Origin of the sequence: Streptomyces sp. NPDC055955, assembly GCF_042270245.1 — a bacterium.
GTDB lineage: Bacteria > Actinomycetota > Actinomycetes > Streptomycetales > Streptomycetaceae > Streptomyces.
In genome coordinates, this window is sequence record NZ_JBHJYS010000003.1 from 1 (window position 1) to 56,944 (window position 56,944).

Annotated in this window: 48 protein-coding genes and 1 pseudogene; 15 read left to right on the top strand and 34 right to left on the bottom strand. The window is 71.5% G+C overall.

Translation table 11 applies throughout. The features are described from left to right. Nucleotides 1-415: 415 nt before the first annotated feature. A complete protein-coding gene (locus ACFC96_RS06115; RefSeq protein WP_376262545.1) occupies nt 416-1,423 on the bottom strand; it encodes a stage II sporulation protein M in 1,008 nt (335 codons plus the stop codon). A 110-nt stretch (nt 1,424-1,533) separates the two neighbouring features. Here ACFC96_RS06115 and ACFC96_RS06120 point away from each other — a divergent pair, with 110 nt between their 5' ends. Next, nucleotides 1,534-2,472, top strand: a complete 939-nt coding sequence (locus ACFC96_RS06120; RefSeq protein ID WP_376610551.1) for an RDD family protein — start codon at nt 1,534-1,536, stop codon at nt 2,470-2,472. 17 nt (nt 2,473-2,489) lie between these two features. On the opposite strand, the gene ACFC96_RS06125 is transcribed toward ACFC96_RS06120, so the two are convergent. The 9 genes from ACFC96_RS06125 to ACFC96_RS06165 form a co-directional block, all read right to left on the bottom strand. Further along, nucleotides 2,490-3,104: a hypothetical protein gene (locus ACFC96_RS06125; protein ID WP_376610553.1), complete on the bottom strand. Its 615-nt coding sequence runs from the start codon at nt 3,102-3,104 to the stop codon at nt 2,490-2,492. A 125-nt stretch (nt 3,105-3,229) separates the two neighbouring features. Next, nucleotides 3,230-4,693: an adenosylhomocysteinase gene (ahcY, locus tag ACFC96_RS06130; protein ID WP_376262537.1), complete on the bottom strand. Its 1,464-nt coding sequence runs from the start codon at nt 4,691-4,693 to the stop codon at nt 3,230-3,232. Nucleotides 4,694-4,968: 275 nt separating this feature from the next. Next, on the bottom strand, nt 4,969-5,940 hold the full coding sequence (locus tag ACFC96_RS06135) for a cation diffusion facilitator family transporter (protein WP_376262534.1): 972 nt from the start codon (nt 5,938-5,940) through the stop codon (nt 4,969-4,971). A gap of 128 nt (nt 5,941-6,068) precedes the next feature. Next, a complete protein-coding gene (gene manA, locus ACFC96_RS06140; protein WP_376610555.1) occupies nt 6,069-7,220 on the bottom strand; it encodes a mannose-6-phosphate isomerase, class I in 1,152 nt (383 codons plus the stop codon). 62 nt (nt 7,221-7,282) lie between these two features. After that, on the bottom strand, nt 7,283-8,407 hold the full coding sequence (locus ACFC96_RS06145) for an SIS domain-containing protein (protein ID WP_376610557.1): 1,125 nt from the start codon (nt 8,405-8,407) through the stop codon (nt 7,283-7,285). A gap of 44 nt (nt 8,408-8,451) precedes the next feature. Further along, nucleotides 8,452-8,622, bottom strand: coding sequence for a Trm112 family protein (locus tag ACFC96_RS06150; RefSeq protein ID WP_100597970.1), 171 nt, complete (start codon nt 8,620-8,622; stop codon nt 8,452-8,454). 108 nt (nt 8,623-8,730) lie between these two features. After that, nucleotides 8,731-10,095 (bottom strand): phosphomannomutase/phosphoglucomutase, encoded by a 1,365-nt coding sequence (locus ACFC96_RS06155; RefSeq protein ID WP_376610948.1) that lies wholly within the window; start codon nt 10,093-10,095, stop codon nt 8,731-8,733. 68 nt (nt 10,096-10,163) lie between these two features. Beyond that, nucleotides 10,164-11,780, bottom strand: a complete 1,617-nt coding sequence (locus ACFC96_RS06160; protein ID WP_376610558.1) for an L-lactate permease — start codon at nt 11,778-11,780, stop codon at nt 10,164-10,166. A 142-nt stretch (nt 11,781-11,922) separates the two neighbouring features. After that, entirely contained in the window at nt 11,923-12,300 is a 378-nt protein-coding gene (locus tag ACFC96_RS06165) for a DUF3499 domain-containing protein (protein ID WP_206302118.1), read from the bottom strand. A 322-nt stretch (nt 12,301-12,622) separates the two neighbouring features. Between ACFC96_RS06165 and ACFC96_RS06170 the strand changes: the two genes are divergently transcribed. Next, nucleotides 12,623-13,078 (top strand): metallopeptidase family protein, encoded by a 456-nt coding sequence (locus tag ACFC96_RS06170; RefSeq protein ID WP_376262578.1) that lies wholly within the window; start codon nt 12,623-12,625, stop codon nt 13,076-13,078. A 25-nt stretch (nt 13,079-13,103) separates the two neighbouring features. On the opposite strand, the gene ACFC96_RS06175 is transcribed toward ACFC96_RS06170, so the two are convergent. The 3 genes from ACFC96_RS06175 to ACFC96_RS06185 all read right to left on the bottom strand — a co-directional run bounded on the left by ACFC96_RS06175 (nt 13,104) and on the right by ACFC96_RS06185 (nt 18,849). Beyond that, nucleotides 13,104-14,612 carry a DUF5719 family protein gene (locus ACFC96_RS06175; protein WP_376610560.1) on the bottom strand — a complete coding sequence of 503 codons (1,509 nt, stop codon included), beginning with the start codon at nt 14,610-14,612 and terminating at the stop codon, nt 13,104-13,106. Then, a complete protein-coding gene (locus ACFC96_RS06180; protein WP_376610562.1) occupies nt 14,609-18,313 on the bottom strand; it encodes a glycosyltransferase in 3,705 nt (1,234 codons plus the stop codon). Before ACFC96_RS06180 ends, ACFC96_RS06175 begins: the two co-directional genes overlap by 4 nt. 272 nt (nt 18,314-18,585) lie before the next feature. Then, nucleotides 18,586-18,849, bottom strand: coding sequence for a WhiB family transcriptional regulator (locus ACFC96_RS06185; RefSeq protein WP_093617031.1), 264 nt, complete (start codon nt 18,847-18,849; stop codon nt 18,586-18,588). A 695-nt stretch (nt 18,850-19,544) separates the two neighbouring features. On the opposite strand from ACFC96_RS06185, the gene ACFC96_RS06190 reads away from it, so the two are divergent. Genes ACFC96_RS06190 through ACFC96_RS06200 form a run of 3 tightly spaced genes read left to right on the top strand, consistent with a single transcriptional unit; the run spans nt 19,545 to nt 22,336 of the window. After that, nucleotides 19,545-20,048, top strand: coding sequence for a cysteine dioxygenase family protein (locus ACFC96_RS06190; protein ID WP_376610564.1), 504 nt, complete (start codon nt 19,545-19,547; stop codon nt 20,046-20,048). Between the two features lie 33 nt (nt 20,049-20,081). Continuing rightward, complete coding sequence (cofD, locus tag ACFC96_RS06195) at nt 20,082-21,041, top strand: 2-phospho-L-lactate transferase (RefSeq protein WP_376610566.1); 960 nt, start codon at nt 20,082-20,084, stop codon at nt 21,039-21,041. Further along, complete coding sequence (locus ACFC96_RS06200; protein ID WP_376610568.1) at nt 21,038-22,336, top strand: coenzyme F420-0:L-glutamate ligase; 1,299 nt, start codon at nt 21,038-21,040, stop codon at nt 22,334-22,336. The genes cofD and ACFC96_RS06200 overlap by 4 nt, the downstream gene beginning before the upstream one ends. A gap of 8 nt (nt 22,337-22,344) precedes the next feature. On the opposite strand, the gene ACFC96_RS06205 is transcribed toward ACFC96_RS06200, so the two are convergent. From ACFC96_RS06205 to ACFC96_RS06215, 3 genes are all read right to left on the bottom strand, one after another. Further along, entirely contained in the window at nt 22,345-23,370 is a 1,026-nt protein-coding gene (locus tag ACFC96_RS06205) for a DNA-3-methyladenine glycosylase family protein (RefSeq protein ID WP_376610569.1), read from the bottom strand. Nucleotides 23,371-23,478: 108 nt separating this feature from the next. After that, nucleotides 23,479-24,561: a sugar phosphate nucleotidyltransferase gene (locus tag ACFC96_RS06210; protein ID WP_376610571.1), complete on the bottom strand. Its 1,083-nt coding sequence runs from the start codon at nt 24,559-24,561 to the stop codon at nt 23,479-23,481. An 83-nt stretch (nt 24,562-24,644) separates the two neighbouring features. Further along, complete coding sequence (locus ACFC96_RS06215) at nt 24,645-26,015, bottom strand: peptidoglycan recognition protein (protein WP_376610573.1); 1,371 nt, start codon at nt 26,013-26,015, stop codon at nt 24,645-24,647. A gap of 149 nt (nt 26,016-26,164) precedes the next feature. Between ACFC96_RS06215 and ACFC96_RS06220 the strand changes: the two genes are divergently transcribed. From ACFC96_RS06220 to ACFC96_RS06235, 4 genes are all read left to right on the top strand, one after another. Next, on the top strand, nt 26,165-26,920 hold the full coding sequence (locus ACFC96_RS06220; protein ID WP_376610575.1) for a TIGR03089 family protein: 756 nt from the start codon (nt 26,165-26,167) through the stop codon (nt 26,918-26,920). 127 nt (nt 26,921-27,047) lie between these two features. After that, nucleotides 27,048-28,355 carry an LCP family protein gene (locus ACFC96_RS06225; RefSeq protein WP_376610577.1) on the top strand — a complete coding sequence of 436 codons (1,308 nt, stop codon included), beginning with the start codon at nt 27,048-27,050 and terminating at the stop codon, nt 28,353-28,355. Nucleotides 28,356-28,581: 226 nt separating this feature from the next. After that, nucleotides 28,582-30,312: an LCP family protein gene (locus ACFC96_RS06230; RefSeq protein WP_376610578.1), complete on the top strand. Its 1,731-nt coding sequence runs from the start codon at nt 28,582-28,584 to the stop codon at nt 30,310-30,312. 80 nt (nt 30,313-30,392) lie between these two features. Then, the gene (locus ACFC96_RS06235) at nt 30,393-32,060 is read left to right on the top strand and encodes an LCP family protein (RefSeq protein ID WP_376610580.1); all 1,668 of its coding nucleotides are present in this window, start codon (nt 30,393-30,395) and stop codon (nt 32,058-32,060) included. 39 nt (nt 32,061-32,099) lie between these two features. Here ACFC96_RS06235 and ACFC96_RS06240 read toward each other — a convergent pair whose 3' ends face one another. Further along, nucleotides 32,100-33,128 (bottom strand): glycosyltransferase family 2 protein, encoded by a 1,029-nt coding sequence (locus ACFC96_RS06240; protein ID WP_376262487.1) that lies wholly within the window; start codon nt 33,126-33,128, stop codon nt 32,100-32,102. A gap of 238 nt (nt 33,129-33,366) precedes the next feature. On the opposite strand from ACFC96_RS06240, the gene ACFC96_RS06245 reads away from it, so the two are divergent. Continuing rightward, nucleotides 33,367-34,719: an LCP family protein gene (locus ACFC96_RS06245; protein ID WP_376610582.1), complete on the top strand. Its 1,353-nt coding sequence runs from the start codon at nt 33,367-33,369 to the stop codon at nt 34,717-34,719. Nucleotides 34,720-34,747: 28 nt separating this feature from the next. Here ACFC96_RS06245 and ACFC96_RS06250 read toward each other — a convergent pair whose 3' ends face one another. Then, complete coding sequence (locus ACFC96_RS06250) at nt 34,748-35,296, bottom strand: acyl-CoA thioesterase (RefSeq protein ID WP_376262481.1); 549 nt, start codon at nt 35,294-35,296, stop codon at nt 34,748-34,750. A gap of 118 nt (nt 35,297-35,414) precedes the next feature. Here ACFC96_RS06250 and ACFC96_RS06255 point away from each other — a divergent pair, with 118 nt between their 5' ends. Continuing rightward, nucleotides 35,415-36,713: an LCP family protein gene (locus ACFC96_RS06255; RefSeq protein ID WP_376610584.1), complete on the top strand. Its 1,299-nt coding sequence runs from the start codon at nt 35,415-35,417 to the stop codon at nt 36,711-36,713. 38 nt (nt 36,714-36,751) lie between these two features. Here ACFC96_RS06255 and ACFC96_RS06260 read toward each other — a convergent pair whose 3' ends face one another. The 6 genes from ACFC96_RS06260 to ACFC96_RS06285 all read right to left on the bottom strand — a co-directional run bounded on the left by ACFC96_RS06260 (nt 36,752) and on the right by ACFC96_RS06285 (nt 42,845). Then, complete coding sequence (locus ACFC96_RS06260; RefSeq protein WP_376610585.1) at nt 36,752-37,723, bottom strand: hypothetical protein; 972 nt, start codon at nt 37,721-37,723, stop codon at nt 36,752-36,754. Then, a complete protein-coding gene (locus ACFC96_RS06265; protein WP_376610587.1) occupies nt 37,720-38,874 on the bottom strand; it encodes a protein phosphatase 2C domain-containing protein in 1,155 nt (384 codons plus the stop codon). The genes ACFC96_RS06260 and ACFC96_RS06265 overlap by 4 nt, the downstream gene beginning before the upstream one ends. 17 nt (nt 38,875-38,891) lie before the next feature. Then, the gene (locus ACFC96_RS06270) at nt 38,892-39,557 is read right to left on the bottom strand and encodes a VWA domain-containing protein (protein ID WP_376262471.1); all 666 of its coding nucleotides are present in this window, start codon (nt 39,555-39,557) and stop codon (nt 38,892-38,894) included. 27 nt (nt 39,558-39,584) lie between these two features. Further along, the gene (locus ACFC96_RS06275) at nt 39,585-40,073 is read right to left on the bottom strand and encodes a hypothetical protein (RefSeq protein WP_376610589.1); all 489 of its coding nucleotides are present in this window, start codon (nt 40,071-40,073) and stop codon (nt 39,585-39,587) included. After that, nucleotides 40,070-41,458, bottom strand: a complete 1,389-nt coding sequence (locus tag ACFC96_RS06280) for a hypothetical protein (RefSeq protein WP_376610591.1) — start codon at nt 41,456-41,458, stop codon at nt 40,070-40,072. Before ACFC96_RS06280 ends, ACFC96_RS06275 begins: the two co-directional genes overlap by 4 nt. A 229-nt stretch (nt 41,459-41,687) precedes the next feature. Then, the gene (locus tag ACFC96_RS06285) at nt 41,688-42,845 is read right to left on the bottom strand and encodes an acyl-CoA dehydrogenase (RefSeq protein ID WP_376610592.1); all 1,158 of its coding nucleotides are present in this window, start codon (nt 42,843-42,845) and stop codon (nt 41,688-41,690) included. A 172-nt stretch (nt 42,846-43,017) separates the two neighbouring features. Between ACFC96_RS06285 and ACFC96_RS06290 the strand changes: the two genes are divergently transcribed. After that, complete coding sequence (locus ACFC96_RS06290) at nt 43,018-44,343, top strand: UDP-glucose dehydrogenase family protein (RefSeq protein WP_376610594.1); 1,326 nt, start codon at nt 43,018-43,020, stop codon at nt 44,341-44,343. Between the two features lie 4 nt (nt 44,344-44,347). On the opposite strand, the gene ACFC96_RS06295 is transcribed toward ACFC96_RS06290, so the two are convergent. Continuing rightward, nucleotides 44,348-44,848 (bottom strand): CGNR zinc finger domain-containing protein, encoded by a 501-nt coding sequence (locus ACFC96_RS06295; protein ID WP_376610596.1) that lies wholly within the window; start codon nt 44,846-44,848, stop codon nt 44,348-44,350. A 91-nt stretch (nt 44,849-44,939) separates the two neighbouring features. On the opposite strand from ACFC96_RS06295, the gene ACFC96_RS06300 reads away from it, so the two are divergent. Beyond that, the gene (locus ACFC96_RS06300) at nt 44,940-45,302 is read left to right on the top strand and encodes a VOC family protein (protein WP_376610598.1); all 363 of its coding nucleotides are present in this window, start codon (nt 44,940-44,942) and stop codon (nt 45,300-45,302) included. Between the two features lie 20 nt (nt 45,303-45,322). Here ACFC96_RS06300 and ACFC96_RS06305 read toward each other — a convergent pair. The 4 genes and pseudogenes from ACFC96_RS06305 to ACFC96_RS06320 form a co-directional block, all read right to left on the bottom strand. Continuing rightward, nucleotides 45,323-45,607: pseudogene (locus ACFC96_RS06305) on the bottom strand (membrane dipeptidase); the annotation flags it as partial. Between the two features lie 143 nt (nt 45,608-45,750). Beyond that, nucleotides 45,751-46,947 (bottom strand): dipeptidase, encoded by a 1,197-nt coding sequence (locus ACFC96_RS06310; RefSeq protein ID WP_376262451.1) that lies wholly within the window; start codon nt 46,945-46,947, stop codon nt 45,751-45,753. Next, on the bottom strand, nt 46,944-47,471 hold the full coding sequence (purE, locus tag ACFC96_RS06315; RefSeq protein WP_376262448.1) for a 5-(carboxyamino)imidazole ribonucleotide mutase: 528 nt from the start codon (nt 47,469-47,471) through the stop codon (nt 46,944-46,946). The genes ACFC96_RS06310 and purE overlap by 4 nt, the downstream gene beginning before the upstream one ends. Then, the gene (locus ACFC96_RS06320; RefSeq protein WP_376262445.1) at nt 47,468-48,631 is read right to left on the bottom strand and encodes a 5-(carboxyamino)imidazole ribonucleotide synthase; all 1,164 of its coding nucleotides are present in this window, start codon (nt 48,629-48,631) and stop codon (nt 47,468-47,470) included. The genes purE and ACFC96_RS06320 overlap by 4 nt, the downstream gene beginning before the upstream one ends. A 123-nt stretch (nt 48,632-48,754) precedes the next feature. On the opposite strand from ACFC96_RS06320, the gene ACFC96_RS06325 reads away from it, so the two are divergent. Next, complete coding sequence (locus ACFC96_RS06325) at nt 48,755-49,306, top strand: GtrA family protein (protein WP_376610599.1); 552 nt, start codon at nt 48,755-48,757, stop codon at nt 49,304-49,306. Between the two features lie 51 nt (nt 49,307-49,357). On the opposite strand, the gene ACFC96_RS06330 is transcribed toward ACFC96_RS06325, so the two are convergent. Beyond that, entirely contained in the window at nt 49,358-50,632 is a 1,275-nt protein-coding gene (locus tag ACFC96_RS06330) for an ATP-binding protein (protein WP_376262440.1), read from the bottom strand. A 15-nt stretch (nt 50,633-50,647) separates the two neighbouring features. After that, nucleotides 50,648-51,325 (bottom strand): response regulator transcription factor, encoded by a 678-nt coding sequence (locus tag ACFC96_RS06335; protein ID WP_116512611.1) that lies wholly within the window; start codon nt 51,323-51,325, stop codon nt 50,648-50,650. Between the two features lie 489 nt (nt 51,326-51,814). Here ACFC96_RS06335 and ACFC96_RS06340 point away from each other — a divergent pair, with 489 nt between their 5' ends. Next, complete coding sequence (locus tag ACFC96_RS06340; protein ID WP_376262437.1) at nt 51,815-53,302, top strand: peptide MFS transporter; 1,488 nt, start codon at nt 51,815-51,817, stop codon at nt 53,300-53,302. 84 nt (nt 53,303-53,386) lie between these two features. Here ACFC96_RS06340 and ACFC96_RS06345 read toward each other — a convergent pair whose 3' ends face one another. Genes ACFC96_RS06345 through ACFC96_RS06355 form a run of 3 tightly spaced genes read right to left on the bottom strand, consistent with a single transcriptional unit; the run spans nt 53,387 to nt 56,903 of the window. Then, nucleotides 53,387-54,715 carry a hypothetical protein gene (locus ACFC96_RS06345; protein WP_376610601.1) on the bottom strand — a complete coding sequence of 443 codons (1,329 nt, stop codon included), beginning with the start codon at nt 54,713-54,715 and terminating at the stop codon, nt 53,387-53,389. 14 nt (nt 54,716-54,729) lie between these two features. Continuing rightward, nucleotides 54,730-55,869: a hypothetical protein gene (locus ACFC96_RS06350; protein ID WP_376610603.1), complete on the bottom strand. Its 1,140-nt coding sequence runs from the start codon at nt 55,867-55,869 to the stop codon at nt 54,730-54,732. Further along, a complete protein-coding gene (locus ACFC96_RS06355; RefSeq protein ID WP_376610605.1) occupies nt 55,866-56,903 on the bottom strand; it encodes a hypothetical protein in 1,038 nt (345 codons plus the stop codon). The genes ACFC96_RS06350 and ACFC96_RS06355 overlap by 4 nt, the downstream gene beginning before the upstream one ends. Between the last annotated feature and the right edge of the window lie 41 nt (nt 56,904-56,944).

Here is a 56,944-nt window from a genome sequence, read left to right on the forward strand (position 1 = left end):
GTTGAGTTCTCAAGGAACGGACGCTTCCTTTGTACTCACCCGAGAGACTCTCTCAGGCTTTCCTCCGGGCAGTTTCCCTTCGGTCTTGCGTTTCCGACTCTATCAGACTCTTTCGTGTCCGATTTCCTCGGTGCCTTTCAGGTTTCCGCTCCGGCCTTTCGGCTTTCCGCGTTTCCCTTTCCGGCGGTTCCGACTTTATCAGAAGTTCTCGGCCGGATTGACCGGCATTCGTTTTCCGATTTATCGGGGGTGCGCTTCTGGAGAAGAATTCTCGGAAGCGAGCTAGACCCTAGTCGTTGCGGGCGACTCTGTCGAATCCCAGGCAACTGTTCGAATCTACCTCCCCACTCCGTCCGTGTCAACGGCTCTTGTGGGGCGACGAGGAGACTAGCAGGTCAGAGGCCGTGAACGCACATCAGGCGGCGGTGGGTACGGAGGCGCTGCGCTCCGCCTTGTCCAAGTCCCCCGTCTCGCCGGCGCGGGCCGCTCTGCCCCCGAGCACGTAGACGTAGACGAGAAAGGCCAGCTCGGCGACGACGCCGATGGTGATGCGGGCCCAGGTCGGCAGGCCCGAAGGGGTGACGAAGCCTTCGATGGCGCCCGAGATGAAGAGGATGAGTGCCAGGCCGATCGCCATTCCCAGGGCGGCGCGGCCTTCCTCGGCGAGGGCCGCGCGGCGGGTTCGGGGGCCCGGGTCGATGAGGGTCCAGCCGAGGCGCAGGCCCGTACCGGCCGCTACGAAGACCGCCGTCAGTTCCAGGAGGCCGTGGGGCAGAACCAGGCCGAGGAAGGTGTCCAGACGGCCGGCCGAGGACATCAGGCCGATGCCCACGCCCAGGTTCAGCATGTTCTGGAAGAGGATCCAGAGGACCGGGAGGCCCAGGAAGACGCCCAGGACCAGGCACATGGCGGCTGCCTGGGCGTTGTTCGTCCACACCTGGGCGGCGAAGGATGCCGCTGGGTGGCTGGAGTAGTAGGTCTCGTACTCGCCGCCTGGGCGCGTGAGGTCGCGCAGTTCGGACGGGGCGGCGATCGACGCCTGGACTTCGGGGTGCGTTCCTATCCACCAGCCCAGGAGGGCGGCTATCGCGGTGGAGAGGAGTGCGGTGGGGACCCACCAGTGGCGGGATCGGTAGACCGCCGCGGGGAAACCCTGGGTCAGGAAGCCGGTCACGTCGCGCCAGGAGGCGCGGCGGGTGCCTGTCACGGCACTGCGCGCGCGTGCCACCAGTTGTGTGAGGCGGCCGGATATCTGGGGGTCCGGGGTGCTCGACTGGATCAGGGAGAGGTGGGTCGCGGCCCGCTGGTAGAGGGTGACGAGTTCGTCGGCTTCGGCGCCGGTGAGGCGGCGTCTGCGGCGCAGCAGAGCGTCCAGGCGGTCCCACTCGGCGCGGTGGGCGGACACGAAGACGTCGAGGTCCATCGGGTCGGCTGCTCCTCGGCTGCTGTTGCTGTGGCTACCTCTGCGGCGCGATGTGCCCTCAGCTTGGCAGACTGGCGGTTCCGAGGGCAGGGCAGGGAAGGACGGCCGGCGTGAGTGAGCTTGTGACGGGCGAGGCGGTGGCTCTTGAGCTGCGCCCCGCGAAGCTGCCCAGTCGGGCGTTGGCGGTGGTCATCGATCTCGTCGTGGCGTTCACCCTGTACATCGTGGTGACGCTGGGGATCGTGGCGTCCACCGCTTCCCTGGACGAGGCGGCGGCCGCGGCTGTGGCGGTGGCGACGTTCGTGCTGGTGCTGGTCGGAGTGCCCATCGCGGTGGAGACGCTGAGCCATGGGCGTTCGCTGGGCAAGCTGGCGTGCGGGCTTCGTGTGGTGCGGGACGACGGGGGGCCGATCCGGTTCCGGCATGCGCTGGTGCGCGGGGCCGTCGGGGTCGTGGAGATCCTCATGACGTTCGGGGTGGTCGCGTGCATCGCGTCGCTGGTGTCCGAGCGGGGGCGGCGGCTCGGGGACGTGTTCGCGGGGACGCTCGTCGTGCGCGAGCGGGTGCCGGCGGGGCCTGCCCGGTTCGTGCCTCCGCCGCCTCCGTGGCTGGTGGGGCGGTTCGCCGGGCTCGATCTGTCGGGGGTGCCGGACGGGTTGTGGCTGGCGGTCCGGTCGTACCTGACGCGGATGGGGCAGTTGGATCCGCAGGTGGGCTGGGCGATGGCGGAGCGGCTCGCCGGTGATCTGGCGGCGTGTACGGGGACGCCGGCGCCGCGTGATGTGCCGCCTGCGGCGTATCTGGCCGCGGTGGTGCACGAGCGGCGGTCGCGCGATGCGCAGCGGGCGTTCGGCGGCGGGGCGGCGGGGGTGGCTCCGGGCGGGGCGAGGCCGGCGGGTGGGCCGGGTCCGGTGTATCCGGGTGCCGGGGCGCCGGTCGGGCGGCCCGTGGGACCGGCTGACGCGGCTGTGCCTCCCGCTCTCGATGTCGCGCCTGCGCGTGCTCGCGAGGACGAGGGTCCGGGCACGGGTTTCGTGCCGCCTGCCTGACGCGGGTGCGCCGTCTCTCAGGTGAAGGTCGAGGGCGGGGATTCGAGGTGTTCGAGCTCGATTCCGGGGGCGGCGAGCACCACGTCGCCGGCGAGGTGGACGGTCTGTCGTTCCCCCGTGTTCAGGTCTGTGACCTGGTATTCGTCGACGTTCAGGGGGCCGCTGTCAGTGGCGTGTGTTTCTGTTTTCAGCAGGGCCCAGGACTGGTCGACGGTGAGGGGGGCCAGGACGGGGTCGGTGAAGCGGACCAGGCGGACGCGCGTCGCGGGGGTGGTGGGGGTGAGGCGCAGCAGGCGTGCGGTGGCGACGAGGAAGGCCGGCGAGGTGCCGGTGAACGCGTGGGCGGGGGCGTTTCCCTCGGTGGCGTGGGTGCCGGTGGGGTCGGTGCGTACCCAGGTGACGCCGTCGATGGCTGCTCCTCGTACCTGCCAGCTCGCCGCGTTGAGTTCGAGGCGGATGGGGCGGCCGAGTTCGTCGATGGCCAGGTCGACGGAGCCGGAGTGATCGCCTGAGGGGGTGATGGTCTGGGAGACGTAGCGCCAGCCGGAGGGGCCGGGGGCGCAGTGGAAGTGTTCTTCGCCGAGGGGGGTGTGGTCGTGGGTGTCGTGGAGCGAATAGCGGCCGCGGGGCATGAGGGGCTCTCGAGGTTCTTCGGGGGCGTGCGGGCGTCGGGTGGTGCCGGGTGCCGGGCCGGTACGGGGCAGGCCCCCCGCACCGGAGTGCGAGGGGCCTGCGGAGCACCGGGGTCCGCTCGGGATCAGTAGCGGTAGTGGTCCGGCTTGTACGGGCCGTCGACCTCTACGCCGATGTACGCGGCCTGCTCGGGGCGCAGCGTCGTCAGCTTCACGCCGAGGGCGTCGAGGTGGAGGCGGGCGACCTTCTCGTCGAGGTGCTTGGGGAGCACGTAGACGTCGGTCGGGTACTCGTCGGGCTTCGTGAACAGCTCGATCTGGGCCAGGGTCTGGTCCGCGAACGAGTTGGACATGACGAAGGACGGGTGGCCCGTCGCGTTGCCCAGGTTCAGGAGGCGGCCCTCGGAGAGGACGATGAGGACCTTGCCGTCGGGGAACTTCCAGGTGTGGACCTGCGGCTTGACCTCGTCCTTGACGATGCCGGGGATCTGCGCGAGGCCGGCCATGTCGATCTCGTTGTCGAAGTGGCCGATGTTGCCCACGATCGCCTGGTGCTTCATCTTGGCCATGTCCGAGGCCATGATGATGTCCTTGTTGCCGGTCGTGGTGACGAAGATGTCGGCCTTGTCGACGACGTCGTCGAGCGTCGCGACCTGGTAGCCGTCCATCGCCGCCTGCAGCGCGCAGATCGGGTCGATCTCGGTGATGATCACGCGGGCGCCCTGGCCGCGCAGGGACTCGGCGCAGCCCTTGCCCACGTCGCCGTAGCCGCAGACGACGGCGGTCTTGCCGCCGATCAGGACGTCGGTGGCGCGGTTGATGCCGTCGATGAGGGAGTGGCGGCAGCCGTACTTGTTGTCGAACTTCGACTTCGTCACGGCGTCGTTCACGTTGATCGCCGGGAACAGCAGGGTGCCGTCGCGGTACATCTCGTAGAGACGGTGGACGCCGGTCGTGGTCTCCTCGGTCACGCCGCGGATCTCCGAGGCGAGCTGGGTCCACTTCTGCGAGCCGTCGGTGATGGTGCGGTTGAGGAGCTCGAGGATGACCCGGTGCTCGTCCGACTCGGCGGTGTCGGGCGAGGGGACCTTGCCGTCCTTCTCGTACTGGACGCCGTTGTGGACGAGGAGGGTGGCGTCACCGCCGTCGTCCAGGATCATGTTCGGGCCGCCGGTGGGGGTGTTCGGCCAGGTCAGAGCCTGCTCCGTGCACCACCAGTACTCGTCGAGGGTCTCGCCCTTCCAGGCGAAGACCGGGACGCCCTGGGGGTTGTCCGGGGTTCCGTTCGGGCCGACGGCGATGGCCGCGGCGGCGTGGTCCTGGGTGGAGAAGATGTTGCAGGAGGCCCAGCGGACGTCGGCGCCGAGGGCGACGAGGGTCTCGATGAGGACGGCGGTCTGCACCGTCATGTGCAGGGAGCCGGTGATGCGGGCGCCGGCGAGCGGCTGCTCGGCGGCGTATTCCTTGCGGATGGACATCAGGCCGGGCATCTCGTGCTCGGCGAGGGTGATCTCCTTGCGGCCGAAGTCGGCCAGGGAGAGATCGGCGACCTTGAAGTCCTGGTCCTGTCGGTTGTCGACAGTCGTCATAGGGAGCTTGCTCCTCGTGGTGGTGGGTCGAGGTGGGCATGGCTGGTCTGCGGCGATGGACATACGAGTGCCCGGCGCTCGCAGCGCAGTCCGTCGGAGGCCCTCTCTCCCTCGGCCGGCCCCGTCGTGCGGGCCGCCCGACCGCCATCAGCAGCGACGTCTGGCTCAGTGACGAATCTACACCGATCGGTCCAGCCGGACCCAGCCCGCCTCCGGGTCCGGCGGCAGCGGGGAGGCCGGGCGGCGCCGGGCCGGGGCTGTCGGGGGCCTGGGCCCTAGTGGTCCGAGGCCGGGCTGTCCGGGGTCCTGGCCGGGTTGGCGCCGGCGGAGGCGGCCGCCTCGTTGTAGATGTCCGGTTCGAGGTAGATCACACGGGCGATGGGGACGGCCTCGCGGATGCGGGCCTCCGCGGCGTTGATGGCGTTGGCGACCTCGGTGGCCGTGTCGTCGTGCTCGACGGCGATCTTGGCGGCGACGAGGAGTTCCTCGGGGCCGAGGTGGAGGGTGCGCATGTGGATGACGCCGGTGACGGTGTCTCCGTCGACGAGCGCGGTCTCGATCTTCTTGACGTCGTCGACGCCCGCGGCCTCGCCCAGGAGCAGCGACTTGGTCTCGGCGGCCAGCACGAGCGCGATGGCGATGAGCAGGAGGCCGATGCACAGCGTGCCGATGCCGTCCCAGAGGCCGTCGTCGGTGGCGAGGGCGAGGCCGGTGCCGGCGAGCGCGAGGACGAGACCGATCAGCGCGCCGAAGTCCTCGAGGAGGACGACGGGCAGTTCGGGTGCCTTGGCGCGGCGGATGAACTGGGACCAGGTGAGCTTGCCGCGCAGCTCGTTGGACTCCTTGATGGCGGTACGGAACGAGAAGCCCTCGGCGATGATCGCGAAGACGAGGACGCCGATCGGCCAGTACCAGTTCTCGAGCGCGTGCGGGTGCTTGATCTTCTCGTAGCCCTCGTAGACGGCGAACATGCCGCCGACCGAGAAGAGGACGATGGAGACGAGGAAGGCGTAGATGTAGCGCTCGCGGCCGTAGCCGAAGGGGTGTTGCGGGGTCGCCTCGCGCTGGGCCTTCTTGCCGCCGAGCAGGAGGAGGCCCTGGTTGCCGGAGTCGGCGAGCGAGTGGACGCTCTCGGCGAGCATCGAGGACGAGCCACTGAAGAGGAACGCCACGAATTTCGCTGCCGCGATCGCGAGGTTGGCGGCGAGTGCCGCCACGATCGCTTTTGTGCCGCCTGAAGCGCTCATGTGTTCCCGATGTCCCTTCGTACGCCGTCCCGGTCCTGGCTCGTACGGATCTGTCCGCGTACGCCGTCCCGGGCTTTGCCCACCCTTTGCGGTGGGTCATTGTTGCAGCCCGGGACGGCCGGGGTGCGTCAGGCCACCACGGTTGCCCGGAAGAGCGTGCCGACTCCGGATACTTCGGCCTTTTCGCCCGCGGGGACGAACGCCGACTGCCCTGCGGTGAGGGCGAGTTCACCGGCGTGGACGGTGCCCGCGGTGCAGAGCAGGATCTGCGGGGTGCCGGCGGTGACGTCGTGCGGGGCCGCGCCCTCGGGAAGGACGTGGCGGGAGAGGCGGAATTCGTCGATGGGGGTCGCGTAGACCTCTTCGCCGTCGGGGGACGCCTCGGGGCGAAGGATGCCGGGGTCGGTGGCCTCGAAGCGGACGATGCGCAGGAGTTCGGGTACGTCGACGTGCTTGGGGGTGAGGCCGCAGCGCAGGACGTTGTCCGAGTTGGCCATGATTTCCACGCCGAGGCCGTCGATGTAGGCGTGCGGGACGCCGGCGCCGAGGAAGAGGGCCTCTCCGGGGTTGAGGCGGACGTGGTTGAGCAGCATGGCGGCGATGACGCCGGGGTCGCCGGGGTAGTGGTGGGCGAGCCCCGCGTAGGGCGCGTAGTCGCCGCCGAGGCGTTCGGCGGCGGCCTCGGCCTCGGCGACCGTGGTGGCCATCTCCGCGGGGTCCGCGCTCAGTACGGCCGTCAGGACCTCGCGCAGCGCGGCCTCTTCGGGGTGGGCGCGCAGCAGGTCGACGTAGGGCTTGAGGGAGTCGACGCCGAGGCCTTCGATGAGGCGTGCGGCCTCTTCGGGGGCGCGGAATCCGCACAGGCCCTCGAACGGCGTGAGGGCACAGATCAGTTCGGGCTTGTGGTTGGCGTCCTTGTAGTTGCGGTGCGGGGCGTCTATGGGAACGCCGGCGCGCTCCTCGGCCTCGTACCCCTTCTTGGCCTGGGCGAGGTCGGGGTGGACCTGGAGGGAGAGCGGGGCGCCCGCGGCGAGGAGTTTGAGGAGGAAGGGGAGGCGGGGGCCGAACTTCGCGACGGCCTGCGGGCCGAGTTCACGCTCGGGGGCCTGGTCGATCACCTCGTTGAGCGGGCCGCGCCCGGTCTGCGAGGGGGCTCCCGGGTGGGCGCCCATCCACATCTCGGCCTGCGGCTCGCCCGTCGGCTCGGCACCGATGAGGTGCGGGATGGCGGTGGTCGAGCCCCAGGCATAGGGGCGGACGGTGTTGGTGAGGCGGTCCATCTGGTGTTGTTCTCCGTACGCGGGTCAGGGGCCGGCCGGTATTCGGACCGGCCGGTTCCACGTCATGCGCCCGAGGCGAGCGCGAGGTAAACGGCGGCGAAATCCGTGACGGCGATCAGTTCGGCGAGGGTTTCCAGTTCGTCGCCCTCTTCGGGTTCGAGCTCGCTGATCGGGGTGTCGTGGCCGAGGGCCAGCTCGCGGGCGGCGGGCGCGGCGGTGAGGCCGCCGGGCCGGTCGCGCAGGAGGACGACGCGGACGCGCATCGGCTGTTCCTCGTCGACCCGGTCACGGAAGAAGTCGTCGGGGTCGGCGCCGCCCGCGAGGTCGCCGAGGAGGAGGCGGCCGTGCGCGGGGAGCGCTCCGGGCAGGTCGGACGCGAGGGCCGGGCGGCCGGCGAGTTCGGCGAGCGCGGCGGCGAAGCGGCGGCCGGCCGGGCCCGCGGCGTGCCCTTCGGTCCAGATCAGGGGCAGCGCCTCGGCGAGCTCGGCGGCGAGGGTCTTGGCGGGGTTGCTGTAGGTCGCGATGGCGGGGCCGCAGCGCTCGGCGGTGTGGTCGAGGCGGTCGGCGACCTTCTCCAGGGTCTCGGCCGGCGCGGAGAGCAGGCCGGTGCGGTCCAGGAGGGAGAGCAGCGGGGTGAGCAGGGCCCACAGGGCGCCGGGTGCGGAGGCCGCGGCGGGTTCGTCCTCCTCGTAGGGGGCGGTCGCCATCGGTACGAACAGGCCGTGTGCCCCGGCGACGGCGTCGCTCAGGGGGGCGCCCGCGGGGCTGACGGCGACGATGGTGCAGCCGCGCCGGTAGGCCTGCTCGACGAGGAGGCCGAGGCCCGGTTCGGTGCCGTCGGTGGTCGCGATCAGGAGCAGGTCCACGGGGCCCGCCCAGCCGGGCAGCTCCCAGCGCAGGGCGCCGGCGGCGGGGGCGACTCCCGTGGGGCGCAGGCGGGCGACGGGGCAGGAGGCGCCGGCGAGCCTGTTGAGCAGGTCGGCGACGCAGGTGGCGGCGAGGCCGGGTCCGGCGAAGAGGACGGCGCGCGGGCGGCCGTCCGGTTTGAGCTGGGTGATCCCGGCCTCCGCGGCGTGCCGGACCGCGGTGCGGACGCGGGCGCCGGCCTCGGCGGCGCCGCGCAGGAGTCCGCGGCGGTCCACCCTGGCCAGGGCCTCGGGGGCGTCGAGCAGCGATTCGTCGAGCATGGTGTCAGCCTCCGGGACGGCCCGTTCGGGGCCTGGGGTGGGACCTATGCGGGGCGGCGGGCCTCGTCCACGAGGAGTACGGGGATGCCGTCGCGGATCGGGTAGGCGAGGCCGCAGTCCGATCCGGTGCACAGCAGCTCGGCGTCCGCCTCCTTGAGGGGGGCGTGGCAGGCCGGGCAGGCGAGGATCTCCAGGAGGCCGGCTTCGAGCGGCATGAGGTGTCCCTTCAGCGGTGTGAATGTGTGTACGTGCGGCCTGGTCAGCGTACCGCCGGGGGCGGGGGCTCGGCTGCTCGGACGGGTTCGCGGCGGGTGTGGCCGTGGTCAGGCTCTGATGATCGCCAGGACCTCGTCGCGGATCTTGGCCATCGTGGCTTCGTCCCTGGCCTCCGCGTTCAGCCGGAGGAGGGGTTCGGTGTTGGACGGGCGGACGTTGAACCACCAGTCCACGGAGGTGATGGTCAGGCCGTCGAGCTCGTCGTGCGTGATGCCGTCCCGGCCGGCGTACTCGGTCTTGATCGCGGCGAGGCGGGCGCGCTGGTCGTCGACCGTGGAGTTGATCTCCCCGGAGCCCGTGTAGCGGTCGTACTCGGCGACCAGGGCGGACAGGGCGCCGCTCTGGCCGCCGAGGGCGGCGAGGACGTGGAGGGCGGCGAGCATGCCCGTGTCCGCGTTCCAGAAGTCGCGGAAGTAGTAGTGCGCCGAGTGCTCGCCGCCGAAGATCGCTCCGGAGGTGGCCATCTCCTGCTTGATGAAGGAGTGGCCCACGCGCGTGCGCACCGGTGTGCCGCCGTGCTCCTTCACCACCTCGGGGACGGACCAGGAGGTGATCAGGTTGTGGATGATCGTGCCCGTGCCGCCGTTCCTCGCCAGTTCGCGGGAGGCGACGAGGGCGGTGACGGCGGACGGGGAGACGGGGTCGCCGTGCTCGTCGACGACGAAGCAGCGGTCCGCGTCGCCGTCGAAGGCGAGGCCGAGGTCGGCGCCCTCCGCGCGGACGCGCTTTTGGAGGTCCACGAGGTTCGCCGGGTCGAGCGGGTTGGCCTCGTGGTTGGGGAACGTGCCGTCGAGCTCGAAGTACATCGGGACGAGGTCGAGCGGCAGGCCGGCGAAGACGGTCGGGACGGTGTGCCCGCCCATGCCGTTGCCCGCGTCGACGACGACCTTCAGGGGGCGGATCTGCGTGAGGTCGACGAGGGAGCGCAGGTAGGCCGCGTAGTCGTCGAGGGTGTCGCGCCGGGTGAGGGTGCCCGCCTTCGCGACGGGTTCGGGGGCGCCGGTCTCCAGCCACTTCTCGGCCAGTTCGCGGATCTCCGCCAGGCCCGTGTCCTGTCCGACGGGTGCGGCGCCGGCGCGGCACATCTTGATGCCGTTGTACCGGGCCGGGTTGTGCGAGGCCGTGAACATCGCGCCGGGCAGGCCGAGCGCGCCCGACGCGTAGTACAGCTGGTCGGTGGAGCACAGGCCGATCTCGGTCACGTCGGCGCCGAGGGCGGCGGCACCGCGCGCGAAGGCCCGGGAGAGGCCGGGTGACGAGGGCCGCATGTCGTGTCCGACGACGATGGCCGCGGCGTCCGTGACGCGCACGAAGGCGGCGCCGAACAGCTCGGCGAGGTGCTCGTCCCACTGGTCGGGGACCACTCCGCGTACGTCGTACGCCTTGACGATCTGCGACAGATCAGCAGCCACGGTCACCCAACTCTCCTGAAGTCCGCTTCGGACAGCACAAACTACCCGTACGGACCGACAGTCGGCTGTCAGGGCAGCATCCAGCCGAGGACTGCGGAGCTCTGTGCCATCACGATCAGACACATCACGAGCAGCAGTCCCGCGCTCCACGGCAGCACCTTGCGCAACAGGTCTCCCTCCCGGCCCGCGAGGCCGACGGCCGCGCACGCGATGGTGAGATTCTGCGGCGAGATCATCTTGCCGAGGACCCCGCCGGAGCTGTTCGCGGCGGCGAGCAGTTCGGGTGACAGGCCCGACTGCTGGGCGGCGGTGACCTGGAGCGCGCCGAACAGGGCGTTGGCGGAGGTGTCGGATCCGGAGACGGCGACGCCGAACCAGCCGAGCACGGGCGACAGGAACGCGAGGCCCGCACCGGCAGCGGCGACGAAGTGCCCGATGGTGGCGGCCTGCCCGGAGAGGTTCATGACGTAGGCGAGGGCCAGGACGCTCGTCACGGTGAGGATCGCGAAGCGCAGCTCGTACACGGTCGCCAGCCACTCGCGTACGGCCACGCGCGCGTGGACGCCGATGACGGCGGCCGTGATCGCGCCGGCGAGGAGGACGAGGGTGCCGCCGGTGGAGACGAGCGGCAGGGTGAAGACGTTGCCGCCGACGGACTTGCCCTCGGGGTTCGCGACGTTCAGGAAGGGCCAGTCGAAGACGCGTGTCGCCTCGGCGATCCAGTCCTTGACCGCGGGGATCTGCGCGATCGAGAAGATGACGACGATGAGCGCGTACGGGGCGTAGGCGCGCAGGACCTCGGGCCGCGGGTCGTCCTGGTCGAGCTCCTCGCTGCGTACGCCGGTCAGGACGGCGGCGCGTACGGGTTCGGCGACGGGCCTGCGCGCGTGCGGCACGGCGACGAGGGCGCCCGCGCCGATGAGCGCGGCTCCGATGTCGGCGAGCTGCGCGGAGACGTAGTTCGAGGCGGCGAACTGGGCGGCGGCGAAAGCGACTCCGCAGGTGAGGGCGGGTATCCAGGTTTCGCGCAGGCCGCGCCGCCCGTCCACGAGCCAGACGAGGATGAGCGGCACCAGCAGGGCGAGGAGCGGTGTCTGACGCCCCACCACCGAGGCGACGGAGTCGAGCGGGAGCCCGGTGACCTGGGCGAGGGTGACGACGGGGGTGCCCATCGCGCCGAAGGCCACGGGCGCGGTGTTGGCGACGAGGGCGACGACGGCCGCCTTCACGGGGTCGAAGCCGAGCGCGACGAGCATCACGGAGCAGATCGCGACGGGGGCCCCGAATCCGGCGAGCGCCTCCAGCAGGGCGCCGAAGCAGAACGCGATGACGAGGGCCTGGATGCGCGGGTCGTCGGACAGCCGCCCGAAGGAGCGGCGCAGGATGTCGAAGTGCCGGGTGCGGACGGTCATCCGGTACACCCACAGGGCGTTGACGACGATCCACATGATGGGGAAGAGCCCGAACAGCACGCCCTGTGCGGCGCTGGACACGGTCTGGCCGACGGGCATCCCGTAGGCGAGGCAGGCGACGAGGGCGGCCACGGCGAGCCCGATGAGGCCCGCGAGGTGGGCCTTCATGCGGACGGCGCCGAGCAGGACGAGCACGGTGACCAGGGGCAAGGTCGCGACGAGTGCGGACAGACCGAGCGATCCGGCCACCGGTTCAAGCTGCTGGACGAACACGGGCGCCTCCCGGGGCTCTGGGTGGCGAAATTGTTGTGTCCGCAACAAACTCAGGTCAATGAGTGGGACGAAGGAGATTCCGTAAAGGGGAAACCGAAGTCCGAATCCGGCTCGCCGGCGCGGCTACCGGGTGACGTCCGGCTCAGTTGTCCGGTGAGCGCAGCACCCGCAGATGGCCGCGGCGCGCGACCTCCATCGGGTCCGCCGTGCGGGGGCCCGAGCCGCCCGCCTCGGCCGCGCGCTCCTGCGGGCGGGCCGCCTCACGCACGGCGTTCGCCAGGGCCTCCAGATCGTCGCCGCTGGGGCGCGAGGGACCGGAGGTGTCGGCGAGCCGGACGACCTCCCACCCGCGCGGGGCGGTGAGGCGCTCGGAGTGCTCGGCGCACAGGTCGTAGCAGTGGGGTTCGGCGTAGGTGGCGAGGGGGCCGAGGACCGCGGTCGAGTCGGCGTAGACGTACGTCAGCGTCGCGACGGCGGGACGGCCGCAAGCGGTGCGCGAACAGCGACGTACAGGGCTCACAGCGTTGGACGGTACCGCACTCTTGAGCGGGCCGCGACGACTCCCCGGGAGGTCACCCCACCGTGTCGTGGTGCGCAGCGGCGCGCGCGGGGTTCCTGGAGCGCACCGCTGACCTGCGCGGACCGCGGGTGGTGCGCCCCGCGCCCCTGGTACGCACGGCCACCGGTCGGGGCAAATACCGACAGAAGCCGCGAGGTCGCCGGTCCGGGAGGGATGCCGAATCGCGCCCGAGTTTGGCTTGATCGGTCAGCAAGCGACATGCCGGTTCCGTGCGGGCCACCGCGGGCGGGTGCGTCCTCGGGAGGTCTACGCTGCGTCAGTGATGGAGAACCCCGTACCGCCCCCCGCCGCCGAGCCGAAGCCTCCCCGCCGCCGCGACCGGCACGGCAGGGGCATGCGCGGGCCCGTCGCCCCTCCTCAGGTCCCGCTCTCCGCGAGCCGGGCCGCGGGGTTCGCGGATCTGGTGCAGGACTCCGTGGAGCGGCTCGAGCGGCGCTTCCCGCAGCTCGCCGACATCGACTTCCTCATCCTCGACGTGCCCTCGGTCGGCACGGCCGGCGAGGGCTGGAGCGACGAGCCGGTGCCCCTGGGCTCCACGATCGCGGCGCGCGAGGGACACCCCGCGCGCGTGGTCGTCTACCGCCGCCCGGTCGAGATCCGCACCAAGGGCCGCGACGAGCGCGCGGCCCTGGTGCACGAGGTCGTGGTCGAGCAGGTCGCCGAACTCCTCGGCCTGTCCCCGGAGACGGTGGATCCGCGCTACGGCGACGAGGAGTGACCCGGCGGACCGGGTCACGTCGCGATCACTTCTGCAGTACCGACAGATCCTGGTCCGCGTGCGGCACCGAGACCGTCCCCCGGTCGTCCGGGAGCGTCTGGACCGTGAACATCGGGACGCCGGGGTTGTCCGCGTCGGGCACGTCCAGCATCCGCGAGCCGTAGACCTCGCCGCCCGACACCTCCTCCACCGTCAGCGCGTACGACCCCTTGAGCCCGGCCGGGACCGGCGGCCGCACCGACAGCGTCGTGCCGCCCTTCACGGTGTACGTCTTCGTGACCGGGGTCCCGCCCTCGGTGCCCGCCGACGCCGTCACCTTGACCGTGCCCGCCGCGCCCGGCGCCGTCAGCGACAGCGTCGAGCCCTTCGCGCGGTTGTCGGCGACGGTCGCCCGCGCGCCGATCGACCGCGTCGCCGGGATGAACGCCGACTCCTGGTCGTCGCCCTTGCCGCGCACGACGCGCAGGGCGGCCACGACCGGGGCCGAGTCGCCCGTGGGCGTCAGGACGAGAGAGCCGGCCTCGCCGCGCGTCACGTCGCCGAGGTCGACGGCGGCCGTCATCCCCGACTTCACGTGCAGGCTCTCGTGCCCGGCCGGGGTGATGCGGCCGGTCGGGGAGGTCAGCTGGACCTTCAGGTCCGCGTCGTTGTCGCCGGGCGCGAAGGCGACCAGACGCACGCTCGTGGCGTCCTTCGGGATGCCGGGCAGGACGACCGTGTCCGCGGGGTCCGCGGACGCCGGGAGCCAGTCGCCGCCGAGCTTGTCGTCCGCGGCGAGGACGGCGGCGGCGACCCGGCCGCTGCGGGCCGTCACATGGAGCGTGACGTTCGTCTGCGGCTTGTCGGCGAGGGTGGACAGCAGGACCGGCACGCTGGAGTGCGGCTGGACCTGGATGCCCTCGCCCACGTCGGACTTGATGGCGCCGTTCGCCCCGTACAGCTGGACGTCGACGACCGCTGCCGAGTCGTCGGGGTTCGTGAGGTGGATGTAGTCGCTGCGCTCCTTGGCGGTGGAGGCGCCCGGGAACCAGAAGTCCGTGTCCGGCGCCGAGCAGTTCACCCCGAGGAGGCCGCGGCCTGTGCCGGCGGCCACCCCCGTCGTCTGCTGCACGGTCCAGCCGGGCGCGAGATTCCCGTCCGCGCTGCCCACGAGAGCGGGCGACTCGGCGCCCGACGAGTCACCCGCGACGGGCTTGCCCGGCTTCAGCGGGGACAGCACGGGCTTGTCCGCCTCGCTCTTGCCCTTGCTCTTGCCGTCCTGCGTGCTGTCCGACAGCTCGCGCGTGGCGGGCGACAGGGCGGCCTTGCCGGAACTCCCCGACCCCTGCGAGACGGGCGTGTACGACGTGTACTCGGTCTCGGCGAGGTCCGACGTGCTCGGCGTGGGGCACAGCAGGCTGGAGCGCTCCACCGGCAGCCGCGCGGCCGCCTTCGCGGAGTCGCCGTCGCCGCCGGGCGCGGTCGCCGCCGCGAAACCGGTGACGGCGGCGAGGGCCGCGGCCGCGGCGATCAGGGACAGGGTCGTGCGGTTCACTGCTGGCTCCCGTCGGGGCGCTCACTGTCGGTGCCGTGCGGCGGCTGCGCGGGCGGCTGCGGCTGCTCGTACGGGGCGTCGTAGGCCTGCTGCCCGTACTGCTGCTCGTCGTACGTGCCCCCATAGGCGTACGGGTCGTACTGGCCGGCCTGGTAGGGATCCGCCTGGTAGGGGTCCGCCTGCTGGGTCTGGTCGTACGTGCCCGGGTAGGCGCCGCCCTGGTACTGCTGCTGATCACCCGCGGCGTACTGGCCGTAGTCGGCGGCCGCGTACGTGGGGGTGTCCCACTCGCCGTACGCCTGCTGCTGCGGCACACCGGCCGCGGCGAGCTCCTCCTCCGAGGGCGGCGGCACCGCGCCGTCCGTGCCCTCGGCCGCGGCCTGTTCGGCCTCCGCCTGGGCGCGCAGGCGGCGGGCCCTGCGGCCCTCGCCCTCGACGGCCTGCGTGGGCACGACGGGCTCCTCGGGGAGGTCGTCGTCCACGTCCCTGCGCCGGCCCGGCAGCGCGAGCACCACGAGGACGAGAGCGAGCGCCCCCTGCGCCCACAGCCAGGCCGCGTGCGAGATCGGCGCGTCGAACGTGACGTCCAGGCGACCGCCCGAGGCGGGCAGTTCGAAGCCCTGCGCCCAGCCGTCGACGGTCGTCTTCGTCAGGGGCGCGCCGTCCAGCGTCGCCGTCCAGCCCTCGTCGGCCGTGTCGGCGATGCGCAGGACGCGGCCGGCCTTGCCCCCGGGGATCTTCGTGTGCAGTTCGACGGGACCTGCGGCGACGGGCTGCGGCTCGTCGGACCCGGAGACGATCGCGGCGCGGGAGACCTGCCGGTCCACGCGCCACAGCGCGGTGCCGTCCTGCTGGCTGAGCCGGGACAGGCCGGGCGTGGAGTCGAGGACGCGGCTCATCTGCCGGGGCGCGCCCGCCCGCACGAGGACGTAGCGCACGGCGAAGCCGCCGAGCTGGTCGGCCTGGTCGGCGCCGGAGCCGGCGACGAGGTTGGCGACGACCTTGTCGAGCTTCTTGTTGCTGCCGCCCGCCTCGGTCAGTTCGGCGTCACCGAGGCGCGCGCCGGCGCCGCGCACCAGGGTGTACGACACCCGGGCGGCCGAGTCGCTGTCCATGACGAGGGTGCGGGCCTGGTCCTGGGTGTCGCTCTCCTCGGCGACGAACGCGGGCACCTGGGTGGGGTCGCGGCGCTCCAGAGGGCCGTCGGCCCCGCGGATCATCCAGCCCGCCGCGGCGAGGAGCGGTCCGGCCACCGCGGCGAACGCGATGAGGGCCGCCACCGGCTGCCGCCAGCCGAAGCTCTGCTCGGCCACGCGCGAGCGTGCCCCTTCGGCGCCGAGCACGGAGGCGGCGAGGAGGGCGATGCCGTAGACGAGGGTCGCGGGCCCGGCCCAGGCCGAGCTGTTCGACAGGGCCGCGAAGACCAGGGCCACCAGGGCGATCACCCAGGCGGTGAGCACGGCGGGGCGGCGCTCGGTGCGCAGGAGCGCGGCGAGCCCGGCGAGCACGATGCCGATGAGCAGCAGTCCGCCGAGGGTGCCGGAGCCGCCGGGCGAGGCGCCGAGCAGGCCGAGCGCGGACGCCGACCCCTGCCCGTACGGAAGGCCCGCCTCCTTGAAGAAGCCGAACGGGAGCAGGGTCAGCGACCAGGGCGCGAGGATCAGCAGCGGGGTGCCGAGCGCGGCCAGGAAGCGGAGCCCGTACGCGGTGATGTCGCCGCGGCGGACCGCGAGGAGTGCGATGCCGAGGACGAGCGCGATCGGCCACACGATGGGCGTGAAAGCCGTCGTGACGGTCAGCAGGAGGGCGTACGCCCAGGTGGCGCGCCAGCTGCCGCGCGCCCCCGCGTGGTTCATCAAGCCGCTGGCGGACAACCCCGCGCGCGCGATGAGCGGCAGCAGGATCGCGAGGACCGCGGTGCCGATCCGGCCGCCGGCGAGCGCGCCGGTGGCCGCGGGCAGGAAGGCGTACGCGACCGAGGCCCACGCGCGCAGCAGGCGCGAGGTGACCAGGGGCCGCGAGGCGAAGTAGGCGGTGAAGCCGGCGAGCGGCACCGAGCACACGAGGAGCACGGTGACGGCGAGTCCGGTCGAGCCGAACAGGAGCGTGGACAACGCGGCGACGAGCGCCAGGTACGGCGGCGCGGACTGGGTGCCGCCTGTGCCGGCCGCGTGCCAGCCGTCGAGATAGCGCGACCACAGGGCGGACGCGTCACCCGGAGCGGGCAGCAGCGCGCCGCCCGCGAGCGCCCCGCCGCCGAGCAGCGCGCGGCAGGCGATGAGCGACACGAACAGCAGCACCACGAAGAGCATCGGTCCCGGCTTGCGGGCGATGCGCTTGAGGCGGGCGAACTGCTCGATCTCCAGGAAGTCCGCGTCGTCCCCGCCGGGGCCGGACTCGACGGCGCTGCCGTGCCGTCCCGCGGCGTTGATCTCGGGGTCGGACGCGCCGAAGACGCTTCCCGCGACCTGCTCGACGGTGAGCCGGACCGTGGCGCCCGGCGGCGGGAAGAGCGGCCGCAGCTCCTTGGCGTCGATCACTCCCTTGCCGCGCCTGCGGCGGGCCGCGAGGATCCGCTCGGGCCGCAGCAGGGTGCCGAGGAGTCCGGTGATCTCGTCGAGCGCCTGGCCGGGAACCTTGCCGACGAGGTACGCGAGCGTACGCGCGAGCGTGCCGATGACGAGGCGCACGAGGACCCAGGGCAGCACGGCCGTAGGGGCGTTGACGAGCAGGGTGTAGACGGCGCCGGCCTTGTCGACCTTGTGCGGGGACGTCGCCGTGCGGCCCACGCAGTCGACGGTGCGGCGCTCGCGCGAGGAGGCCTCCGCGTGCCGGACGACGGCGTCGGGGGCGACGACGACGCGGTGCCCGGCGGCCTGGGCGCGCCAGCACAGGTCGACGTCGTCGCGCATCAGGGGCAGCCTGCGGTCGAACCCGCCGAGCTGTTCGAAGACATCACGCCGGATCAGCATGCCGGCGGTGGACACGGACAGGACGGGCCGCACGTGGTCGTGCTGCCCCTGGTCCTGCTCGCGGCGGTCGAGGCCCGTCCAGCGGCGCCCCGAGTTGGCGATGGAGACGCCGACCTCCAGGAGCTGCCTGCGGTCGTACCAGCCGAGCAGCTTGGGTCCGACGACGGCGACCTCGTTGCCGATCTCGCGCTCGTTCTCGACGACGCGCAGGAGTTCGGCGAGCGCGTCGGGCTCGGGCGCGCAGTCGTCGTGCAGGAGCCACAGCCACTGCTCGGGCTCGCCGTGCGGCAGCTCCGGCAGGTCGTAGGCGTCGTCGCGCCAGCTCCGGCTGACGGGGTCCCAGCCACTGGGGCGCTTGAGGTACGGCAGCTCCTGTGGGGTCAGCACTCCGGCGGTGCGCGCCGCTTCGTCGACGGCCTGGCCGAAGCCGGTACGGCGGGCCAGGTGGAGAACACGCTCGTCGCCGATCGCGTCGGCGATCAGCGTGGCGGAGGCGTCCGCGCTGCCGGTGTCGGCCGCTACGGCGTTCTGTACGGGGCGCTCCTGGCCGAGCAGTCCTGACAGGACGTCGGGCAGCCAGCGCGCCCCGTCGTGGGAGACGAGCACGGCGGTGACGACGTGTCTGGGGAACTCGGGTGGCCTGGCCGGGTCTGGGCCTGCGGCGTGCCCCGGGTTGAACGCGGCTGCGGCAGTGTCGAATTGGCCTGCCGAATGGCTGTGCACGGACATCGAGGTACGGGCCCCGGTTCGTTGGACTGCGGTGGACGCCTTTGCCCTGCGGGCGATGGGTCGTCTCGGACGGGGCCCCACACTAACGGCTGACAACAACAGCGGCCCGCCCCCTGTGGACAACCCAGGGCGACGGGCCGATCGCTACGCGGAAAAGAGTCTTCGGACGGCGTCCTTGTCACGGTCCTCGGTGCGGCCCCGGCTCTGGTCCCGGCTGCGGGCGCTGGTGCGGGGCTTCGTGCGGTCCTGCGGCGTTCCGCAGCCTTCGTCCCTCAGACCGCCGCCTTCTTCAGGCGGCGCCGCTCCCGCTCGGAGAGGCCGCCCCAGATGCCGAACCGTTCGTCGTTGGCGAGGGCGTACTCGAGGCACTCGGACCTGACCTCGCAGGCGAGGCAGACCTTCTTGGCCTCCCGGGTGGAGCCGCCCTTCTCCGGGAAGAAGGACTCGGGGTCGGTCTGGGCGCACAGCGCGCGCTCCTGCCAGCCGAGTTCCTCTTCCGCGTCCTCGACCAGCAGTTGCTGAAACGACTCGGTCATAGTGCGCCCCTCGTCCGTCTGTGCGTCCCCGTGATGCTGCCGCTACCGATTTCGGCTGAACGACACGAGTGAAATTACAAGTGTGCCGATCCGGGCCAGTCAAGCCGAGATCTGCTATTGGGTCCCTTATTCACTCTGCGGAACCAAGGCTATGCGGAAAGTGTTCAAATCGGCCTAAACCTTGACACTTGCCAGAGGCCCATCCCGGCCGCCACCCCTCCGAGAGCCCCGGTCGACCTCACGCGGGCCTCTGCAGGGAAGGACGCCTCGGGCGTTGATCCCGTTCCGGGAGCGGCGCCGGAGCGTTCCGGATCACATTCGGATCACAGGAGCGCAACGGCGTTTGCACGCCCGGTTGATGCGCCATGTGTCCCGGCCGGAAGCTGAACAAACCTTTCACCTGACAGGGCAACCGGATGAGGTGAAACATATCCCACAATCCGGACACCTGGTTGACAGGGGAGGAATGAACCGGTGTCCTGGTGGGCATGCTCGCGAACTTGGCGCTTTCCGTGACCCGACCCGGGTCCCTCGGTGCTGCCCACGCGCGCTGTCGTTGTTGCTGTCCCGGCTGTTGAGCCCATCGCGCTCCGGCTGAACCCCCTCGCTCCACTCCCCCGGCAGTTCGTCCGTGCCGGGCGCCGTCAAGCGACACCCCCCAGCACACCGCACTCCGCCGAGGAACCCCCATACCCATGAACAGCAACAGCGACCTCCAGATCGCCGGCGACATCCTCGAAGTACCCCACCTGCTCCAGCCCGCACGCGAGCACCCGGCCACCGTCGCCGAGTTCGCCGGCCTGGCCCGCACCATCGCCGCCGACCGCGGCCGGTGGGAGCACCTCGTCGAGTACGACGCCACCAGCCGCTGGTACCACCGCCTGCAGACCGGTCCCGGCTACGAGGTCTGGCTCCTGTCCTGGGTGCCAGGACAGGGCAGCGGACTGCACGACCACGGCCGCTCCTCCGGAATACTGACCGTCCTCCAGGGCGAGTTGACGGAGCGTTCGGAGCGCGGCTCCCGCACCCTCGCGCCCGGCGCGCAGCGCGTCTTCGCCCCCGGCTACGTCCACGAGGTCGTCAACGACGCGCTGGAACCCGCCGTCAGCCTCCACGTGTACTACCCCGGCCTCACCGAGATGCCCATGCACGCCCCCCGCTGCGTCAGCGACGCCACGCAGGATGCCCTGACCGCCTGACGAACTGTCGTACCCGCCTGCGATGCTGGGCACATGCGCATTGTGGTTCTGGCAGGCGGCATCGGTGGTGCCCGGTTCCTTCGCGGTCTCCAGCAGGCGGCACCGGACGACGCGGTCATCACGGTCATCGGCAACACCGGGGACGACATCCATCTCTTCGGCCTGAAGGTCTGTCCCGACCTCGACACGGTGATGTACACGCTCGGCGGCGGCATCAACGAGGAGCAGGGCTGGGGACGCAGGGACGAGACGTATCTGGTCAAGGAGGAGCTCGCCGCGTACGGGGTGGGGCCCGAGTGGTTCGGTCTCGGCGACCGGGACTTCGCGACCCACATCGTCCGTACGCAGATGCTGGACGCCGGCTATCCGCTCAGCGCGGTCACCGAGGCGCTGTGCGAGCGCTGGAAGCCCGGCGTGCGGCTCATCCCGATGTCCGACGACCGCATCGAGACCCATGTCGCGGTGACCCTCGACGGGGAGCGCCGGGCCGTGCACTTCCAGGAGTACTGGGTGAAGCTGCGGGCCTCCGTGGACGCGCACGCGGTGGTGCCCGTCGGCGCCGAGCAGGCCAAGCCCGCGCCGGGTGTCCTGGAGGCCATCGCCGAGGCGGACGTCATCCTCTTCCCGCCGTCCAACCCCGTCGTCAGCATCGGGACGATCCTCGCCGTGCCCGGCATCCGCGAGGCCATCGCCGAAGCCGGTGTGCCCGTCGTCGGGCTTTCACCCATCGTCGGGGACGCGCCCGTGCGCGGCATGGCCGACAAGGTCCTCGCCGCCGTGGGCGTCGACTCGACGGCCGCCGCGGTCGCCGAGCACTACGGGTCGGGGCTGCTCGACGGGTGGCTCGTCGACACGGTGGACGCGGGCGCCGTGGAGCGTGTCGAGGCGGCGGGCATCCGCTGCCGCGCGGTGCCGCTGATGATGTCCGACCTGGACGCGACGACGCAGATGGCGCGTGAGGCGCTCACGCTCGCGCAGGAGGTCCGCGCGTGAGCGACGCCCCCTCCTTCCGCGCCTGGGCGCTCCCCGGCATCCCGGAGGTCCGGGAGGGCGACGACCTCGCCAAGCTGATCGCCACCGCCGAGCCGGGCCTCGTCGACGGGGACGTACTGCTCGTCACCTCGAAGATCGTCAGCAAGGCCGAGGGCCGGATCGTCGAGGCCACCGACCGCGAGGCGGCCATAGACGCCGAGACCGTGCGCGTCGTCGCGCGCCGCGGCACCCTGCGCATCGTCGAGAACAAGCTGGGCCTGGTCATGGCCGCTGCCGGCGTCGACGCGTCGAACACGCCCGCGGGCACCGTGCTGCTGCTCCCGCAGGACCCCGACGCGTCCGCCGCGGCGATCCGGGACGGACTGCGGGACGCGCTCGGCGTGGAGGTCGGGGTCGTCGTCACGGACACCTTCGGCCGCCCCTGGCGCAACGGCCTGACCGATGTCGCCATCGGCGCCGCGGGCGTGCGCGTCCTCGACGACCTGCGCGGCGGCACGGACGCCTACGGCAATCCGCTCAGCGCCACCGTCGTCGCCACGGCGGACGAGCTGGCCGCCGCCGGGGACCTGGTGAAGGGCAAGGCGGCCGGGCTGCCCGTCGCCGTCGTGCGCGGGCTCGCGCACGTGGTGGGCGAGGGCACCGGCGCGCGCGAGCTGGTGCGCGTCGCGCGGGACGACATGTTCCGGCTCGGCACGTCCGAGGCCGTACGGGAGGCCGTGACCCAGCGGCGTACGGTGCGGGCGTTCACGGACGAGCCGGTCGACCCGGGAGCCGTACGGCGCGCGGTGGCCGCGGCCGTGACCGCGCCCGCCCCGCACCACACGACGCCCTGGCGGTTCGTGCTCCTGGAGTCGCGGGACTCGCGGGTCAGGCTGCTCGACGCGATGCGGGACGCGTGGGTCGAGGACCTGCGGCGCGACGGCAAGAGCGAGGAGTCCGTCGCCAAGCGGGTGCGCCGCGGCGACGTGCTGCGCCAGGCGCCGTATCTGGTCGTGCCGTGCATGGTGATGGACGGGTCGCACACGTACGGGCACGCGCGGCGCGACGCCGCCGAGCGGGAGATGTTCGTGGTCGCGGCCGGTGCGGGCGTGCAGAACTTCCTGGTCGCGCTCGCCGGTGAGCGGCTCGGCTCCGCGTGGGTGTCGTCGACGATGTTCTGCCGCGATGTCGTACGCGAGGTGCTCGGGCTTCCGCAGGAGTGGGACCCGATGGGCGCCGTGGCCGTGGGGCACGCGGCCGCCGCCCCGGCCGAGCGCCCGGCGCGTGACGCCGGTGACTTCGTGGTCGTGCGCTAGCGGAGCGGCTACCAGGCGGCGATGTCCGTACGGCGCATCTTCGGCTGTCTGCGCGGGGGTGTGCGGCCGCTGAGGAGGATGAGGCGGGCCGCGCGGTGGCGCTGGCCCTGCTCCTCGTACGGGGCGAGGAGCCGCAGCATCTCCGCGTCGTCGGCGTCGCGGTTGCCGGCCAGCGCATAGCCGACGATGCCGGGCAGGTGTACGTCGCCGGTCGTCACGGCGTCGGCGGCGCCGTTGCTGCGCTGGACCGTCTCGGCGGAGGTCCAGGGGCCGATGCCGGGGATCAGTTCGAGGCGGGCGCGGGCGTCGGCCGGGGTCATCGCCGCGGCCTCCTCCATACGCCGGGCCACCTTGACGGCCCGCAGGACGGTCGAGGCCCGCTTGTTGTCGACGCCCGCGCGGTGCCACTCCCAGGACGGGATGAGCGACCAGGCGCGCGGCTCCGGCATGACGTGCAGGCCGAGCCCGGCCGTGGGGCCGGGCGCCGGGGTGCCGTACGTACGGAGCAGGATGCGCCAGGCGCGGTACGCCTCGTCCGTCGTGATCTTCTGTTCCAGGATCGACGGGATCAGCGATTCCATGACGAGCCCGGTACGCAGCAGGCGCAGTCCCGGCCGGTGGTGGTGGGCGTGGGCGAGAAGCCTGTGGCGCGGCTCGAACGCCTCGGGCTCGTCCGACTCGCCCAGGAGTTCGGGGAGTTGGGCAAGGAGCCAGGTCGCGCCCGGGCCCCACGCCTGCGCCTCGGCGACTGTGCCGCGCAGGGCCACGCGCAGGGTGCCGGGGCCTTCGGGGGTGCGGGTGGCCCGCCAGACCGAGCCGTCCGGTGTGACGCGGAAGGCGGGGTCGGCGGGTCCCCGGCGCAGCGGGCCCAGGGTCAGGCCCAGGTCGAACGGGCCCCTGGGGGTCCAGCGACGGGTGTGCGCCTCGGTCGCCGGGCGCGGCACGACGGCCCGGGGCGCGGCGGCCCTGGGCACGACGGTCTCTCCGCCGCGCACCGTGGTGCGCGTGGGGCGGGGGGCGTATCGGCCGGCCAAGGGGTCCTCGTCGGGTGGGTGGGGCTGCTCCTTGCAGCGTAGAGGGTCGGGCTCGCCGGCCCCCGCCGGTCCGAGGAGATGCCCCCTGCCGGTCCGGGGAGCCGGCCCCTACTGGTCCGAGGAGAAGCGCACCGCCGCCGCCGGGATACGCGCGTCGCACCACACCCGTACGCCCGACTGGAGTTCGTTGTCCGCGCCGACCGTCGCGCCGTCGCCGATCACCGCGCCCGTCAGCACCGTGCGGGCGCCCACGTGGGCGCCGCGGCCGATCAGGGAGTCGGTGACGACCGCGCCCGCCTCGACCGTCGCGTCCGCGAGGATCGCGCTGCCCGAGATGCGGGCGCCCTCGCCGACCGTCGCGTTCTCGCAGACGACCGTGCCGTCCGTGAGCTTCGCGCCGGGGGCGACGGAGGCGGTGGGCAGCGTGAGGCTGTCGCCGCGCCGGCCGGGGACCGCCGGGGACGGCGCGCGCCCGAGGACGAGGTCGGCGGAGCCGCGCACGAAGGCCTGGGGGGTGCCCAGGTCCAGCCAGTACGTGGAGTCGACCATGCCCTGGAGGTGGGCGCCGGTCGCGAGCAGGTCGGGGAACGTCTCGCGTTCCACGGAGACGGGGCGGCCCGTCGGGATCGTGTCGATGACCGAGCGGCGGAACACGTAGGCGCCCGCGTTGATCTGGTCGGTGACGATCTCCTCGGGCGTCTGGGGCTTCTCCAGGAAGGCCTGGACCCGGCCCGTCGCGTCCGTGGGGACCAGACCGAACGCCCGCGGGTCCTCGACGCGGGACAGGTGCAGGGAGACGTCCGCGCCGGTGGTCTCGTGCTCGTCCACCAGGGCGCGGATGTCGAGGCCGGTGAGGATGTCGCCGTTGAAGATGAGGACCGGGTCGTCGGGTCCCGAGTGGAGCCGGGACGCGACGTTGCGGATCGCGCCGCCGGTGCCGAGGGGCTCCTCCTCGGTGACGTACTCCAGATGCAGTCCGAGGCGCGAGCCGTCACCGAAGTACGGCTCGAAGACCTCGGCGAGATACGAGGTGGCGAGCACGATGTGCTCGACGCCCGCTGCTCTCGCCCGGGCCAGCTGGTGGGTGAGGAACGGGACGCCCGCCGCCGGGACCATCGGCTTGGGTGTGTTCACGGTGAGCGGTCGCAGTCGGGTGCCCTTGCCGCCGACCAGGAGGATCGCTTCTGTCACCTGTCGTCTCTGCTTCCTGCTGGGGCCGGTCGAACTGCCTTTCGGCCGGCCAGTGTATGCAGACTGTGCGGCGCGGCCGGGCGTCAGCGGCCCTGGAGACTGGCCGATGTGGACCGGGCGGTGCCGAGCTTGTCGTAGAGGAGGCGGCCCGGGCACTCGGTCGCGAAGCCGTCCCGGTGCCCCGAGATCACGTTCAGTCGTACGCTCTTTCCCTTGCTGTACAGATTGCCACCGGCTGACGTGAGATATGTCTTACCGCTCGGATTCACCCCGTACAGGCCAAGCTTCCAGGCCGTCAGCTGGGCGATGCCCTCCACCGCGGCGACCGGCGGCTTCGAGGATTCGAAGGTGCCGATCACCGCGACCCCCATCGTGTTCGAGTTGAACCCGAGGGTGTGGGCGCCCATGACGGGCTTCGTCACGCCACCGGCACGGCCCTCATAGATGTTGCCGCACTTGTCGACGAGGAAGTTGTAGCCGATGTCGCGCCACCCCAGGCTCTTCACGTGGTAGCGGTAGATGCCGCGGATGACCGAAGGGGCTTGCGAGCAGGTGTAGTTGTTGCCCGTGGCGCTGTGGTGCACGAAGGCCGCCTTGACCGACGAGGTGTAGGCGAAGGCGCTCTCGCGCAGCGTCTCGTCGGCGCCCCAGCCCTTGCGCGTGACGATGCGCGGGCGCGGGCCGATGTAGGGACCGGCCTTCACGTCGGCCTCGCCGCCGCGGGTCTCGATCAGCTCGTTCTCGGTCTCCTTCTTGCTGAGGGCGGGGATGACGTCCGCGCCGAGCGGGGCCAGATCCGCGTTGACGGCGGAGGCAGCCGCCGACTCCACGGTCAGTGCTCCGACACGGGAGGCCTCGGCGGGAGCGCCGCCGGGCGGGGGCTCGCCACCGGGGTCGACCAGTTCGAGGCGCAGGCCCTTGGGCAGAGGGGCCTGCGCGGCGGAGTTCGCGGCGGATCCGGCGGTCCGGTGCGCCGGGGCGGCCTGGGGGCGCACCCGCACCTCGACACCGTCGGAGGCGCCGACCCACAGCGGGGCCGTGGAACCACGCAGGCGGCCCGAGTCGCGTTCGGCCGTGCCGGGGTCGGGGGCGTGGTCGCCGTTGTGGGTCTCGACCTCCTGCCAACCGGACCAGTGGGTGGTGCCCTTGGCGCGCGTACGCACCTGGACACGGCCCTCCAGCACGGCCGACGGGTCGTCCCAGACGACGCCGACGAGGGAGAAGGGGTGCACATCACGCTGGGTCAGACCCTGTTCGCCCGGGGCGCGCAGAACGCGGTCGCGGGGCAGGACGGACAGGGGCAGCGACTGGGTGCTGCCGGGGACGGCTCCGGCGGTCAGGGGCCTGGCGGCCGAAAGGGTCGTGGCTGCCCCGGCTCCGGAAGACAGGGCGAACGGAAGGGACAGGGCGGCCGCACACGCGACGCCGATCGAGGAAGCTAGGAATCCACGCATGCAAACGATCGTGGACATAGCTGTACATATCTGTCCATCGGGAAGTGTCATTGGTGGACAGGGGAATTGACAGTTCATCGGGCCGACACGACGGAGAGGTTCCCCCGGTCGGCCGCACGGCGCCGTACGCCCCGCGTACCCTTGCGCCCGTGAACGCCACCGACCGCACCCCAGCCGACCTGCTGCGATCCGCGCTCGCCGCCGATCCAGGACGCCCACTGGTGACCTTCTACGACGACGCCACGGGCGAACGCGTCGAACTGTCCGTGGCCACCTTCGCCAACTGGGTGGCCAAGACCGCCAATCTCCTCCAGGGCGACCTCGCCGCACAGCCCGGCGACCGGCTCGCGCTGCTGCTGCCCGCGCACTGGCAGAGCGCCGTGTGGCTGCTCGCGTGCGCGTCGGTCGGAGTCGTCGCCGACGTCGACGGCGACCCGGCCGCCGCCGACCTCGTCGTCAGCGGCCCCGACTCGCTGGAGCGGGCGCGCGCCTGCTCCGGCGAGCGGGTGGCGCTCGCCCTGCGGCCGCTCGGCGGCCGCTTCCCGCAGCCTCCGGAGGGCTTCGCCGACTACGCGGTCGAGGTGCCGGGGCAGGGCGACCGGTTCGCTCCGTTCTCGCCCGTGGACCCGGAGGAGCCCGCGCTCGTCGTCGCGGGGGCCGAGCTCACCGGCGCCGAGGTCGTCGAGAAGGCCCGGGCCGACGCCATGGACCTCGGCCTGACGGGCCCCGGCTCACGCCTGTTGTCCGGACTCCCGTACGACACCTGGCGCGGTCTGAGCGCGGGCCTTTACGCGCCGCTCGCCACCGGCGGTTCCGTCGTCCTGTGCCGCCACCTCGACGGCCTGGACCAGGAGTCCCTGGCCAAGCGGGTGGAGAACGAGCGGGTCTCGACGACCGCACGCTGATCCACCCGGGCCGACGTCACCCGTTCGGCCCCGTCCACCCCTGGGTCACCGGGCCCCCGGCGCCGTGCCGGGCGATGGTCGAAGGGGCGCACCTGCGCACCGCCGTCGTCATGAGGGGTGGACTCACGTGACCGAACCCGCAGGCCCGCCCCCGGAGCGGCACCCCGGCGACGACACGGTGGGACCGGTCGCACACGGGCCGGGCGTGGGCTCGTCCCCCACGGGGGCGGGCGCGGCCCGGCGGCGCCGGCGCTGGCTGCGGTACACGGCGATCGGCGTCGGCGTCGCCGTGCTCGCCGCGGGCGGCACCGGCTGGGCGGTCTACGAGAAGCTCCAGGGGAACATCACCGAGGACACCGACGCGGCCGCCGAGCTCGCCCGCTACGAGAAGGAGCGGCCCACCTCGCTCGTGCGCGGCGCGCAGAACATCCTGCTGGTCGGCTCCGACTCACGGGCCGGCGCCGGCAACCGCAAGTACGGCCACGACTCGGGCACCCAGCGCTCGGACACGACGATCCTGCTGCACATATCCGCCGACCACAAAAGGGCCATCGCCGTCTCGCTGCCCCGCGACCTGATGGTGGACATACCGAGCTGCCGCACGCCCAAGGGCACCCGCACCGACCCCATGTTCGCGATGTTCAACTACGCCTTCGAGCAGGGCGGTTCGGCCTGCACGATCCGTACGGTCGAGAAGCTCACCGGCATCCGCATCGGCCACCACATGGTCGTCGACTTCAGCGGGTTCAAGGACATGGTCGACGCCGTGGACGGCGTCGAGGTCTGCCTCAAGGAACCCATGAACGACCGCGCGGCGCACCTGAAGCTGCCCGCGGGCAAGCAGACCCTCGACGGCGAGCAGGCGCTCGGCTACGTGCGGGCCCGCAAGAGCCTCGGCAACGGCAGCGACACCGACCGGATGGACCGCCAGCAGCGGTTCCTCGGCGCCCTGGTGAACAAGGTGAAGAGCAACCAGGTGCTGCTCAACCCGACGAAGCTGTACCCCGTGCTCGACGCGGCCACCTCGTCCCTGACCACGGACCCCGGGCTCGCCACTTTGCGCGGCCTCTACAACCTCGTACGCGGCATGCGGGATATTCCGACCGAACACGTCCAATTCCTCACCGTGCCGCGGCGCAGTTACCTCTACAACGCCAACCGCGACCAGCTCGTCCAGCCCGCGGCCGAACTGCTCTTCACGCAACTGCGCACCGACGCCCCCGTGGCGGTCGCCAAAAAGGCGCCGAAAAAGGGCGCCGCCCAGAGCTCCTCCGACAGCTCCGGCGAGGACAGTTCGGACACGGACGACATGGCGTACGAGCACGACGGATTCGACGACGGGAAGCCCGGCACCCCCTCCGTGCCGTCCGATTCCTCCGCCAGTCCGGCACCCACATTCCGCGGCAACACGGCCGCCCAGGATGCCTGCGGGTAAAGCGATACCCAAGGGGTTCGCGTCACGTCCTAAGAAATAGGACGGATTGCCCAGTTGTAGGGGAGTGGAATTTGTCACCGTCGTCGCTTGACGCTGAACTGGGCGGATAGTGTGAGCGATCCGGTGCACCCGGCCGACGACGGCCGCGCACTGATTACCGACTGACCGAGCGCCTTCTTGAGGGGGACAAGGCGCCGCGTGGCCCCGACGGAGGATGCAGACAACCGTGGACGCGCAAGGCCGTGGGCGGGCGGACAACATCGACCCCGCAGACCAGTGGGTACTCAACCCGAACACCGGTGATTACGAACTGCGACTGAACCCTTCCTCTGGGCAGTCGGCCGTACCCGGGCCGCGCAGGTCTTCCCCGCGCCCCACCGGACAACGGGGGCAGACCGGGCAGAACCGGCAGAACGGCAGGACCCGCGAGGAACAGGACAGCCGCGAGGTACCCGGCCAGCGCAGGCGCCGGGCCCCGCAGCCGGAGCCAGCCAGCAGGCGCCGGTCGAGGCCGAAGAAGAAGTCGCGGGCGAAGAAGGCGCTTCTGTGGACGGGCGGCACGATGGCCTTCGTCATGGTGGCCGCCGCGGGCGGGGTGTACCTGTACCTGCGCCACCTCGACGGCAACATCAGCACCACCGATGTCGTGGGCGCCAAGAACGGCTTCAGCAAGGACGAGGCCTTCAACCTCCTCATCATCGGCACGGACAAGCGCACCGGCAAGGGCAACGAGGGCTACGGCGACAAGGGCAGCGTCGGCCACGCCGACACGAACATCCTGCTGCATGTCTCCAAGGACCGTACGAACGCGACCGCGTTGAGCATTCCGCGGGACCTCGTCGTGGACATCCCGGAGTGTCAGGTACGGGAGAAGGACGGCTCGCTCAGGACGATCGAGGGCACGCCGGACCAGCGCTTCAACACGAGTCTCGGCCAGAGCGGCCGGGACGCGGGCTGCACCATGAAGACCGTCAAGGCGGTCACGGGCATCACCCCCGACCACTTCATGATGGCCGACTTCAACGCGGTGAAGACGCTGTCGAGCGCGGTGGGCGGTGTCGACGTCTGCGTCGCCAAGCCCGTCGACGACGCGGAGTCGCACCTCAAGCTGCCGAAGGGCCACAGCGTCGTCGAGGGCGAACAGGCCCTCGCCTTCCTGCGCACCCGGCACAGCTTCGGCAACCAGGGCGACCTCGACCGCATCAAGGTGCAGCAGCAGTTCCTCGGGTCGCTGGCGCGCAAGATGAGTTCGGGCGACACCCTCACCAGCCCCACCAAGCTGACGAGCCTCGCCGAGGCGGCCACCAAGGCCCTTACGGTCGACAAGGGCATAGGCAGCCTCAGCCACCTCAAGGACATCGCGCTCGAGCTGAAGAAGGTGCCGACGAAGAACATCTCCTTCCTCACGACGCCGGTCATCGACAACCCTGCCGACGGAGTCGTCCACAAGACGGTCATCGTCAACCCGACGCTCGCGCCCCAGGTCTTCTCGATGATCAAGAACGACGTCTCGCTGACGGAGACGAAGAAGAAGGAGAAGGCCGCCGAGGCGGCCAAGCTGAAGGGCCCGAAGTCCGCCGCCGCCGACGTGCGCGTCGACATCTACAACGGCAGCGACACCGTGGGTGCCGCGCAGCAGACCCTCACCTGGCTCCAGAACAACGAGGGCGTCACGAAGTCCACCCAGCTGGGCAACGCGCCGAAGAAGCTGTCGAAGACGACCCTTGAGTACGCTCCCGACCAGGCCGATCAGGCGCGGCGGCTGGCCGACATCATGGGGCTGCCGGCCTCCGCGCTGAAGCCCGGCAAGAGCGAGAAGAACGATCAGGGCCTGCCGGCCATGATCCTCACGCTCGGTGGTGACTTCGAGGGAGCCGGGACCCCCATCGCCGCTCCGTCGAAGGCACCGGACAACGTTGAGAAATCAACGGCGGACAAGACTGTGTGCGCCAAGTGACCAACCTCGGCCGCCTCTTGACTGTCTAACAGACAGGATCGGGGCGGCCGAAGTGCAGGCCGGGGTGGGAGGGGTGGGGCATGAGGCAGACCAGTGTGCGCGGGGACGTGCCGCGAGCACGGGGCCGTCGGCCGGTCGACTCGGGTGATCCGGGCCGGCGCGGCGGATCGCGCGAGGCCGGGGGGCCCGAGGGCGGACAGGGACAGGGCAAAGGGCAGGGTGACGGCGGCAGGCCGCAGGGGCACCGGCGCGGCGGCGCGCGCCCGCGGCGCCGCAGACACCGGATACTTCGCTGGTTCTCGATCACCGTCGCCGTACTGACGGTCGGCACCGCGGGAGCGGGCTACCTGTGGTACCAGCATCTCAACAGCAACATCAAGACGGACAAGCTCAACATCGGTGAGCACCACGCGGCGAAGCCGACGCCGAACGCGGCGGGCCAGACCCCGCTGAACATCCTGCTGATCGGCTCGGACGCGCGGGACTCCAAGGCCAACCAGAAACTCGGCGGCGCCAAGGACACCTTCGGCGGCGTGCCGCTCGCGGACGTGCAGATGCTGGTCCACCTCTCCGCGGACCGCAGCAACATGTCGGTGGTGAGCATGCCGCGCGACACCCTGCTCAAGCTGCCGAAGTGCACCGACCCGAAGACGGGCAAGGAGTACCCGGCCACCGTGGGGCGGCAGATGACGAACGAGTCGCTCGGCCGCGGCGGCCCCGGCTGCACGGTGGCCACCTGGGAACTGCTGACCGGCATCCACATAGACCACTTCATGATGGTCGACTTCGCGGGCGTGGTCTCCATGGCGGACGCCATCGGCGGCGTACCGGTGTGCGTCGACGCCAACATCTACTCCAAGGACCGCCTCGGCCACGGCTCGGGCCTGAAGCTGGCCAAGGGCACGCACCCGGTCAAGGGCAAGCAGGCCCTGCAGTGGCTGCGCACGCGCTACGGCTTCGAGGACGGCAGCGACATCGCGCGCACCAAGGCGCAGCACATGTACATGAACTCGATGGTGCGCCAGATGCGGGAGAACGCGACCATCACCAACCCCGGCAAGCTGCGCAGCCTCGCCGAGGAGGCCACGAAGGCGCTCCACGTCGACGAGGGCCTCGACACGGTCAAGAAGCTCTACGACCTCAGCAACGAGCTGAAGAAGCCGGAGCCGAAACGCATCACGATGACGACGATGCCGTTCGTGTACGTGGGCGCGCGCGTGGCCCCGAAGCCGGGCGACGCGGACAAGCTGTTCCGGCTCGTGCGCGAGGACGTGGCCCTGGACGGCAAGGACAAGAAGAAGGCGCCGGCGAAGGAGTCGGACGATCCGGCGGCGGCCGACGGCGCGATCGCGGTGCAGGTGCAGAACGGCACGCGGACGGCGGAGCTGCCCGCGGCGTCGGGCCGGGCCGGTGCGGTGGCGCAGATCCTGACGGCGAAGGGCTTCACGAAGACGTCCGCCGACCAGTCGCAGTCGCTGAGCGAGGAGAAGACGGTCGTCCGCTTCCCCAGCGTCGACCTGGAGGGCGATGCGCAGCGGGTCGCCAAGTCCCTCGGCATTCCGCTGAGTTCGGTGAAGAAGTCGACCGACGTCTCCGGGGTGACGCTCGTCGTGGGCGACGACTGGCGGGAGGGGAACTCCTACCCGAAGTCCTCGAAGGACGACGACACCACCCCGGACACGGCGCTGGCGCTGAACGGTTCGGACACCAAGGCGTGCATGAAGGTGAACAAGAACTTCACCTGGTGACGCGTGCTCCGGGGCCGGCGGACTCGGCCCCGGAGGTGCTCACGCCTCGCTGAGTACGGCCGGGCGCCGCGACGCGATGACCCTCTTCGCGAGGGAGCGCGGGCTGGTCAGGAAGCCCCAGCCCCACGACATGTGCATCGTGGCGAGCGCGACCGGGATCTGCAGGCGTGCCTTCAGCGACAGCCCCTTGCCGGCCGGCACCGAACCGGCCGCGATGGCCGCCAGGTAGCCGCCGGGGATCACGAAGCCCCACGGCGTCACGAGCGCGCCCACGACGACACCCGCGGCGATCGCGCACACGGCGACCGGCGGCGCGAGGTAGCGCAGGTTGATCGAGCCGGCGTGGTAGCGGGCGACGACGTGCCGCCAGCGGCCGTAGTCCTTGTACTGCTTGGCGAGCGCCTTCACGCTGGGACGCGGCCGGTACGAGACCTTCAGCTCGGGAGAGAACCAGATCAGGCCACCGGCCTCGCGGATGCGGAAGTTCAGCTCCCAGTCCTGGGCGCGGATGAACTCGACGTTGTAGCCGCCCTGCTGCTCAAGGGCCTCGCGCCGGAAGACACCGAGGAACACGGTCTCGGCCTGCTGGGCCTCGCCGCCCGTGTGGAAGGCGGCGTTGCCGACGCCGATCTTCGACGTCATGGCGGCGGCGACCGCGTTCTCCCAGTCGTTCTCGCCCTCGGCGTGCATGATGCCGCCGACGTTCTGGGCGCCGGTCTCCTCCAGGAGGCGGACGGCCGTCGCGATGTAGTTCGGCGAGAGCATGCCGTGTCCGTCGACGCGCACCACGATGGGGTGGCGGGACGCCTCGATCGCGGCGTTGAGCGCCGCGGGCGTACGGCCCGTGGGGTTCGGCACGGTGTGGACCCGGGGGTCCTCGCGGACGAGCTCCGCGGCGATCTCGTCCGTGCGGTCCGAGGACGGGCCGAGCGCGACCACGACCTCCATCTCGCCGCCGTACTCCTGCGCCAGGATCGCCTCGACGGCTCCGCGCAGGTGCCGCTCCTCGTTGAGGACGGGCATGATCACCGATACGGGCGGAAGCTGCTTGTCGGAATTCGCGTTCATCAGGCGTCACGTTACCGCTAATGGGGGACACCGGCGCGCGCCGCCGTGGTCAGTGCCTCGGGCGGGAGACCGTAGCGGCCTACGGTGCTCGCGATCCCACGCCCACCTTCTCGGAGGTGTCCCCCACGTGCCCAGTCCGCCGACCCGCTCCCCCGCACGCCCGCCCCGTCCCCCACGGCAGGAGCGCGGCCGTCCCCCCGTGCCCGTCCCCGTACGGAGGAAGAAGCCCCGGTGGGCCATGCGGGTGGCGACGGCGGTCTCGGTCACGGTCCTCGCGGCCGCCGGGATCGGGCACGCGGTCGTCACCGGGCTCGACACCGAGATCAACCGCATCGACCCCTTCAAGGACATGAAGAACCGGCCCTCCGGCGGTCACGGGATGAACGTGCTGCTCGTGGGCACCGACGGCCGCGACAAGATCACCCCGGCGGAGAAGAAGAAGTACCGGCTGGGCGGGGCGCCCTGTCACTGCACGGACACGATCATGATCGTGCACCTCTCCGCCGACCGGCACCGCGCGAGCATCGTCAGCCTGCCCCGGGACTCGTACGCCCAGATCCCCTCGCACGCCGACCGGACGACGGGCGAGCAGCACCCGGTGAAGATCAACGCGGCGTACGCGGAGGGCGGGCCCCATCTGACGGTGCGCACCGTCGAGCACATGACCGGCGTGAAGATCGACCACTATCTCGAGGTCGACTTCACCAGCTTCATGAAGACGGTGGACGTGCTCGGCGGCGTCGAGATCTGCACGGCCAAGCCGCTCAAGGACTCGTACACCGGGCTCGACATGGCCGTCGGCACGCACACGCTCGACGGCGGCCAGGCCCTCCAGTACGTGCGCGCCCGGCACACCGACGGGGCGGGCGACCTGGGCCGGATGCAGCGCCAGCAGCGCTTCCTCGCCGCGCTCATCGCGAAGACCACGTCGTCCGGCGTGCTCCTGAATCCGGTCAAGTTCCGTGATGTGGCGCGCACCCTGCTGAGCTCCGTGCGCGCGGACCGGGGGTTCGGCACGGACCAGATGGTCGAGCTCGGGCAGGCGATGCGGGGGTTCTCACCGTCGTCGTCGGAGTTCACGACCGTGCCGATCGAGAACGCCAGCTTCCCGGTCCAGGGCATCGGCTCGACGGTGAAGTGGGATCCGGTGAAGTCCGGGAAGCTGTTCAAGGCGCTGCGCGAGGACAAGCCGCTGGCCGTGCACCACCAGAAGAAGAAGGAGACGGTCGTCGGCGTCGCCCCGCAGCAGATCCGCGTCCAGGTCGAGAACGGCACGATGACACCGGGTCTCGGCAGGAAGGTGGACGCGGGGCTGCGGGGGACGGGGTTCCGCACGAGCGGTACGCCGAGGAACGCGGCGCGGCGCACCGCCCAGCACACGGTGGTGCTCTACGACCCGCGCTGGGACCGGTCGGCGAAGGCGCTGGCGACGGCACTGCCGGGCGCACAGCTCCAGGCCGTGAACGGACAGGGCGCGGTACTGAAGGTGGTGGCGGGCCCCGACTTCAAGGCGGTCACCGCGGTGCGGGCCGAGGACGACCGCCAGGGCGAGTTCGGGGCGGTCACCGGGGACCAGGTCGTGTGCGGCTGACGCCCCGGCCCGATCCGGACGACAGGCCCTAGTCCTCGATGCCGTCGGCCGCGCGCTGCTCGCGCAGTTCCTTGATCGCGCGGCGGCGCGCGAGCCGGTGCTGGCGGCGGATCTGGGCCTCCTGGTAGCGCCGCTTGTCACGCTCGCTCTCCGGGAGCACGGGCGGCACCGAGCGGGGCTTGCCGTCGGCGTCGACCGCGGCGAACACGAGGTAGGCGGAGCCGACCTGCTGGGCCGGCGTCGACTCGTTCCAGCGTTCGGCGAGCACGCGGACCCCGACCTCCATGGAGGTGCGGCCCGTCCAGTTGACCTGCGCCTTCACATGGACCAGGTCGCCCACGCGCACCGGCTCCAGGAAGACCATCTCGTCCATGGAGGCGGTGACGGCGGGTCCGCCCGAGTGCCGTCCGGCGACGGCGCCCGCCGCGTCGTCGACCAGTTTCATGATCACGCCACCATGTACCGTTCCGAGCAGGTTGGTGTCGTTATGGGTCATGATGTGCGACAACGTCGTACGGGAAGCTGAGGTCGGCTTACCCGGAATTTCGGATTCCGTGCCGCGGGCCTGGTCTGTCATGGCCTCCACCTTATGCCGGGCAGGACACGGGTCGCTTTGTGTCAGGTCTGCAACAGCCCGGGCCCGATTCGCCACCCGCTCTTGTGGGGCACACAGCTCAGGACTGCACACTGGGGCCATGAACGATTGGCCAGAGGGTTGGGGCGAGAGTCAGGGCGGCGGCGACCGCGGTTACGGTCGCGGCAGTGCCAGCGCGCGCCCCGAGGGCGCCCGCGCGATGCCGCATGTGCAGCGCGGACAAGGCGGCGGCCCCCGCCGCTCCGCGCCGCCCCGGCCCACGGTCCCGGCGCAGCCCACGTACGACGACGGATACGGGGACCAGTACGACAGCGGCTACAACACCGGCCAGGTCTACGGCGGTGGCGGCGGGCGCCGCGGCGGCGGCTACGTACCGAACGACAACGACCCGGCCGACGGGTACGCGCCCCCGCGGCCGCGGCCGCGCTGGGGCCGGCGCATCAAGTGGGCCGTCCTCACCCTCGTCGTCGTGTTCGTCGGTGTGAGCATCGGCACGTACTTCTGGGCCGACTCCAAGCTCCACCGTGACGTCGACCTCTCCAAGGTCATAGAACGGCCGGAGACCGGCAAGGGCACGAACTACCTCATAGTCGGCACCGACAGCCGGGCCGGGATGTCCGCCGAGGAGAAGAAGAAGCTGCACACCGGGTCCGCCGAGGGCAAGCGCACGGACACGATGATGATCCTGCACACCGGCGACAACGGCAGCACGATGATCTCCCTGCCGCGTGACTCGAACGTCACCATCCCGTCCTACAAGGGCTCGGACTCCGGCAAGCTCTACCCGAACCAGGGCCGCCAGGTGAAGCTCAACGCCGCCTACGCGGAGGACGGCCCCGAACTGCTCGTGCGGACCGTCGAGTTCAACACCGGGCTGCACATCGACCACTACGCGGAGATCGGCTTCGGCGGCTTCGCGAAGATCGTCGACGCGGTCGGCGGCGTCGAGATGAACCTGAAGGAGGGCTTCAAGGACAAGTGGTCCGGAGCCGACTTCCAGAAGGGCAAGCAGACGCTGAACGGCCAGCAGGCCCTGGCCTTCGTCCGTACGCGCCACGCGTTCGCGGCGAGCGACCTCCAGCGCACCAAGAACCAGCAGGCGTTCCTGTCGGCGCTGGCCCACCAGGTGGCCACCCCGTCGACGGTCATGAACCCGTTCAAGCTCTACCCGACGATGGGCGCGGGCCTCGACTCGCTCGTGGTCGACAAGGACATGAGCCTGTGGGACCTGGGCTCGATGTTCTTCGCCATGAAGGGCGTCACGGGCGGCGACGGCAAGTCGATGAACATGCCGGTCTCCGGTTCCGTCGGCGGCAACCTCGTCTGGGACAAGACCAAGGTCAAGCAGCTGGTGGGCGAGCTCAAGAACGACGAGACCGTGACGGTCTCGGGCAACTGACGCAAGAGACGGGGCAGTCGGCCGGTCGGACCTCCGGCTCAGGCCGGCTGCCCCGGCCCTCCCCGGCCGTTCAGCTGTATCGTGCCGCGCCGCCGGGCGGTGTCGAACATCGAACGGTCGACCGCCGGCCGGGGCGCCGGAGCGGCCGCGATCAGCTTGATGGTCTCGCGCCCGGCGAGCGCGGTCTGCCACTGCCCGAGATCGGGCCGGCTTCCGTAGGGACCGGCCGCGCGGTCCCAGAGGCCGCGCACCGCCGCCTCGCGCCGGTCGTCGAGTACTCCGGGGAGCGGCGCCATCGGCCGGCCCGGACGCGCGTACGGGTCCCGCATCAGCACCCGCCCGATCATCAGTGCCGCCTTGTACCGGTCGCTGTCGACGGTGGCCGTCCCGGCCGGGGCGAGCGGGTCCTGCCAGTCAGGGGTGTCCGCCTGGCCGAGCACGGCGGGCCGGCCGACGAGCCGGATGCCGTCGCAGTCGAGCAGGAAGACGGCGGGCTCGGGCGTGAGCGTCCACAGCACGTTGGCCTGCGACAGGTCGCCGACCACGAGCCCCGCCGCGTGCAGCCGCCCGAACAGCCCGGCCAGGGCGACGGCGATCCCGAGCCGGGCATCCGGCTCCGGCTGCGGCACGGCCTGCCAGGCCGCCTTGGGCTCACGGAGCAGATAGGACAGCTCGATGAGCTTCGTATCGCCTTTGGGAGTACGCCAGTTGGTGGTCGCCGGCGCCCTGCGCATCAGGAACCCGGTGACCGTCCCCGCGTCGAGGACCCGGCACAGCGGCCACGCGGTCTCCGCGTCGAGGCGGTCCCTGTCGGCGGCGGCGAGAGCCTGACGGTACGCCACCAGAGCCGCCAGGGACGATCCGTCGACCTTGTGCGGCTCGCGGTAGCTCTTGTAGAGCAGGTCACCGGGGCCACCGACCGCGTGCACCTCACCCTGCCCGCCGTCCCCCATCTTGCCGAGCAACTTGAGCCCGCTGTAGGGGAGATCGGCGCCGTTGTGGAACGTCATCGCGCCTCCCCGTGCTCCCACAGGACGACGGCGGTGCGGTCGTCGTCGTAGGACTTGACCCGGTACTGGAACTGCCAGAGGAAGTCGGCCGGCGCCGGGACCTCGTCGCCGTTCCACGCCTCGGCGAGGAAGTCCCGCATACCGGCGTCGCCCGCCAGCGGTGACGACAGGCCGTCCGTGCTGAGGACGAGGACGTCGCCGGCGTGGGCGTGGAGCAGGCGCACCGCGGCGCTGCGGGCGCGCGGCAGCGCCGCGGTGCGCGTGTCGATGACGTCGCTGTTCTTGTCGCCGTCGGCGTCTCCCACGACGTCCAGATGCCAGTAGCCGCGGCGCAGCAGGGCCGTACCGCCGTCCCCGACCGCCAGGAAGCCGCGGGTGCGTATGCGCGGATCGAGCGGGACCAACAGGATCCGCAGCGTGGTGGCGAAGGCGTCCGGGCGCTCGCTGTGCTGCAACGCGAGGTCGCCCAGCAGGTTGCCGATCTGGCGCACCACGTCGTCGGCCGTGCGCTGGAACCGCTCGGCGTCGCCGGTGCGGATCGACTCGTGCAGGGACGTGGAGCGGTCGAGGTAGCGCGCGGCCAGGCGGCAGGCCTCGTTGGACCCCACGTGCGAGCGCGGGGCCGAGCCCACTCCGTCGGCGACCGCGAGCATCAGCAGCTCACCGCCGTGTTCGTCGCCACCGATGCGGGTCACGCACAGCGCGTCCTGCCGCGGCTCCCCCGCATAGCGGTGGGAGTCCCCGCGCACGGAGGCGGCGCGGACGCTCAGCCCCGGGTACGCGGCGCCGTCGACGACGATGTCCGGCAGCACGGCCGCCGCCAAGTCCCCTGCCACGGCGGGCAGTGCCTGCGGGAACGGCGGATAGCTCGGCGCCTTCGGACCGCTGTGGGCGGGCGCGCCGAGAGCGGGGACGGGAGACGCGGTGAGGGCCGGACCGTCGGCGCCCCGCACCGGCGCGGGCAGCTCGTAGTCGTCGCGCACCGACGCAGACTCGTCCGGCACCGACAGGGCGCCGTCCCGCACCATCGGGGAGTCGTCCCGCACCGACGGGAGGTCGTCGCGCATCGTCGGGGCGTCGTCCGACACCACGAAGCCGTGCGGGTCGGTCGGCGTCCAGTGCAGCCGGGCCGCGTCCTCGCTCTCGTTCATCCGCGTACGCCCTTCGCTCACAGCTTGTCGAGGGAGACGGTGGAGAAGCCCGGGACGGTCTCGTCCACGGCCAGGGTGAAACCGCTCCCGCCGTCGGCCGGGATGCTGCTCGCCGACCGGACGATGGAGCGGGTCAGGCTGGACGCGAACTCCCGCAGGGCCTTCGCCGGTGACACGGCCGAGTCCTGCTGCATGAACGCGCGGAAGTTCGCCACCTGTCCGATCGTCGCGGCCTCCGCGTCACCGATCCCGAACGCGATGATCTTCGGGGCGTACTTCGAGCCGAGCAGGTCCTTGTGGTCCCGCTCCCAGCCGTCGTCGGTCGGAATGCCGTCGGACAGGAAGAACGCGACCGGCCGGTAGACCTCGTGCCCCTGCGCCTTCAGCGACGCGACGTCCGCCTCGACGCAGCGCAGGAGCTCGCGGAAGGCCGCGCCGTACGAGGTCAGACCGCCCGCGGCGAGCGCGGGGACCTCCTCGATGTCGCTCAGGTCGACCAGGGGCTGCAGCACCTTCGCGTCGTCGGAGAAACCGATCAGGCAGAACCGGGTCTTGTCGGCGACCGTCGGATTGGTGCTGATCTCGTGGTGAAGCTCGGGCAATGCGCTGTTGATCGCCTCGATCGGGTCCCCCGTCATCGAGCCCGACTCGTCGCACAGCAGGTAGAACGGCAGAATCTGCATGGCCTCGTGCCTCCGGAAAGCCTGTCGTCAGTTCGCGTAGGTGTAGAAGTAGATCTCGAGGTCGGCATGGCCCCCGGTGGCCGCGCCCTTCCAGAAGTCGCGGGTGGTCGCGTTCCTGAACATGTCCGGACGGGCCTTCGTCAGCAGCGAGTTGACCTGGTGGGCGTACGCGCCGCCGGCGCCGGGGTCACTGTTGCGGCCGAAGGTGAGGACGAACGCCGCCTGCCGCCCCCGGTACTTCTCCGTCACCGCGCGCAGCCGCTTCTCGATACGGTCCCGGTCCCCCTGAGCGGCGTCGATGGACACCTTGACGGGCGTACGGGTCACCGCGCGCGGGCCCTTGTGCGCAGGGCTCTTCGACGGTGCGGGCTTCCCGCTGGACGCCGGGGGCGTCGGTCTCGCCTCCGCGGCCTGGGGGTCGCCCTGGTCGCCCATCGCGACGAGCGCGAGGACCAGCAGCATGTCGGCGAAGAGCCAGCCCGCCAGGTGCAGCGGGTTGAACCTGCGCGCCCTCATCCCGCGGAGCCCGGCCGGCCCGGCACCGCGTCCTCGACGGCGTGCCCCCAAGCCTCACCCACGTCGCCGGGCTTGCCGAGATCCACCCCGCGCACGGGCCTCGACGGGGAGGGCTCCGGCGGCGCGCCCTGCGGCGGCCGGGGGGCGGGCAGACCCACTGCCCCGGCGTTCTGCACCACCGCCACCAGCCGCGCGAACGTCTCCGCGGTCTCGCGCAGGGCACCGGCCTGCTGGGCCATCGCCCGCACCACGGTCCGGGTCTCCTGCGCGGCGCTCTGTGAGTCCCGCACGGCGTCCTGCGTCTCCTGCGCCGCCTTCCGGGACTCCCGTACCGCCTCCTCGGCGGCGGCGAACAGCCGCGCGGACTCCTCCGCGGCCGCGTCGAGGCGCCCCAGAACCTGCGCCGACACATCGGAGGCGACCTCGATGCCGGTGGTGAACGACCGCTGCGAGGCGGCGAGTACGGTCACGGAGTCCTCGACGCGCTCCCCGGCCCTGCCGAGGCTGTCGCGGACCTCTCCGTTGACCGCCCGGACCTCCTCCAGCGCGTCGCGCACCATCGCGCCACTGCCGCTGACGGCCGTCTCGATCCGTCCGGCAGCCTCCTCCAGCGGCCGTACGGAGGTGCCGACCGCGCCCAGCTGGCGTTCTGCCTCCGTGATCGCCGCGCCGACCGTCTCGGCGGCGGCGGCGAGTTCGGCGTTGGTCCTGGCGGCCCGGTTGCCGAGCCGGGTCAGTGTCTTGGCGGCGCCCGTCAGTTCGGCGGCGAACCTGACGGGGGACGACATCCGGTGTTCGTTGAGGACGAGCTGGGCACGGCTGAGGGCCGGCACCAGACGCGCCATCAGCTGCTCGGCGGCACGGCGCGCGGCCTCCTCGCGACGGTCGACCGCCGCCTTGCGGAAGCTGTGCACGAGCGCCAGCGCGAACAGCACGGCGATCGCGACCGTCGCGCTCATCGCGACCGTGCCGAACGTGTAGAGCCCGGCGAGGTGTCCCTCGAACCCGGACTGCCACAGCTGGAGGAAGGGCCGCGCCGCGGCCTTCGGGTTGTCGCCCGTCAGGGCCCCGTACGCGCTGGACGCCTGGGTCAGGCCGTGCCAGGTGAACAGCAGCGGCAGGAAGACCAGCGCGCCGAGCCCGGCCTCCAGCCAGCCCCACGCCCTGTGTTCGACGGCCGGGTCGACCGCCACGCTCTCGGGCCGTCCGTACGCGGCGAGCAGGTCGAGGTCGGCCCAGGTTCCGAGGCCGTCGGTGTCCGGGGCGCGCAACGCCTTGGCCAGCGCCTGGAGTTCCTCGGCTCTCGGTGCGAGCCCGCGCTCGCCGGCGAGGTCACCGATCCGCTGGCCGACCACGTGCCGGTCCGTCAGGCCCCCCATGACCATCCCCCAACTCCCTCGTACACACCGGGAGTGCGCGTCACGAGCCGGCCCGCAGGTACGGCGGCCCCCCGGCCCCACGCGTCCCGCGCCCCTCGGGGCGCGACCGCAGGCGCACAGCGTACGACACACGTCACAGACCGCGTACGGTCCTTGCCGCATTGGGAGTTGGGGTGATCGGCCGGACGCGGAACAGCCCCCGGCGCGGCACCGGGGGCTGTCTCAAGGGTCTGGACTACGGCAGGTTGCGCGCCATGACGATGCGCTGGACCTGGTTCGTGCCCTCGTAGATCTGCGTGATCTTCGCGTCGCGCATCATGCGCTCGACCGGGTAGTCGCGGGTGTAGCCGTAGCCGCCGAGGAGCTGGACGGCGTCCGTGGTGACCTCCATGGCGACGTCCGAGGCGAAGCACTTGGCCGCGGCGCCCTGGAAGGTGAGGTCCGCGTCGCCTCGCTCCGACTTGGCCGCGGCCTGGTAGGTCAGGGCGCGGGCGGCCTCGATCTTCATGGCCATGTCGGCGAGCATGAACTGGATGCCCTGGAAGTCGGCGATCGGCTTGCCGAACTGCTTGCGCTCCTGGACGTAGCCCTTGGCGTAGTCGAGGGCTCCCTGGGCGATGCCGAGGGCCTGGGCGGCGATGGTGACGCGGGTGTGGTCCAGGGTCTTCATCGCCGTGGCGAAGCCGGTGCCCTCTTCGCCGATCATGCGGTCCGCGGGGATGCGAACGTTGTCGAGGTAGACCTCGCGCGTCGGGGAGCCCTTGATGCCGAGCTTCCTCTCCGGGGCACCGAAGGAGACGCCCTCGTCGGACTTCTCGACGACGAAGGCGGAGATGCCCTTCGAGCGCTTGGTCGGGTCGGTGACGGCCATGACCGTGTAGTACTCGGAGACGCCGGCGTTGGTGATCCAGCGCTTCACCCCGTTGAGAACCCAGAAGTCGCCGTCACGGACCGCGCGCGTCTTCATGCCCGCCGCGTCCGAACCCGCGTCCGGCTCGGAGAGGCAGTACGAGAACATGCCCTCGCCCTTGGCGAGCGGCGTCATGTACTTCTTCTTCAGCTCCTCGGAGCCGGAGAGGATGACGGGCAGCGAGCCCAGTTTGTTCACGGCCGGGATGAGGGAGGAGCTGGCGCAGACGCGGGCCACCTCCTCGATCACGATGACGGTCGCGAGGGCGTCGGCCCCGGCGCCGCCGTAGGACTCCGGTACGTGCACCGCCTGGAGGTCGTTGGCGACAAGTGCGTCGAGTGCCTCCTGCGGGAAACGCGCCTCCTCGTCCACCGCCGCGGCGAACGGCGCGATCTTGGCCTCGCACAGAGCCCGTACGGACTCGCGGAGCATGTCGTGCTCTTCGGCCGGACGGTACAGGTCGAATTCGGGCGAACCTGCCAAGGTGACTCACGCTCCAAGGACGCTAATTACCGTTAAGTAACCCAAATTTTATGCCTCTGCCCACCTGAGGGATACGTGAGCTACGCGACAGGGCAAACGTGCCCGGTGAGGGGCCGTGCCACGCCCGACTATGCTCGGGGCCGCACTGCAGCCGTACACCTCTGGAGCTCTCATGGCCTTGAAGATCACCGTGATCGGCACCGGCTACCTCGGCGCCACGCACGCCGCCGCCATGGCCGAACTCGGCTTCGAGGTGCTCGGTCTCGATGTCGTGCCCGAGAAGATCGAGATGCTCACGCGGGGCGAGGTCCCGATGTACGAGCCCGGTCTCGAGGAACTGCTGCGCAAGCACGTGGCCGGGATCGAGGGATCGACGGGCCGGCTGCGCTTCACCATGGACTGGGCCGAGGCCGGCGACTTCGGTGACGTGCACTTCGTGTGCGTGAACACTCCGCAGAAGCACGGCGAGTACGCCTGTGACATGTCGTACGTCGACGCCGCCTTCGCGTCCCTCGCCCCGCACCTGAAGGCGGGCGCGCTGGTCGTCGGCAAGTCGACGGTCCCGGTGGGCTCCGCCGCCCGGCTGGCCGCGCTCCTGCCGGAGGGCGCCGAGCTGGCGTGGAACCCGGAGTTCCTGCGCGAGGGTTTCGCGGTGGGCGACACCCTGCACCCGGACCGCATCGTGGTCGGCGTGGGCAGCGAGCGCGCCGAGAAGACCCTGCGCGAGGTGTACGCGACGCCGGTCGGCCAGGGCTCGCCGTTCGTGGTGACGGACTACCCGACGGCCGAGCTGGTGAAGACCGCGGCCAACTCGTTCCTGGCGACGAAGATCTCCTTCATCAACGCGATGGCCGAGGTGTGCGAGGCCGCGGGCGGCGACGTGGCGAAGCTGGCGGAGGCCCTCGGCTACGACGAGCGGATCGGCAACAAGTACCTCCGGGCCGGGATCGGCTTCGGCGGCGGCTGTCTGCCCAAGGACATCCGGGCGTTCATGGCGCGCGCCGGTGAGCTGGGCGCCGACCAGGCGCTGACGTTCCTGCGCGAGATCGACTCCATCAACATGCGGCGCCGCGGCCAGATGGTCGAGATGACCCGCGAGGCACTCGGCGGCGGCTCGTTCCTGGGCAAGCGGGTCGCGGTGCTCGGCGCCACGTTCAAGCCGGACTCCGACGACGTACGGGACTCCCCCGCGCTGAACGTGGCAGGCCAGATCCACCTCCAGGGCGGCCAGGTCACGGTCTACGACCCGAAGGGCATGGACAACGCGCGGCGCCTGTTCCCCACCCTCGGCTACGCGGAGTCCGCCGAGGCGGCCGTGCGGGGCGCGGACGTGGTGCTGCACCTGACGGAGTGGCGCGAGTTCCGCGAGCTGGACCCGGCGGCGCTCGGGGAGCTGGCCGGCACGCGGCTGATCCTCGACGGGCGCAACGCGCTGGACCCGACGCTGTGGCGCACGGCGGGCTGGACGTACCGGGCGATGGGCCGCCCGGCCGCCTGAGCCGCTATTTCGCGCGGTAGCGGCGCATCTTCGCGCGCGCTCCGCACACCGCCATCGAACACCAGCGACCGCGGCCCGCCGGGCTGCGGTCGTAGTACACCCAGTGGCAGTCGGGGGCCTCGCAGGCCTTCAGGCGGGGCCAGGTGCCGTCCGCGTGCGCCTGGGCGATCGACGCCGCGACGCGCGAGACGAGCGCGCGCGGGTCCGCCGGCGCGAGAGCGGCCGAGCCGTCCGCCGTGTCGACGGTCACGAGCAGCGGGGCCTCGGCGAGCAGCCGGTGCAGGGGTGTCACCGAGCGGTGGGGGGCGTGTCCGCCGTGTGCGAGACAGGCGACACGCAGTGATTCGCGCAGTTCGCGCGCCGCTTCCGCCTCCTCCTGGGTGAGGCCGAGCGCCTCGCGCCCCTTCTCCGTGTCGAGTGCGTCGGCGCCCGTCTCGAGGTCGAGGGTGTTCACCAGGTCCTGGATGAGGGCCAGCCCCCCGGGTGCGGGCACGCGGTCGTTCATGGTTGCGACGTTACCTCCATTGCGGCAGCATGCAGTAACGCGGTTACCTCATGAAGGCTCTTACAGGTAACCCCTACGTCGAGGAGATGTCATGGCTCTCGCCACTTTGGGTGTCGTCGTCCTGGATTGTCCCGAACCGCGCGCGCTCGCCGATTTCTACGCGGCGGTGCTCGGCGGGAAAGTGACGAGCGACGACGGCACATGGGTCGACCTGGAGGTGCCGAGCGGCCGGCCGCTCGCGTTCCAGGCGGCCCCCGACTTCGTGCGGCCGGCCTGGCCCGCGCCCGACCGGCCGCAGCAGTTCCACCTGGACCTCACGGTCGAGGACCTCGACACGGCGGAGAAGGGCGTACTGGCCCTGGGCGCGAAGGTCCTCGACGCGGAGGACCGCTCGCGCACCTGGCGGGTCTACGCGGACCCGGCAGGGCACCCGTTCTGCCTGTGCGCCTGCTGAGTCCGCTCCCCGCCCGCCCGTCAGGTGTCGAGGAGTTCGATCCTCGCCGTCGACGGCGGGCGGCACAGCGCGGCTGCCCGCGCGGCGAACTCCGTCTCGCGCAGCACACGCTGGACGTTGCCCCACGTGAGCTGCGCCAGATCGGACTCCGGCCAGCCGCGTTCGAGCAGTTCCGCGATGAGGTGCGGGTAGCGCGAGACGTCGCCGAGGCCGTCCGGGTGCACGGCTCCGGTGTCGTACGCGCCGCAGAGGCCGACGGGCTCCGGGCCCGCCACTCGTCTCACATGGTCGAGATGGTCGGCCACCTGGTGGGCGGCGCGTTCGGGCGACACCGGGCCGCGCAAACCTCCGGAGCGGCATCACTCCGGAGGTTTCTGCAGGTCGCCCGGCCGTCAGGCGTGACCGCCCGGCCGTCGGTCCCGACCGCCCGGCCGTCGGGACCGGTCGCTCAGCCGTCGAGCTGGTCGAGCGTCGCGTTGGACGGGCCGCGCCGCGTCTGCTCGTCGCGGGCCACGTCCTCCGCCGCGCCGAGGACCCGTACCGCGTTCTGCCAGGTCAGCTTGGCGAGGTCCGTGTCCGACCAGCCGCGGTCGACGAGCTCCGCGATCAGGTTCGGGTAGCCCGAGACGTCACCGAGACCGTCCGGCAGGAACGCCGTGCCGTCGTAGTCGCCGCCGATGCCGATGTGGTCGACGCCGGCAACCTCGCGCATGTGGTCGAGGTGGTCGGCGACCGTGGAGACGGTGGCGACCGGGCGCGGGTGCGCCTCCTCGAACGCGCGGTGGAGCTTCATGGCCTCCGGCGACGTGTCCAGGTGGTGGAAGCCGCTGGCGCGCAGGTTGTCGTCCGCGGCGGCCGTCCAGTCGACGGCGGCCTGGAGGACGAACTTCGGCACGAACGTGGCCATCGCGACGCCACCGTTCGCGGGCAGCCGCTCCAGGACGTCGTCCGGGATGTTGCGCGGGTGGTCGCACACGGCGCGCGAGGACGAGTGGGAGAAGATCACCGGCGCGACCGACGTGTCGAGCGCGGCCCGCATCGTGGTCGCCGCCACGTGCGAGAGGTCGACGAGCATGCCGGTCCGGTTCATCTCCCGTACGACCTCGTGGCCGAAGGGCGAGAGTCCGCCGACGCCCGGCTCGTCCGTCGCCGAGTCCGCCCACGCGATGTTGTCGTTGTGCGTGAGCGTCATGTAACGCACGCCCAGGGTGTGCAGCGCGCGCAGCGTGGCCAGCGAGTTGTCGATGGAGTGGCCGCCCTCGGCGCCCATGAGGGACGCGATACGGCCCTCGGTGCGGGCGGCCTCCATGTCGGCGGCCGTCAGCGCGCGGCGCAGGTCGGCGGGGTAGCGCTCGATCAGCTGCTGAACGCAGTCGATCTGCTCCAGGGTGGCGCTGACGGCCACGTCGCCGGCCATGTCCGAGCGCACGTACACGGACCAGAACTGCGCGCCGACCCCGCCGGCCCGCAGCCGGGCCAGGTCGGTGTGCAGGTGCGCGCTCTGGTCGACGGCGATGTCACGCGCGTCGATGTCGTACGCGACCTGCTCGCGCAGCGCCCACGGCAGGTCGTTGTGACCGTCGACGACGGGGAAGTCGGCGAGTATCGCGCGGGCCCGCTCCAGGGAGGTGGTCACCGCGGTCACTTCCCGAAGCCGAAGCCGGACGCGCCCTCGACCTTGGCGCGCAGCCGCTTGCCCTTCTCCGTGGCCTGGTCGTTGAGCTCCTGCTGGAACTCCCGCATGCGGCCGAGGAGTTCCTCGTCCTGGGTGGCGAGGATGCGGGCCGCGAGCAGCCCCGCGTTGCGCGCGCCGCCGACGGAGACCGTGGCGACGGGGACGCCCGCGGGCATCTGCACGATGGACAGCAGGCTGTCCATGCCGTCGAGGTACTTCAGCGGGACCGGCACACCGATGACGGGCAGCGGGGTCACGGAGGCGAGCATGCCCGGCAGATGGGCGGCTCCCCCGGCGCCCGCGATGATCGCCTTGAGGCCGCGGCCGTCGGCGTTCTCGCCGTACGCGATCATCTCGCGCGGCATGCGGTGCGCGGAGACGACATCCACCTCGTAGGGGATCTCGAACTCGTCGAGAGCCTGGGCGGCGGCCTCCATGACGGGCCAGTCGGAGTCGGAACCCATGACAATGCCAACGACAGGGGACGTGCTCATTCGGTGATCGTTCCTCTGAGGTAGCCGGCTGCGTGACGGGCGCGCTCCAGCACGTCGTCCAGGTCGTCGCCGTAGGTGTTGACGTGGCCGACCTTGCGTCCGGGCTTCACGTCCTTGCCGTACATGTGGATCTTGAGCTTCGGGTCGCGCGCCATGCAGTGCAGGTACGCGGAGTACATGTCGGGGAAGTCGCCACCGAGGACGTTGCACATGACCGTCCAGGGGGCGCGCGGGCGCGGGTCGCCGAGGGGGAGGTCGAGGACGGCGCGGACGTGGTTCGCGAACTGCGAGGTCACGGCCCCGTCCTGGGTCCAGTGGCCGGAGTTGTGCGGGCGCATCGCCAGTTCGTTGACGAGGATGCGGCCGTCACGGGTCTCGAAGAGCTCCACCGCGAGGTGCCCGACGACACCGAGCTCCTTCGCGATGCCGAGGGCCAGCTGTTCTGCGCGCAGGGCGAGGTCCTCGTCGAGGCCGGGCGCGGGCGCGATCACCGTGTCGCACACGCCGTCGACCTGCTGGGACTCGACGACGGGATAGGCCACGGCCTGGCCGTGCGGGGAGCGGACGACATTGGCCGCGAGCTCGCGTACGAAGTCGACCTTCTCCTCCGCGAGGACGGGGACGCCGGCCTTGAAGGGCTCGGCCGCGTCCTCCAAGGACCGTACGAACCACACCCCCTTCCCGTCGTAGCCGCCGCGCACCGTCTTGAGGATCACGGGGAACCCGTCACTGGCGGGATCGCCGTCCGCGACGCCCTCCGCCGCGAAGGCCGCCACGTCGGCGGGGTCCTTCACCATGCGGTGGCGCGGACAGGGAGCACCGATCTGCGTGAGTTTCGCGCGCATCACACCCTTGTCCTGGGCGTGCACCAGAGCGTCGGGTCCGGGGCGCACGGGGATGCCGTCCGCCTCCAGGGCCCGCAGGTGCTCCGTGGGCACGTGCTCGTGATCGAAGGTGATCACGTCACAGCCCCGCGCGAAGTCACGCAGCGTGTCCAGGTCGCGATAGTCGCCTATGACGACATCGCTGACCACCTGCGCCGCGGAATCCTGAGGTGTGTCACTGAGGAGCTTGAACTTGATGCCGAGCGGGATGCCCGCCTCGTGTGTCATACGAGCGAGCTGCCCCCCGCCGACCATGCCGACTACCGGGAACGTCACACCCCCAGGGTATCGGCCGTCCCACGGTGCCGGGTTTACCGGCGTCCCCAGGCGCCCGACCAGCCGCCTGGTTAGCATGACGAGGTCGATATATCGGAATCTACGGGGGCTGGGGCAAGCACGATGAACGGACCTGCCACATGGCGCGCGCGGCTCGACCAGCTCGGCCGTGAGGTCGCCAAGTTCGGTGCCGTGGGCGCGCTCGGAACCCTGGTGAACTTCGGTGTCTCGAACTTTCTGTGGCACACGACGAACCTTCAGGCCGTGCGGGCCAACATCATCGCCACGGTCATCGCCATCGCCGTCAACTACGTGGGGTTCCGCTACTTCACCTACCGTGACCGCGACAAGAGCGGCCGGACGAGGGAGCTCTCGCTCTTCCTGGCGTTCAGCGCGGTCGGCCTGGTGATCGAGAACGGCGTCCTGTACGTGGCGATCTACGGCTTCGGCTGGGAAAGCTCGCTCCAGCGCAACATCTTCAAGGTCGTCGGCATCGGCATCGCGACGCTGTTCCGCTTCTGGTCGTACCGCACGTGGGTCTTCAAGACTCTGCCCGGCCACGAGACCGTCACCCGCGCCGAGACGTTCCTGGAGACCCGGGACGGCCGGGACGGCCGGGACGGGCCGGACGGGCGCGAGGACCGCCGCTCCGACGTGCAGCGCACCCACCGCTGACCGGGCCGGGTCCGCTCACCGGCCGAAGCGACCGGCCGGTCGGCCCTGCAGCTAGCGGACCGTCTCGGGCCCGTCACCGGGCACCGGCTTCCTCAGCGGCGTACGCGACAGGAACAGCCCGAACACCGGCGGGTTCGTCTGGAGCATCTCCAGACGGCCACCGTCCGCCTCGGCCAGGTCGCGGGCGACCGCGAGGCCGATACCCGTCGAGTTGCGGCCGCTGATGGTCCGCTCGAAGATCCGCGCGCCCAGATCCCCCGGCACCCCCGGCCCCTCGTCCGTGACCTCGACGACGGCCTGGTTGCCGGTGACGCGGGTGCGCAGCGCGACGGTGCCGCCGCCGTGCATCAGCGAGTTCTCGATCAGCGCGGCAAGGACCTGGGCGACGGCGCCCGGCGTGCCCACGGCCTTCAGATGCCGCTTGCCCGAGGAGACGATGGCGCGGCCGGCGCTGCGGTAGGCCGGGCGCCACTCCTCCAGCTGCTGCTTGATGACCTCGTCCAGGTCGAAGGAGACCGCGGACCCGGTGCGCGGGTCGCGCGAGTTGGTCAGCAGCCGCTCCACGACGTCCGTGAGGCGCTCGACCTGAGCGAGCGCGATCGTCGCTTCCTCCTTCACCGTGTCCAGGTCGTCGGTGACGGTGATCTCCTCCAGGCGCATGGAGAGCGCCGTGAGGGGCGTACGGAGCTGGTGCGAGGCGTCGGCGGCCAGGCGCCGCTCGGCGGTCAGCATGCGGGCGATCCGCTCGGCGCTGGAGTCGAGGACGTCGGCGACCCGGTCCAGCTCGGCCACCCCGTAACGGCGGTGGCGGGGGCGGGGGTCGCCCGAGCCGAGGCGCTCCGCGGTGGAGGCGAGGTCGGTGAGCGGGGACGTGAGCCGGTTGGCCTGGCGTACGGCGAGCAGGACCGCGGCGATGACGGCGAGCAGCGCCACCCCGGCGATGATCAGCAGGGTGCGGCCGACCTCGCGGGTGACGGAGGAGCGCGGCTCCTCGACGGTGACCGTCTCGCCCTTCTCACCCTTGGCCGTGCCTTGGATGACCTCCCCCGCCGGGCGCTCACCGATCTCGATGGGGGCGCGCCCGGGCAGCTCGATCCTGGCGTAGCGGTCGGGGCCGACCTGGTTCCGCAGGATCGCGCCGGTGACCTGTTCGTCACCGAGGAGCCGGCTGTCGACGATGCTGACGAGCCGGACCGCCTCGGAGTCCACCCGCTCCTGGGCGCTGTTGGTGATCGTGCGGGTCTCGACGATGACGAGCGAGACCCCGAAGACAGCGATCACGACGAGCACGACGGCGAGCGTGGAGTTGATCAGACGGCGGCGCATAGCTGTACCAGTACGTCAGCTCTTCTCGAAACGGAAGCCGACGCCGCGCACCGTGGCGATGTAGCGGGGGTTGGCGGCGTCGTCGCCGAGCTTCTTGCGCAGCCAGGAGATGTGCATGTCGAGGGTCTTCGTCGAGGACCACCAGGTGGTGTCCCAGACCTCGCGCATCAGCTGGTCGCGGGTGACGACACGGCCGGCGTCGCGCACCAGGACCCGCAGCAGGTCGAACTCCTTGGCGGTGAGCTGGAGTTCCTCGTCGCCCATCCACGCGCGGTGCGACTCGACGTCGATGCGGACGCCGTGTGTGGCGGGCGGCTGCTGGGGCTCGGCGGCGCCGCGCCGCAGCAGGGCCCGTACGCGGGCGAGCAGTTCGGCGAGACGGAACGGCTTGGTGACGTAGTCGTCGGCGCCGGCGTCCAGGCCGACGACGGTGTCCACCTCGTCGGCGCGGGCGGTCAGGATGAGGATGGGCACCGTGTGCCCCTCGGCGCGCATCCGCCGGGCGACCTCGAGGCCGTCCATGCCGGGCAGCCCCAGGTCGAGTACGACGAGGTCGATGCTGCCCTGAAGTCCGGCGTCGAGCGCGGTCGGGCCGTCCTCACGCACTTCGACCTCGTAACCCTCCCTGCGCAGGGCACGGGCCAGTGGCTCCGAGATGGACGCGTCGTCCTCGGCGAGCAGTACACGGGTCATGCAGTGATGGTAGTCCGCGTCGGACCGCGGCCGGGGGGTGATCCACCAGGGCCGTGACCTGGCCGGGCGGGCCTGCGGCTGTGGGATGAGATCCTGGCGGACACCTTCGAATCCGCGTGAACGGTTCCATCAAGACCTGTGATCCATGTCTCAAGTCCTTCCATATGCCGCACTGTCGTGTCGTATGGTGAATCAACGCCTGATGCACTAAAGAAAGGCCTTTGAGCGCGCCGCGCTGCGAAGGTCTCTTTCATGTGCGAGCTGGTTACCGCCAGCATGAAGGAATGACCTGTGGGCCGGACCCCGACGCGATGACGCGTACGGGGTGTGGATCCCGGGACAGCCGTACCTGGCCTCCGCAGCGTCTTCGCGCACGGAGGCGCTCCCCTGTGGGCGTGGGGAGATGAGGACGGCAGGTCCCGGTGCCGGCCACCCCCACTGGCCGCGCGGTCACCCACGACCCGCGACCCGTACCAGCAAGGAACTTCCATGGCGACCAGCCTGACGAAGGAAGCCACCGGGGCACCCTCCGGCGGCAAGACCTTCTTCGGCCACCCTCGCGGTCTGGCCACTCTGTTCATGACCGAGATGTGGGAGCGTTTCTCCTACTACGGCATGCGCGCCCTGCTTCCGCTGTACCTGGTGGCCCCCGAGGGGCTCGGCCTCGACGCGGGCACCGCGATCGCCATCTACTCCGTCTACGTCTCGACGGTGTACCTGCTCGCCATGCCCGGCGGCTGGTTCGGCGACCGCGTGTGGGGTCCGCGCAAGACGACCGCGATCGCCGGTGCGGTGATCATGCTTGGTCACCTGCTGCTGGCCGTCCCGTCGAACGGCGTCTTCTACGTCGGTCTGCTCTTCGTGGCCGTCGGTTCGGGTCTGCTGAAGTCCAACATCTCGACGATGGTCGGCCACCTGTACAACGGCCCGGACGACCCGCGCCGTGACGGCGGCTTCACCGTCTTCTACATGGGCATCAACCTCGGCGCGTTCGCCGCGCCGCTGGTCATCGGCACCGTCGGCCAGAACGTGAACTGGCACCTCGGCTTCGCGCTCGCCGCGGTCGGCATGGCGATCGGCCTCGGCCAGTTCCTGCTCGGCACCCGCCACCTGTCGCAGACGTCGTCGGTCGTCCCGAAGCCGCTGGACGCCGCCGAGCGCGCCGCCACGCTGAAGAAGTCGATGATCTGGCTGCTCATCGCGGTCGTCTTCTACGGCATCGTCGTGGGCACCGGCACCTACACCCTGAACTGGGTGATGGTCCCGCTCATGCTGATCGGCCTGATCGTCCCGATCATGGTTCTCGGCCGCATCAAGCGCGACAAGGAACTGACGCGCACCGAGCAGTCGAAGGTCTCCGGCTACATCTGGTTCTTCGTCGCCGCCGCCGTCTTCTGGATGATCTACGACCAGGGCGGCTCGACCCTGTCGATCTTCGCCGACAGCCACGCCAACACGAGCGTCTTCGGCTGGGACTTCCCGGTCTCCTGGTTCCAGTCCGTGAACCCGGTGATCATCATGGCGCTGGCCCCGGTCGCCGCCATGATCTGGCTGGCGCTGGCCCGCAAGGGCAAGGAGCCGAGCACGGTCACCAAGTTCTCGCTGGGCCTGGTCCTCGTGGGTATCTCCTTCTTCGTCTTCCTGCTGCCGCTGACGGCCGCGGGCGACGGCAAGGTCAGCCCCTGGTGGCTCGTCCTGATCTACTTCGTCCAGACGGTCGGCGAGCTGGCGCTCTCCCCGGTCGGCCTCTCGGTGACCACCAAGATGGCCCCGGCGAAGTACGGCTCCCAGATGATGGGTGTCTGGTTCCTCGCGGTGACGGCGGGCGACGCGGTGACGGGTCTGCTCTCCACCTACGGCGCCGACCTCAACGGCTCGGGCGTCGTGGCCCTGGAGGCCGCGCTCGCGGTGATCGCGGGTGGCGCGGTGTTCATGTACCGCAAGAAGGTCAAGGAGCTCATGGGCGACGTCCGCTAGTCGCTCCGCTCTGCCAGTAGGCATCCCAAGGGCCGCCGCACCGGATTCGGTGCGGCGGCCCTTCGGCGTCCCGGGGTGTCCCGGTCAGCGCAGCCTGGCCCGCCGCTTCGGCAGGAACGTGAAGACCGCTCCGCCCAGCAGGATCACCGTGCCCGCGACCAGGCCGAGGGCACGCAGGATGCCGTCGTTCGAGGAGCCTGTCTCCGCGAGGCCGCCGGACGTGTCCGAGCCGCCCGCCGAGCCGGAGCCCGAGCCGCCTGCCGCGCCGCCCGGCTGGGCCGCCGTGTCGATCTCCAGGGAGACCTCCGTCTTCGACGGGGTGCACGTCGTCGTCGTGCCGAGGGCCTTCACCGTGAGAACACCGGGCGACAGCGTCGACTTGCCGTCGGCGCCCGGCTTGTAGGTGCCCGTCAGGTCAGGGATGTTGATGGGCGCACCGGACTTGATGGCCTCCTTGTTCGTGGGGCCGTCCACATGCACGGTGCCCTTGTCGGCGCCGCCCAGCTTCACCTCCATCGACGGCTTGACCGAGTCCGCGGGGATGTCGGCCGGGCTGTCCATGACGGACTTCTTGAACTGGACCGTGAGGCCGTAGTTCCCGCCGTCCTTCTTCGCGTTGATCTGCACCGGCGACGTGGCGTCCTTGTCGCCGATGGGCGTCTTGCACTTGTACGGGATCTGGACTTCCTTGCCGGTGAAGTCGCTCTGCCCGCCGCCGCCGCCGCTGGTGTCACCGCCGCTGGAGCCGGATGATCCGCCGGTGGGAGTGGCGCTGGCGCTGCCGGTCGGCAGACCCGTGGGGAGCCCGGTCGGAAGCCCTGTGGGCAGGCCCGTCGGGAGACCCGTCGGAAGCCCCGTGGGCAGCCCGCCCGTGGTGGCGCCGCCCCCGTCGGTGACCTTGATGGTCGCGCCGGGCTTCACGGTCTCCTTGGGCGAGCACTTGGTGTCCGTCGAGATCGGCTTGCTGACGTTGATGTTGTACTTGTCGGGCGTCAGCGTCACCTCGCCGGGCGCCGTCAGCTTGATCTTGCCCTTCATGTCGGAGAGCACCATGGGGCTGTTCTTCTTGATGGGCGGGTTGGAGCGCTCGCCCTCCACCGCCAGGTCCGCGGTCTGCGCGCCGCCCACCTTCACCGTTCCGGTCGGCTTGACCGTGTCCTTGTCGAGGTCGAGGACATCGGGGTTGTTCGAGGCGGCCTGCGTCGTCTTCCAGACGACCTCCACCTCGTCCCCCACCTTCGCCTCGGCGGGCGCCGTGATCTCCACCTTGGTCGTGCCCTCCACGGGGGGAAGGCCGGAGATCGAGGGCGGGATGCACTCGGTCTTGTACGCGACTTCGGCGGCCTGTGCCGGCGCGGCGGCGAGCAGGAGGCCCGCACCGCCCAGCATCAGGGCGACCCCTACCGCACTCACTCTCCGTTGCGTGCTCACGTGTTTCCCTTCGTCGTCGGGCTGTTGTCTGACGGTGCGGAGAGCTGACCGGCCGGTGCGCCCGGATCGGTGTCCGGGGTGAACCAGGGCAGGGCCGTGGTCGTGCGGGTGCCGGCTTCCGTGGTGGACCCGGTGCTGTCGCGCGCCGGGCCCTGAGCCCGGCGGGACGGTTCGGGCAGGCGCAGTCCCGGTACGCGCGCGGCCAGTTCGGGAAAGTGCAGCGCGCCCCGGTGCCGGCCCCCGCCGCCGGACCGCCGAGGGCGTACGCGGTCGACGACGGCCATCCCGATCCGGAACACGGCGGCCGGTACGACGACGCAGAGCAGGATCCAGAAGAGCGTCACGCCCCAGGGGCGGCCCACGCCCCACGGCTGCTCGGCGAGGACCCTGCCGCCGAACTTGAGGGAGACCAGGTAGTTGCCGTGTGCCCCCGAGGTCAGCTCGACGGGCAGCTTGATCTGCGCCTTCCTGCCGGGGGCGATCGTGCCGCGCCACTGCTGGTCCTCCCACTGCGGGGCGAACACCCCGTGGGAGGTGCCGACCTGGAAGACCGGGTCCTTGAGGGGGGCCGAGCCGACGTTGCCGACGGTGAAGACGAAGGTGCGCGACGCCGGGGCACCGAACCAGGTCAGGACGCCGCTCGAACCGTCGAGCCGGGTGTCGGTGAGGACGGACAGCTTGCCGGCGCCCGCCTGCGCGGGGAGCGCCTCGACCGGATGGCCCGCGACCTTGAGCACCGCGTCCGCCTGTGCCTTGTCACCGGTGACGGTCGCCACGTGGACGACGCACGGGCAGGGCACGGGCGGCTCGGCGACCGGGAGCTTCTTGCTGAAGGTGCCCTTGTCCCCGGTGGTGACGGCGCGGCCGTCGGCGTTGGCGCAGGAGTTCGTGCCGCCGATGACTCCTCTGCCGGGTGCGGACCGGCCGCAGATCAGCAGCATGAGCAGCGTCCTGGGACGCCAGCCCGAGCCGCTGACGGTGATCGAACCGCCCGTGCCCGCCTGGGACTTCGAGAGGGTGACGGCCGGCCCCTCGGCGGCGGAGGCGGCCTGCGGCAGGGCGACGAGGCCGAGCACGGTGACGAGGACGAACGCTGCCGCCCACAGCCGGGGCCCGCAGCGGTGGCGGCGGTTCATGACCAACTCCCTTGGATCTCTTGGCTCCCGTGGTTCCCGCTGTTCTCGCCGTTCTCGCTGTTCTCGCTGTTCTCGCCGTTCTCGCCGTTCTCGCTGTTCTCGCCGTTCTCGCCGTTCACGTCGCTCTCGCCATCGCCGCCGCTCGCATGCCGCCGTCGGCGTACGCACCACAAGGCCGCGCACCCGGCGGCGAGGATCACGGCGCACGTTCCGGCGACCGCCGCCCACGGCACGAAGCGCTTCGTCGCCGTCGCCTCGTCGTGCGCTCCGCCCCCGGCCGTGACCGTGAGCCGCACCCGGACCGAGTCGAGGGCGGGGGCGTTCCTCCAGGGCTCGCTGAGGGTGACGCGGCGGCCCGGCAGCAGCTCGACCGGCAGGGTGCGCGGGCGCCGGTCGAGCGCCCGGCCGAGCAGGCCGTCGGCACGCACGGCGAGCCTCGGGGTCAGGACGGTGTTGCCGCGGTTGACGAGGTCGTACGAGATCCGGCCGCCGGTGACCCGGACCCGCTCGACGGTGAGTGCCGAGAGGGTGGGGCCGCTGACCCGCAGATGGACGCTGACGCCGGAGTCCCGCCCGTTCGCGCTCGCCACGACGGCGCCCGGGTGGTCGCCGGGTGTGGCGTCGGCCGGGACGGTGACGGTGAAGGGCACCTCGGCGCGGGTGCGCGCCGGGATCTTCACCTCGCGCCGGGCGAAGGTGATCCACGCTCCCGTGTCGGTCGACTTCTTGCGCAGGGAGAGGGCTCCGGTGCCGGTGTTGTCGGCGTCGGCGCCGCGCAGCCGTACTGTCAGGGGGCGGCCGCCGGGGTTGGTGACGGCCACCTTGTCCTGGAGCACGGCGCCGGGCACGCCCTCCGCGTAGAAGTAGGGGCGCCCGTCCTGCGCGGGCCTGGTGCCGCCGCCGGCCGACGGCGAGACGGACCAGGCGGGCGCCGTGCCGGCCGCGGCCGCCGGGACCCCCGCCCCCGCGGTCAGCAGGACGGCGGCCCCGCACAGCGCGCGCAGGCGGGCGCGGGCCCGGGGACTGGACGGCATCGGCGGCTCCAGGTCGTCGCGTACGGATGTCGGACGGGCAC

Coding starts and splice junctions, on each gene's coding strand:
- ACFC96_RS06115 (WP_376262545.1), bottom strand. CDS start 1,423: ATGGACCTCGACGTCTTCGTGTCCGCCCACCGCGCCGAGTGGGACCGC.
- ACFC96_RS06125 (WP_376610553.1), bottom strand. CDS start 3,104: ATGCCCCGCGGCCGCTATTCGCTCCACGACACCCACGACCACACCCCC.
- ahcY (WP_376262537.1), bottom strand. CDS start 4,693: ATGACGACTGTCGACAACCGACAGGACCAGGACTTCAAGGTCGCCGAT.
- ACFC96_RS06135 (WP_376262534.1), bottom strand. CDS start 5,940: ATGAGCGCTTCAGGCGGCACAAAAGCGATCGTGGCGGCACTCGCCGCC.
- manA (WP_376610555.1), bottom strand. CDS start 7,220: ATGGACCGCCTCACCAACACCGTCCGCCCCTATGCCTGGGGCTCGACC.
- ACFC96_RS06145 (WP_376610557.1), bottom strand. CDS start 8,407: ATGCTCGACGAATCGCTGCTCGACGCCCCCGAGGCCCTGGCCAGGGTG.
- ACFC96_RS06150 (WP_100597970.1), bottom strand. CDS start 8,622: ATGCCGCTCGAAGCCGGCCTCCTGGAGATCCTCGCCTGCCCGGCCTGC.
- ACFC96_RS06170 (WP_376262578.1), top strand. CDS start 12,623: ATGGAGAACCCCGTACCGCCCCCCGCCGCCGAGCCGAAGCCTCCCCGC.
- ACFC96_RS06180 (WP_376610562.1), bottom strand. CDS start 18,313: ATGTCCGTGCACAGCCATTCGGCAGGCCAATTCGACACTGCCGCAGCC.
- ACFC96_RS06185 (WP_093617031.1), bottom strand. CDS start 18,849: ATGACCGAGTCGTTTCAGCAACTGCTGGTCGAGGACGCGGAAGAGGAA.
- ACFC96_RS06190 (WP_376610564.1), top strand. CDS start 19,545: ATGAACAGCAACAGCGACCTCCAGATCGCCGGCGACATCCTCGAAGTA.
- cofD (WP_376610566.1), top strand. CDS start 20,082: ATGCGCATTGTGGTTCTGGCAGGCGGCATCGGTGGTGCCCGGTTCCTT.
- ACFC96_RS06215 (WP_376610573.1), bottom strand. CDS start 26,015: ATGCGTGGATTCCTAGCTTCCTCGATCGGCGTCGCGTGTGCGGCCGCC.
- ACFC96_RS06235 (WP_376610580.1), top strand. CDS start 30,393: ATGAGGCAGACCAGTGTGCGCGGGGACGTGCCGCGAGCACGGGGCCGT.
- ACFC96_RS06240 (WP_376262487.1), bottom strand. CDS start 33,128: ATGAACGCGAATTCCGACAAGCAGCTTCCGCCCGTATCGGTGATCATG.
- ACFC96_RS06245 (WP_376610582.1), top strand. CDS start 33,367: ATGCGGGTGGCGACGGCGGTCTCGGTCACGGTCCTCGCGGCCGCCGGG.
- ACFC96_RS06250 (WP_376262481.1), bottom strand. CDS start 35,296: ATGACAGACCAGGCCCGCGGCACGGAATCCGAAATTCCGGGTAAGCCG.
- ACFC96_RS06255 (WP_376610584.1), top strand. CDS start 35,415: ATGAACGATTGGCCAGAGGGTTGGGGCGAGAGTCAGGGCGGCGGCGAC.
- ACFC96_RS06260 (WP_376610585.1), bottom strand. CDS start 37,723: ATGACGTTCCACAACGGCGCCGATCTCCCCTACAGCGGGCTCAAGTTG.
- ACFC96_RS06265 (WP_376610587.1), bottom strand. CDS start 38,874: ATGAACGAGAGCGAGGACGCGGCCCGGCTGCACTGGACGCCGACCGAC.
- ACFC96_RS06270 (WP_376262471.1), bottom strand. CDS start 39,557: ATGCAGATTCTGCCGTTCTACCTGCTGTGCGACGAGTCGGGCTCGATG.
- ACFC96_RS06275 (WP_376610589.1), bottom strand. CDS start 40,073: ATGAGGGCGCGCAGGTTCAACCCGCTGCACCTGGCGGGCTGGCTCTTC.
- ACFC96_RS06280 (WP_376610591.1), bottom strand. CDS start 41,458: ATGGTCATGGGGGGCCTGACGGACCGGCACGTGGTCGGCCAGCGGATC.
- ACFC96_RS06290 (WP_376610594.1), top strand. CDS start 43,018: ATGGCCTTGAAGATCACCGTGATCGGCACCGGCTACCTCGGCGCCACG.
- ACFC96_RS06295 (WP_376610596.1), bottom strand. CDS start 44,848: ATGAACGACCGCGTGCCCGCACCCGGGGGGCTGGCCCTCATCCAGGAC.
- ACFC96_RS06300 (WP_376610598.1), top strand. CDS start 44,940: ATGGCTCTCGCCACTTTGGGTGTCGTCGTCCTGGATTGTCCCGAACCG.
- purE (WP_376262448.1), bottom strand. CDS start 47,471: ATGAGCACGTCCCCTGTCGTTGGCATTGTCATGGGTTCCGACTCCGAC.
- ACFC96_RS06325 (WP_376610599.1), top strand. CDS start 48,755: ATGAACGGACCTGCCACATGGCGCGCGCGGCTCGACCAGCTCGGCCGT.
- ACFC96_RS06330 (WP_376262440.1), bottom strand. CDS start 50,632: ATGCGCCGCCGTCTGATCAACTCCACGCTCGCCGTCGTGCTCGTCGTG.
- ACFC96_RS06335 (WP_116512611.1), bottom strand. CDS start 51,325: ATGACCCGTGTACTGCTCGCCGAGGACGACGCGTCCATCTCGGAGCCA.
- ACFC96_RS06340 (WP_376262437.1), top strand. CDS start 51,815: ATGGCGACCAGCCTGACGAAGGAAGCCACCGGGGCACCCTCCGGCGGC.
- ACFC96_RS06350 (WP_376610603.1), bottom strand. CDS start 55,869: ATGAACCGCCGCCACCGCTGCGGGCCCCGGCTGTGGGCGGCAGCGTTC.
- ACFC96_RS06355 (WP_376610605.1), bottom strand. CDS start 56,903: ATGCCGTCCAGTCCCCGGGCCCGCGCCCGCCTGCGCGCGCTGTGCGGG.